This is a genomic window from Nocardia sp. NPDC003183, assembly GCF_053590715.1.
Window position 1 is genome coordinate 168,130 of record NZ_JBSFTG010000012.1, and the last position, 43,901, is coordinate 212,030.

The 43,901-nt window shown below is 67.7% G+C and carries 45 protein-coding genes, 1 rRNA gene and 1 pseudogene (1 of these 47 running past the window's edge); 25 read left to right on the top strand and 22 right to left on the bottom strand.

From position 1 onward, the window contains the following. Positions 1-971 carry the 5' portion of an ATP-grasp domain-containing protein gene (locus ACWDXS_RS27300; RefSeq protein WP_449969890.1) on the bottom strand. 70 nt of this gene lie to the left of the window's left edge, so 971 of the gene's 1,041 nt are visible here — the first part of the coding sequence; it begins with the start codon at positions 969-971; the stop codon falls past the left edge of the window. A 387-nt stretch (positions 972-1,358) separates the two neighbouring features. Between ACWDXS_RS27300 and ACWDXS_RS27305 the strand changes: the two genes are divergently transcribed. The 3 genes from ACWDXS_RS27305 (at position 1,359) to ACWDXS_RS27315 (ending at position 2,759) form a co-directional block, all read left to right on the top strand. Next, positions 1,359-1,637, top strand: a complete 279-nt coding sequence (locus ACWDXS_RS27305) for a hypothetical protein (RefSeq protein ID WP_378994690.1) — start codon at positions 1,359-1,361, stop codon at positions 1,635-1,637. Positions 1,638-1,691: 54 nt separating this feature from the next. After that, entirely contained in the window at positions 1,692-2,273 is a 582-nt protein-coding gene (locus tag ACWDXS_RS27310; protein WP_101464103.1) for a TerD family protein, read from the top strand. 156 nt (positions 2,274-2,429) lie between these two features. Continuing rightward, complete coding sequence (locus ACWDXS_RS27315) at positions 2,430-2,759, top strand: hypothetical protein (RefSeq protein ID WP_378994692.1); 330 nt, start codon at positions 2,430-2,432, stop codon at positions 2,757-2,759. 67 nt (positions 2,760-2,826) lie between these two features. Here ACWDXS_RS27315 and ACWDXS_RS27320 read toward each other — a convergent pair whose 3' ends face one another. Further along, entirely contained in the window at positions 2,827-3,864 is a 1,038-nt protein-coding gene (locus tag ACWDXS_RS27320; protein ID WP_378994695.1) for a beta-ketoacyl-ACP synthase III, read from the bottom strand. A gap of 89 nt (positions 3,865-3,953) precedes the next feature. Here ACWDXS_RS27320 and ACWDXS_RS27325 point away from each other — a divergent pair, with 89 nt between their 5' ends. Further along, positions 3,954-4,535, top strand: a complete 582-nt coding sequence (locus ACWDXS_RS27325; RefSeq protein ID WP_378994698.1) for a TetR/AcrR family transcriptional regulator — start codon at positions 3,954-3,956, stop codon at positions 4,533-4,535. A 6-nt stretch (positions 4,536-4,541) separates the two neighbouring features. Here the strand turns inward: ACWDXS_RS27325 and ACWDXS_RS27330 are convergent, their stop codons facing one another. After that, a complete protein-coding gene (locus tag ACWDXS_RS27330; protein WP_449969896.1) occupies positions 4,542-5,444 on the bottom strand; it encodes an alpha/beta hydrolase fold domain-containing protein in 903 nt (300 codons plus the stop codon). 101 nt (positions 5,445-5,545) lie between these two features. Then, the gene (locus ACWDXS_RS27335) at positions 5,546-6,088 is read right to left on the bottom strand and encodes a YaeQ family protein (protein ID WP_449969899.1); all 543 of its coding nucleotides are present in this window, start codon (positions 6,086-6,088) and stop codon (positions 5,546-5,548) included. 86 nt (positions 6,089-6,174) lie between these two features. Between ACWDXS_RS27335 and ACWDXS_RS27340 the strand changes: the two genes are divergently transcribed. After that, complete coding sequence (locus ACWDXS_RS27340; protein WP_387445327.1) at positions 6,175-6,606, top strand: hypothetical protein; 432 nt, start codon at positions 6,175-6,177, stop codon at positions 6,604-6,606. 30 nt (positions 6,607-6,636) lie between these two features. Here ACWDXS_RS27340 and ACWDXS_RS27345 read toward each other — a convergent pair whose 3' ends face one another. The 5 genes from ACWDXS_RS27345 to ACWDXS_RS27365 form a co-directional block, all read right to left on the bottom strand. After that, entirely contained in the window at positions 6,637-6,975 is a 339-nt protein-coding gene (locus tag ACWDXS_RS27345) for an MmcQ/YjbR family DNA-binding protein (RefSeq protein WP_378994706.1), read from the bottom strand. Positions 6,976-7,035: 60 nt separating this feature from the next. Then, positions 7,036-7,920: a metal ABC transporter permease gene (locus ACWDXS_RS27350; protein WP_378994708.1), complete on the bottom strand. Its 885-nt coding sequence runs from the start codon at positions 7,918-7,920 to the stop codon at positions 7,036-7,038. Continuing rightward, positions 7,917-8,651 (bottom strand): metal ABC transporter ATP-binding protein, encoded by a 735-nt coding sequence (locus ACWDXS_RS27355; protein ID WP_358116468.1) that lies wholly within the window; start codon positions 8,649-8,651, stop codon positions 7,917-7,919. Before ACWDXS_RS27355 ends, ACWDXS_RS27350 begins: the two co-directional genes overlap by 4 nt. Continuing rightward, positions 8,648-9,586, bottom strand: coding sequence for a metal ABC transporter substrate-binding protein (locus ACWDXS_RS27360; protein WP_449969905.1), 939 nt, complete (start codon positions 9,584-9,586; stop codon positions 8,648-8,650). Before ACWDXS_RS27360 ends, ACWDXS_RS27355 begins: the two co-directional genes overlap by 4 nt. Before the next feature lie 67 nt (positions 9,587-9,653). After that, complete coding sequence (locus ACWDXS_RS27365) at positions 9,654-10,028, bottom strand: cupin domain-containing protein (RefSeq protein ID WP_378994713.1); 375 nt, start codon at positions 10,026-10,028, stop codon at positions 9,654-9,656. Between the two features lie 80 nt (positions 10,029-10,108). Here ACWDXS_RS27365 and ACWDXS_RS27370 point away from each other — a divergent pair, with 80 nt between their 5' ends. Both ACWDXS_RS27370 and ACWDXS_RS27375 read left to right on the top strand, forming a co-directional pair. Beyond that, positions 10,109-10,549, top strand: coding sequence for a MarR family winged helix-turn-helix transcriptional regulator (locus ACWDXS_RS27370; RefSeq protein ID WP_379315229.1), 441 nt, complete (start codon positions 10,109-10,111; stop codon positions 10,547-10,549). Positions 10,550-10,761: 212 nt separating this feature from the next. Further along, positions 10,762-10,992, top strand: a complete 231-nt coding sequence (locus ACWDXS_RS27375; protein ID WP_449969910.1) for a hypothetical protein — start codon at positions 10,762-10,764, stop codon at positions 10,990-10,992. Between the two features lie 46 nt (positions 10,993-11,038). Here ACWDXS_RS27375 and ACWDXS_RS27380 read toward each other — a convergent pair whose 3' ends face one another. Then, on the bottom strand, positions 11,039-12,463 hold the full coding sequence (locus tag ACWDXS_RS27380) for an amidase (protein WP_449969913.1): 1,425 nt from the start codon (positions 12,461-12,463) through the stop codon (positions 11,039-11,041). Between the two features lie 102 nt (positions 12,464-12,565). Between ACWDXS_RS27380 and ACWDXS_RS27385 the strand changes: the two genes are divergently transcribed. The 10 genes from ACWDXS_RS27385 (at position 12,566) to ACWDXS_RS27430 (ending at position 23,126) form a co-directional block, all read left to right on the top strand. Further along, the gene (locus ACWDXS_RS27385) at positions 12,566-13,843 is read left to right on the top strand and encodes an ATP-grasp domain-containing protein (RefSeq protein ID WP_449969916.1); all 1,278 of its coding nucleotides are present in this window, start codon (positions 12,566-12,568) and stop codon (positions 13,841-13,843) included. After that, positions 13,840-14,667, top strand: coding sequence for a hypothetical protein (locus ACWDXS_RS27390; protein ID WP_449969919.1), 828 nt, complete (start codon positions 13,840-13,842; stop codon positions 14,665-14,667). The genes ACWDXS_RS27385 and ACWDXS_RS27390 overlap by 4 nt, the downstream gene beginning before the upstream one ends. Further along, positions 14,664-15,704, top strand: a complete 1,041-nt coding sequence (locus tag ACWDXS_RS27395) for a PLP-dependent cysteine synthase family protein (protein WP_378994726.1) — start codon at positions 14,664-14,666, stop codon at positions 15,702-15,704. The genes ACWDXS_RS27390 and ACWDXS_RS27395 overlap by 4 nt, the downstream gene beginning before the upstream one ends. A 34-nt stretch (positions 15,705-15,738) precedes the next feature. Further along, positions 15,739-17,043 (top strand): MFS transporter, encoded by a 1,305-nt coding sequence (locus ACWDXS_RS27400; RefSeq protein ID WP_449969923.1) that lies wholly within the window; start codon positions 15,739-15,741, stop codon positions 17,041-17,043. A gap of 5 nt (positions 17,044-17,048) precedes the next feature. Next, positions 17,049-17,996: a GHMP family kinase ATP-binding protein gene (locus ACWDXS_RS27405; protein ID WP_449969926.1), complete on the top strand. Its 948-nt coding sequence runs from the start codon at positions 17,049-17,051 to the stop codon at positions 17,994-17,996. Then, on the top strand, positions 17,993-18,805 hold the full coding sequence (locus ACWDXS_RS27410; protein ID WP_449969929.1) for an ABC transporter ATP-binding protein: 813 nt from the start codon (positions 17,993-17,995) through the stop codon (positions 18,803-18,805). Before ACWDXS_RS27405 ends, ACWDXS_RS27410 begins: the two co-directional genes overlap by 4 nt. Continuing rightward, entirely contained in the window at positions 18,802-19,890 is a 1,089-nt protein-coding gene (locus tag ACWDXS_RS27415) for a FecCD family ABC transporter permease (RefSeq protein ID WP_387445340.1), read from the top strand. The genes ACWDXS_RS27410 and ACWDXS_RS27415 overlap by 4 nt, the downstream gene beginning before the upstream one ends. Positions 19,891-19,964: 74 nt before the next feature. Next, positions 19,965-20,942: an ABC transporter substrate-binding protein gene (locus ACWDXS_RS27420; protein ID WP_449969933.1), complete on the top strand. Its 978-nt coding sequence runs from the start codon at positions 19,965-19,967 to the stop codon at positions 20,940-20,942. Beyond that, complete coding sequence (locus ACWDXS_RS27425) at positions 20,939-21,493, top strand: GNAT family N-acetyltransferase (protein ID WP_387445343.1); 555 nt, start codon at positions 20,939-20,941, stop codon at positions 21,491-21,493. Before ACWDXS_RS27420 ends, ACWDXS_RS27425 begins: the two co-directional genes overlap by 4 nt. 88 nt (positions 21,494-21,581) lie before the next feature. Next, on the top strand, positions 21,582-23,126 hold the full coding sequence (locus ACWDXS_RS27430; RefSeq protein WP_449969937.1) for an AIM24 family protein: 1,545 nt from the start codon (positions 21,582-21,584) through the stop codon (positions 23,124-23,126). A gap of 60 nt (positions 23,127-23,186) precedes the next feature. On the opposite strand, the gene ACWDXS_RS27435 is transcribed toward ACWDXS_RS27430, so the two are convergent. Beyond that, positions 23,187-24,479, bottom strand: a complete 1,293-nt coding sequence (locus tag ACWDXS_RS27435; RefSeq protein ID WP_378994743.1) for a hypothetical protein — start codon at positions 24,477-24,479, stop codon at positions 23,187-23,189. A 265-nt stretch (positions 24,480-24,744) separates the two neighbouring features. Here ACWDXS_RS27435 and ACWDXS_RS27440 point away from each other — a divergent pair. After that, positions 24,745-24,888: pseudogene (locus ACWDXS_RS27440) on the top strand (zinc ribbon domain-containing protein); the annotation flags it as partial. A 407-nt stretch (positions 24,889-25,295) separates the two neighbouring features. Beyond that, positions 25,296-25,829: an Rv3235 family protein gene (locus ACWDXS_RS27445; RefSeq protein WP_449969940.1), complete on the top strand. Its 534-nt coding sequence runs from the start codon at positions 25,296-25,298 to the stop codon at positions 25,827-25,829. A gap of 73 nt (positions 25,830-25,902) precedes the next feature. On the opposite strand, the gene ACWDXS_RS27450 is transcribed toward ACWDXS_RS27445, so the two are convergent. The 5 genes from ACWDXS_RS27450 to ACWDXS_RS27470 all read right to left on the bottom strand — a co-directional run bounded on the left by ACWDXS_RS27450 (position 25,903) and on the right by ACWDXS_RS27470 (position 30,967). After that, positions 25,903-27,282, bottom strand: coding sequence for a metallophosphoesterase (locus ACWDXS_RS27450; protein ID WP_449969943.1), 1,380 nt, complete (start codon positions 27,280-27,282; stop codon positions 25,903-25,905). 114 nt (positions 27,283-27,396) lie between these two features. Beyond that, positions 27,397-27,852, bottom strand: coding sequence for a DUF4254 domain-containing protein (locus tag ACWDXS_RS27455; RefSeq protein WP_378994749.1), 456 nt, complete (start codon positions 27,850-27,852; stop codon positions 27,397-27,399). A gap of 228 nt (positions 27,853-28,080) precedes the next feature. Further along, positions 28,081-29,226: an acyl-CoA dehydrogenase family protein gene (locus ACWDXS_RS27460; RefSeq protein WP_378994751.1), complete on the bottom strand. Its 1,146-nt coding sequence runs from the start codon at positions 29,224-29,226 to the stop codon at positions 28,081-28,083. A gap of 112 nt (positions 29,227-29,338) precedes the next feature. After that, positions 29,339-29,899 (bottom strand): hypothetical protein, encoded by a 561-nt coding sequence (locus ACWDXS_RS27465; protein ID WP_449969947.1) that lies wholly within the window; start codon positions 29,897-29,899, stop codon positions 29,339-29,341. Positions 29,900-30,124: 225 nt separating this feature from the next. After that, positions 30,125-30,967, bottom strand: a complete 843-nt coding sequence (locus tag ACWDXS_RS27470) for a DUF72 domain-containing protein (protein WP_449969950.1) — start codon at positions 30,965-30,967, stop codon at positions 30,125-30,127. A 167-nt stretch (positions 30,968-31,134) separates the two neighbouring features. On the opposite strand from ACWDXS_RS27470, the gene ACWDXS_RS27475 reads away from it, so the two are divergent. From ACWDXS_RS27475 to ACWDXS_RS27495, 5 genes are all read left to right on the top strand, one after another. Next, a complete protein-coding gene (locus tag ACWDXS_RS27475) occupies positions 31,135-32,355 on the top strand; it encodes an MFS transporter (protein ID WP_378639341.1) in 1,221 nt (406 codons plus the stop codon). Between the two features lie 81 nt (positions 32,356-32,436). Continuing rightward, positions 32,437-32,631: a hypothetical protein gene (locus ACWDXS_RS27480; protein ID WP_378994757.1), complete on the top strand. Its 195-nt coding sequence runs from the start codon at positions 32,437-32,439 to the stop codon at positions 32,629-32,631. Between the two features lie 90 nt (positions 32,632-32,721). After that, positions 32,722-33,264, top strand: a complete 543-nt coding sequence (locus ACWDXS_RS27485; protein ID WP_378994759.1) for a YceI family protein — start codon at positions 32,722-32,724, stop codon at positions 33,262-33,264. Positions 33,265-33,289: 25 nt separating this feature from the next. After that, positions 33,290-34,498: a L,D-transpeptidase gene (locus tag ACWDXS_RS27490; RefSeq protein ID WP_449969955.1), complete on the top strand. Its 1,209-nt coding sequence runs from the start codon at positions 33,290-33,292 to the stop codon at positions 34,496-34,498. Continuing rightward, positions 34,495-36,087, top strand: coding sequence for an LCP family protein (locus ACWDXS_RS27495; protein ID WP_449969958.1), 1,593 nt, complete (start codon positions 34,495-34,497; stop codon positions 36,085-36,087). The genes ACWDXS_RS27490 and ACWDXS_RS27495 overlap by 4 nt, the downstream gene beginning before the upstream one ends. Positions 36,088-36,177: 90 nt before the next feature. Here ACWDXS_RS27495 and fadD32 read toward each other — a convergent pair whose 3' ends face one another. Next, positions 36,178-38,058, bottom strand: a complete 1,881-nt coding sequence (gene fadD32, locus ACWDXS_RS27500; RefSeq protein ID WP_378994775.1) for a long-chain-fatty-acid--AMP ligase FadD32 — start codon at positions 38,056-38,058, stop codon at positions 36,178-36,180. A 58-nt stretch (positions 38,059-38,116) separates the two neighbouring features. Next, a complete protein-coding gene (locus ACWDXS_RS27505) occupies positions 38,117-39,364 on the bottom strand; it encodes a KasA/KasB family beta-ketoacyl-ACP synthase (protein WP_378994777.1) in 1,248 nt (415 codons plus the stop codon). 201 nt (positions 39,365-39,565) lie between these two features. Here ACWDXS_RS27505 and ACWDXS_RS27510 point away from each other — a divergent pair, with 201 nt between their 5' ends. Further along, positions 39,566-40,558: an acyl-ACP desaturase gene (locus ACWDXS_RS27510; RefSeq protein WP_379314937.1), complete on the top strand. Its 993-nt coding sequence runs from the start codon at positions 39,566-39,568 to the stop codon at positions 40,556-40,558. A gap of 19 nt (positions 40,559-40,577) precedes the next feature. On the opposite strand, the gene ACWDXS_RS27515 is transcribed toward ACWDXS_RS27510, so the two are convergent. The 4 genes from ACWDXS_RS27515 to rrf all read right to left on the bottom strand — a co-directional run bounded on the left by ACWDXS_RS27515 (position 40,578) and on the right by rrf (position 43,754). Beyond that, positions 40,578-41,870: a diguanylate cyclase domain-containing protein gene (locus ACWDXS_RS27515; protein WP_387445360.1), complete on the bottom strand. Its 1,293-nt coding sequence runs from the start codon at positions 41,868-41,870 to the stop codon at positions 40,578-40,580. Between the two features lie 36 nt (positions 41,871-41,906). Next, the gene (locus tag ACWDXS_RS27520) at positions 41,907-42,716 is read right to left on the bottom strand and encodes an SAM-dependent methyltransferase (RefSeq protein ID WP_379317210.1); all 810 of its coding nucleotides are present in this window, start codon (positions 42,714-42,716) and stop codon (positions 41,907-41,909) included. A gap of 140 nt (positions 42,717-42,856) precedes the next feature. Then, complete coding sequence (locus ACWDXS_RS27525; protein ID WP_378994771.1) at positions 42,857-43,474, bottom strand: YdcF family protein; 618 nt, start codon at positions 43,472-43,474, stop codon at positions 42,857-42,859. 163 nt (positions 43,475-43,637) lie between these two features. After that, positions 43,638-43,754 (bottom strand): 5S ribosomal RNA (gene rrf, locus ACWDXS_RS27530). Positions 43,755-43,901 lie beyond the last annotated feature (147 nt).

Genomic DNA, 43,901 nt, shown 5'->3' on the forward strand with positions numbered 1-43,901 from the left:
AAATAGAGCAGACCCCAGTGATTACCGAATGCGGTACGTTTGGTGACCTTTTCGGCCTGCGGCGCGGTGAGCTCGTGCGTCTCGAAGTAATCATGATCCTCGGTCTCGGGCGGCACCGACAGCCGACTGACCACACGTCGACGCGGATACACGCCGAAGCACCCGGCGTGGCCGGTGGCATCCACTACTTCCTTCGGGAAGAACGCGTCGATCTCCTCGGCGGTGGACTTCGGGTCGAACGCCAGTACCAGCGCGTGGTAGGCGTTGAAACCATAGGTCCGTTCCAGCAGTTCGAACACCTTGAAACCCGGTGGCCGGTAGGCGACCTCGCCGAAATACATTTCCCCGTCGCTGGTGACGAAGTACTCGGGATGGATGAAGCCGAATTCGATGTCGAAGGTCTTGATCAGTTTTTCGACCTGCCGGGTGATCTCGGGCCGATATTTCTCGAGTTCCGGCGTCGCGGGCACGAACACCGAGTATCCGAGCGTCACGTACTCCGAGATGTTCAGGAAGCAGATGCGGCCGTTGTGGACCCAGGCCTCGACCGCGAACTCCCAGCCGTCCAGGTGCGATTCCATCAGCATCGGGAACTCGTCGTCGGGGATGAAGTCCACCTCGTCGGGGGTCCGGATGATCCGGTGACCGAGGCAGCCCGCCTTGTCGAACGCCTTGAGGTGAATCGGATCGTTGGGATCACCGTCGAGTTTCAGCAGGGTTTGATTGACCCGCTTCAGGAATCGGATCACGTCGTCGCGTTCGTGCGCCTCTTCGAAGATTCCGACCCGGATACCGCCGAGCTGCGCGCGCCGCTTCATCAACGACTTGTCACGCAGGAGCATCGACTGCCCGAGCAGGCGAGGATTGTCGAGCAGGACGGAGTTGATCGCTCCGGCCCATTCCACCGTCTCCTCGAAGATCGGAATGGCGACGTCGACTCCCTTTTTCTTCAGGGTCTCGGCGATCTCCATCGAACGATCGTTGAGCCGCTCGAAATCCCAGGGGATATAGGGTATGCCGTGCTCCGTGCAATAACTTTCCGCCCATTCGGGCGCAACTACGATATAGCGGCGGTCGAACCGGTCAACCGCCTCGACCGCATTCAGACTCCAGCCCAGCAGGGCTACATAACCTTTGTTCGGGTTTCGACTTTTCGATTCGTCAGCTGAAATCGACAAACCTTATCCCTCCTCGAACTCCACAACCCGGAAAGCGGGACGCTGAAATGAATCCCTGCAGGGCTGCCATTTCCATGGAGTACCCGGCCCCTGCTCGATCAACCATGACGAAGCTGTGACCGAGGGGCTTGCGACCGGGCGCGACCAGCACCCATCCCGCGGCGGGACTACGCTCAGGCGATGCCCGGTCCAGAGACCCTTCCGCCGCCACGCAACGGTGTCGGCCTCGCGTCGTTGGTGCTCGGCATCATCGCCTGCGCGGTCTCGTTCATTCCCGTCGTCAGCGAGTTCGTCGCCGCCCCAGCCGGTATCGGTGCCGTGGCCGCCGCGTTCATCGGCTGGGATCGGATCGAGAACGGTGTGGCCACCAACCGCGCCGACACGATCGCGGGCGGCATCCTCGGCGCGATCGCGCTGGCGGTCACGGCCCTCGTCTACCTCGCGACCCACTCCGGCTGACGAGCGCATTCCGTCGCCATGCACGCGGCGAGCGAAGTCCGTAGCCTGAAAATCGTGATTACTCTCAAGAAGGAAGACGGCGCGGCCGATCTCGCCGGTATCACCAAAATGAGCGTGGGGGTGAGCTGGGATCCGTCGGCGGGTTCCAGCGGTGGAATTCTCGGAATGGCCCGGCGCAAGCGCGGTGTCGACCTCGATCTGATCGCCGTGCTGTTCCAGGGTGCTGAGCCGGTGCGATTCGCCGGCCTGGATTCACTCGATCCGCTCGGCAACGGATCGGTGCTGCACACCGGCGACGAGCAGACCGGTGCGGCCGCGGGCGACGACGAGACCGTGCACGTCACGTTCGCCACTGTTCCCCCCGCGATCGACTCCATCGTCTTCGTGGCCGTCGCGTTCAAGAAGGGCAGTTCCTTCGAGAAGGCGAACAACGTCTCGTTCAAGATCTACGACGCGACCGGGGGCGATACCCAGCCTGTCGCCGATATCTGGCCGTCATTGCTCGGCGCGGAGAACGCCAACGCGATCGCGCGGACCTTCCGCAACGGTCCGGTGTGGCAGCTGGAGGTCCTCGACCGCAAGGGCAAGATCAAGCAGGGCGATCGCCAGGCGTTGCTGCGCTTCGCGATCGGCTGACGTCGCGGCGGCAGGGCCCGGCGCGCAGTGCGCCGAGCTCCGCCGTGGCGCGGCGAACAGACCTCGCACTTTCCCACTTTTGCGACATCGGCGAAGTTCGTCAAGACCACGCGATTTCGGTGTTCCCTGAATAGTTGCTGCGCTACGGTTTTCCGCATGGACGACATCGAGTTGGATTTGCCGAGCGTCGCTACTTCCCACAACGCCGGACGAATTCTGGAAATCGGCGCGGTCGGTCTGCGCAACCCCCTCCCCGTCGACGGCGAACAGGCCCACGCCTATGTGTGCTGCGTCGACGGCACCACCCTGCAGCTCCCGGATTCGCTGCAGAACTGGGCCATGCAAACCCTCGCCGCGAACTTCGACCTACGCGCCACCGGCCTACCCTCACTGTTCCCCTGCCGCTTCGAATTCGGCATCCGCGACGGCGCGGCCTACGCGGTACCGGTGACCCAGCGGTCGCTACGCGAGAAGGCGAACGCGTGACGACCTGAGCAGAGAATTCCTTTGTCGCACAACGCGTCTACCGCCAATATCTGCGTGCGCTGAAGAACTAGGCGATCGGCGGCAGGTGGACGACCTGGCCCGCGTAGGCCAGACCGGCGCCGAAGCCGAGTAGCAGCGCGGTGTCGCCGGGGTCGGCGGCGCCGGAGCGCACCAGCTGTTCCATGGCCATCGGAATGGAGGCGGCGCTGGTGTTGCCGGTTTCGATGATGTCGCGCGCGACGGCGACAGTTTCGGGCAGGCCGAGGGTGCGGACCAGCGCGTCGGTGATGCGGATATTGGCCTGGTGCGGAACGAACGCGTCGAGGTCGTGAGCCGTGAGGCCCGCGAGGTCGAGCGCGTCACGACACGCCTTCTCCAGAAACGTGACGGCCCAGCGGAAGACCTCGGTGCCGTTCATCCGGATGTAGGGACGTTGCGACGTGCCACCGCTGGCCTCCGCCGCGGCGACTTCGGCGAAATACTCCAGGAAGTCCTTGTCCTGCTTGATCGCCGAGGTGCGCGCGCCATCCGACCCCCACGCGACCGGGCCGATCCCCTCCTGCTCGGCCGGCCCGACGACGACCGCGCCGGCACCGTCGGCGAAGATGAACGCGCACCCGCGATCGGTGGTGTCGAGCAGATCCGACAATCGCTCCACACCGATCACCAGCACCTGCCGCGCCTGACCCGAGCGCACCAGATTCGCCGCATCGGCCAACGCGTAGCAGAAGCCCGCGCAGCCCGCGGAGATGTCGAACGCGGCGGTGTCGTGCATGCCGAGTTCGGTCGCCACCACCGCGCCCGCCGACGGACCGAGCACCATCTGCGACGACGTCGCCAGCACCACCGCGTCGATCTGCTCGGCGCTCACCCCCGACGCCGTGAGCGCGTCCCGAGCAGCCGCGACACTCATCGAGACGATCGTCTCGTCGGGCTCGGCCCAGTGCCGGGCGGCGATCCCGGAACGGGTCTTGATCCACTCGTCCGAGGACTCGATCGCGTCGACGATCTCGGAGTTGGGCACGACACGGCGCGGGCGGTACACGCCGAGGCCGAGAATTCCCGCGTGGGTGACCGGAACCGCGGTGGCAATGGGGGTGGGCATGACATCCTCTCCATATGAACCGATCGGTTCACGTAGGAATAGGTCTAACATGAACCGATCGGTTCAATCAAGGGGTAGGAGAAGATCGGATGGCCGCCGGACCACGCGCCCGACTCATCGAGCACACGATCAGCACCGTCCAGGAACACGGCGTGCACGCGTCCTCCCTCAGCGAACTACTCGAGCGCAGCAGGACCTCACGCAACTCGCTGTACCAGCACTTCCCGTCCGGAAAGGGCGAATTGGTGCAGACAGCGGCACGGATCGTGGCACGCCTGGTGTACTCACATGTGAGCGCCATGGCCGACGCCCTGCAGACCGCGCCGTCGGCCCAGCAGTGGCTCACCGACCTGCTCGCCTTCTGGCGCGCCCCGCTGGAGAAATCCGACTACACCGCGGGCTCGTTCATGATGGCGGCCGCTCTCGACGAACTCGACCCCGCCGTCCAGTCCATCGCGGGCCAGGCGTTCGCCGAATGGACCGCCCGGCTCGCCGACGGGATCGTCGCCACCGGGATCGAGCGATCGACCGCGGTGTCGCTGGCCGGGTTCCTGCTCACCACCATCGAGGGCACGATCGTGCACAGCCGCGCGCTCAAGTCCGCGCATCCGTTCGACCAGGCGGTCACTCAGCTGACGATCCTGTTCACGGTGCACCTGACCGAACGGTGAGCCGTCTCACGAGATGCTGTGTGCCGCATCGAGTTCGGCGCGCAAGGTGGCGATGATCCGGCGACGGGCCGCCGCCCCTTCGGGGCTGGGCGTCAACGGGTAAACGTGCACGAGTCCGGGTTCTTCCTGATAGTCGAGGTCGACGCCCGCCGCGCGCGCCTTCGCCGCCAGCAGGCGGGCGTCGGGGTTCAGGATGTCGTCGGTGCCGGTGAACACGGTGATCGGGCCCAGCCCGCCGAAGTCGCCGAACAGGGGGCTGACCAGGGGATCCTTCATCGAGAGTTCGCCGCTCCACATCCGGCCGAACACCAGCCCACCGTCGCGACCCAGCCACGGGTCACGCAGCAGAACCGCATCGATCTCGGGGTTCTCGAGAGTGAGGTCGAGCGCAGGAGAGATCAGCAGCGTGCGGGGGACGATATGACCCGCGTCGCGCAGGTGCAGCGCGGTGGACAGCGCGATCTGACCGCCCGCGGAGTCGCCGGCGAGGAAGGTCGGACCGTAGCGCTCGTCGGCCGCTGTGACCAGTTCGGCGACACGGGGAATCACCTCCGCCGCGGTGCCGAACGGAATCAGCGGATAGATCGGGACCGTCACGACGAGATGCGTCCGCGCGGCGATCCTGGCCGCGAGTTGCCAATGTTGCGAAGCGATTTCGCCCACCCAGCCGCCACCGTGCGCGTACACGAGGCCACCGCGGGAGATCCCGTCCGACGGGGTCAGCGTGTAGATCGGCCAGCCACGGTCGTGCTCCACCGAGATCTCGACACCGCGGAGTGTGCGCGGCGGACCGTAGGCAAGGGGCCGCAGCGCGCGCTCGCGCACGTGCGCTGCGGCCAGCTCGGCATCGACGTAATTCCGGTTGCGCCGGGTGACCCGCAGGAAGCCCGGAATCACGAACCGACTCATCACACCGGGCACCGCGACCTCCACTCGACGACGAGACCGGTGCGGTCCACAGCGCTCGGGCCGAGCGTCACCGGTGCCAGCCAAGCTACTCCGTGCCGGCCTCAGCCGAGGGGCTGCTCGGTGATATCGGTGCGCAAGCTGGTGCCGTTGAGGTCCAGATAGAGCACGCCCTCGGTGACCGAGAGGGTAGCGGTATTGCGACGGTCGACCAGTCCCGCGGCCTCATCGATGAACGCGCGATCGAAACTGATCAGTGGAATCTGCGCCGCGTTGTGAATCTTCTTGCCCGCGTACTGCGCGAGCACCTTCGCCGGGTCGCGGTGGGTATAGACCACGGCCCGACCAGCGAGTTTGCTCCCGCGGTGAATACGGTCCGCGTCGGGCGCGCCGACCTCGATCCACGCGGTCGTCCGGCCGGTCATATCCCGAACCTGCACCGCGGGCTCATCGGTGGCCGAGATCCCGCCGTCGCTGAACACGATCCCCTCCTCGTACTGCAAGCAGTACGCGAGGATCCGGGTGATCATGTACTCGGCCGTCTCCGACGGGTGCCGGGCAACCCGCAACTCGAGATCCTCGTACACCCCCCGATCCACATCGGCGAGCTGAACGGCGAAGTTGTGCAGTGTTGCGCTGAGTGCCATAGGAGCTCCGACCCTACCGGGCCGCGACGTCGACTACTCGCGCACTCCCGGTTGCGCTGACCGGTCCGGACCGCCAGCATCTGTACATGAGAATCACTCACGTTTCGGCTCTGGCCGCCGTTTTCCTCGCACTCGGCACGGCAACCGTTGCGGCAGAACCGAATGCGGCCGACTCACCCCGTCAGGCCATTGCCCGCGCCTACCTCGACGCCCTGGTGTCCCACGACGCGAGCGCGGTCCCCTTCGCCCCCGACGCCACCCGCGTCGAGGTCGGCATCCGAACCGGCTACTCGGGCCCCCAGCTGAGCGCCGACTTGGAGAACGGCCTCCAGTACCGCGTGATCCAGGGCATTCGCGACCTCACCATGTCCGAATCCGGCGACACGGTCACCACCCACTACCTCCTCGACGCCGGAGTGGCCGACATCCGCCTGACCACCGTGGAGATCACCGAGACCTTCGTCATCCCGGTGGACTCCATCCAGACGATCGAGGCCACGATCACACCGGTGCTGTAACGACCTCGCGGCCGACGAGCTGTCTCGCGCTCACTGATCCGCATCCAGCAAGGCCCGCGGGGCGGCCTGACACCACGAGTCGGTGACGATGGCTTCCAGTTCCTCGCGATCGTCGAGTGACGCCAGGCGGACGCGGACCCAGGGGTTACCGGACTCGTGCGAGGCGATCCAGAATTTGCCGGGTTCGGCGAGGACCAGTTCGTCGCGATCGAGAATCGGGCAGCGGACCGCCATCGAGGTCTCGTCCTCGGGCAGGGTGAGGAACAGCTTGCCCGCGACCTTGAAAATCGGCATGCCCCAGGCGAAATGCTCTGTCGTCTGCGGCAGCGACAGCACGAAGGCGCGGACGTCCTCCCCGGTGACATTCATGCCCACATCCTGACACCACACACCGACACGATCGGATCCATCGCCGCGGGACCGGGACCGCTAGTCGACGGCACCGAGGGTGGCCACGGTTTTCCTGGCGCGGGAGGCGGTGATCCGGCGGCCGATCACGCCGTGGCGGGGGGCGAAGAGGTAGACGAAGGTGAAGGCGACGCCCTGGGTCACCACGACCATGCCGCCGGCGGCGGTGTCGAGGTGGTAGCTGATGTAGAGGCCGGTCACCGCGCACAGCACCGAGATGGTGGGAGCGATGACGAGCATGCGGGAGAAGCGGTCGGTCAGGAGATAGGCGGTGGCGCCGGGGATGATCAGCATGGCCACCACCAGCACCACGCCGACCGCTTGCAACGCGACCACCGAGGTCAGGGCCAGCAGGGCCAGCAGAGCGGTGCCGAGCACGCGGGGGTTGAGGCCGATGGCGTGGGCGTGGGTGGCGTCGAAGGCGTAGAGGGTGAAGTCGCGGCGTTTGAGGACCAGGGCGACCAGGACGATGGCGGCCAGGATCATGATCTGGATCATCTCGCCGCGGCTCACGCCGAGCAGGTTGCCGAAGACGATGTGGTTCAGGTCGGTCTGGCTCGGCGTCACCGACACCAGCACCAAGCCGAACGCGAACAGGGTGGTGAACACGATGCCGATGGCGGCGTCTTCCTTCACCCGGCTCGTATCGCGGACCACGCCGATCAACGCCACCGCGAGGAACCCGAAGATCACCGCGCCGACAGCGAACGGCCAGCCGACGATGTAGGCCAGCACCACACCGGGCAGCACCGCGTGCGATACCGCGTCACCCATCAGCGACCAGCCGATCAGCACCAGCCAGCACGACAGCACCGCACAGACCACGGCGGCCGTGACCGTGGTGGCCAGCGCGCGCACCATGAATTCGTAGCGCAGCGGGTCGATGAAGAATTCCTCGAGGCTCATCGGTCTCCGTCCACATCCAGGCCGAAGGCCTTGGCCAGGTTCTCCGGGCGCAACACCACATCGGGGTCGCCGTGCTCGAGCACCCGGCGGTTCAACAGCACTGCCTCGTCGGCCAATTGGGGCAACGCGTGCAGATCATGGGTGGACACCAGGATGGTGGCCCCGTCGGCGGCGAGCTCACGCAACAGCGCGGTGATGGTCGCCTCGGAGCGCTTGTCGACACCGGCGAACGGCTCGTCGAGCAGCAGGATCGTGGCCTCCTGGGCGATGCCCCGAGCCACGAACGTGCGCTTCTTCTGACCACCCGACAGCTGCCCGATCTGCCGGTCGGCCAGGTCGGTGAGTTCGACGCGGGCCAGCGCGGCGTCGACGGCGGCACGGTCGGCCTTGCTCGCCCGGCGGGTGAAACCCATTTTCCCGTAGCGCCCGGTCATCACCACATCGCGCACCGACAGCGGGAAACTCCAGTCCACGTCCTCGGACTGCGGCACGTAACCGAGACTGCCCGCCTTGCGCGCGGCGGCCGGGGGGCGGCCGTTGATCAGCACCCGGCCTCGATCGGGCGTGACCAGCCCCATCACGGTCTTGAACAGCGTCGACTTGCCCGAGCCGTTCATACCGATCAGCCCGCACACCCGGCCCGATTTCAGGGTCAGTTCGACAGTGTCGAGCGCGAGCACATCACCGTAGTGGACTGTCACGTCCTGGATTTCGACTACCGGTGCGGTCATTTCGAGACTCCGGCGAGTGCGGTCGCGATGGTCTTCGCGTCGTGGCGGATCAGGTCCAAGTAGGTCGGGACCGGTCCGTCGGCCTCGGACAGCGAGTCGACATAGAGCACGCCGCCGAACCGTGAACCGGACGCCTCGACCACGCGTTGCATCGGCGCGTCCGACACCGTCGATTCACAGAACACGGCGGGCACGCCGCGCTGGCGAACGAAGTCGATGGTCGAGCCGATCTGCTGCGGGGTGGCCTGCTGTTCGGCGTTGACCGGCCAGATGTACTTCTCGGTCAGCCCCGCGTCGCGAGCCAGGTAGGAGAACGCGCCCTCGCAGGTGACCAGGGCGCGCTGGTCGGCGGGCAGGGTGTTCACCGCGGCGACGAGATCGTCGCGCACGGCGCCGAGCTGCGTCTTGTAGGCATCGCCGTTGGCACGGTAGGCGTCGGCGTGTTCGGGGTCGAGATCGGTGAACGCGCGGACCATGTTGCCGACGTAGATCTGCGCGTTCACCGGCGACATCCAGGCGTGCGGATTGGGCTTGCCCCGGTAGGCGTCCTCGCTGATGTCCATCGGCGCCACCCCCTCGCTGACCACGGCGTGCGGCACATCGAGGTCGGCGACGAACTGGGTGAACCAGGCCTCGAGGTTCAGCCCGTTGTCCAGGATCAGATCAGCCTTGGCGGCCTTCTTGATATCGCCCGGCGTCGGCTCGTACCCATGGATCTCAGCCCCCACCTTGGTAATCGATTCGACCCGCAGATGCTCGCCTGCCACATTCCGTGCCATGTCGGCCAGGACCGTGAAGGTGGTGAGAACCACCTTCTTCCCGTCGTCATCGGAGGTGATCCCACCGCAGGCAGTGAGCGCGAACGCGATGACACTCAGAACACATGCCGCAAGCACCCGGCGGCGCGCCGGCGAACGGTAGAACCCAACCCTCATTCCAGAATTATATTGTTCGGGTAGCCAAACTTTCAAGTTCAGGGCTAGAAACAGTCGCGAGGACGGCTCAGGATGCCCAGGGCGGGGTGAAGGTAGAGCCGTCGGGGAGCTCGGCCGCGAAGCCGACCCGCACAGTCACCAGCAGCCTGGCGATCTCGTCGGCCGAGTTCGCGAGGGCGATCATCGAACCGGCGGGCGCGACCGCCGCGTCACCGGGTTTCATCGGCGCGGATTCGCCGTCGATCGTCATGGTCACCTCGCCCGACAGCACAACGAACGCCTCCTCCCCCAGGATGCGATGGGGCACGCCGACCGAATCGGCCCGAACCTCGGTCTGCCAGACGCACAGCTCGGCACTGCCGGTGCCGGGTCGGACGAGGGACGTGAAGCGGGCGTTGTGCACCTCGTGCACCTGCGCGTCTGCGGAACGGATCACCGGCATTCGAAACCTCCATAAGGTCAATCAACTTGTCTATATAGTCAAGTAGATTGACTATTGTGTCAAGTGCCAGAATGACTGTCGTGCCCGTGAACGCAGACCTCCCCCTCCTGTTGCTCGCGGCAGCGGCCGAGGTGACCGAGGCGGTGCACGCCAGGGTCGCCGCGGCGGGGTTCACCGACATCCGGCCGACGCACGGCTTCGCGTTCGTCCGCATGGCGCCCGACGGTGCGACGGTCGGGGAGATCGCCGACCACCTCGGCGTCACCAAACAGGCAGCCAGTCAGCTGGTCGACGAGCTGGTCACCAAGGGCTATGCCGATCGCAATCCACACCCGCGCGATGCGCGCGCCCGCCTGATCACCCTCACCGAACGCGGCTGGGCATGCACGCGAGCCGCCGACGCCGCCATGGCCGAGTTCACCCAGACCTGGTCGGACACCCTCGGCGCGACCACCCTCACCCAGGTCAGCAAGGCGCTGGGTCGCGTCGTCACCCCGGGGCGAGTCCGCCCGAGCTGGTGAACTGCCACCACCGCCGTAACCAAATCTTGCAAACCGACGATGTGCATAACGGGTACCCAACAATCCGAAGAACTGGATTTTCAAAACCTGCGCGGTGTCACGGCGAGCGGCATACTCTCGGATCGAGCGGTGACGCGCCACCGCAGCACCCGGGCCGACGGTCCGGGTAGCGCACTCGTCACGTCACCGTTCGTCTCGATCCCGGAGGGTCAATGTCAGCCCTGGTCACCGTTCACACCGTCGACACCGTCACTCGGCACAAGTACGAGCGGCTGCAGTACACCGGTTCGGCCGGCGTGGTCGCCTCGCTCGAGGACGCCCGCCTCGTGGATCGATGGCGCGCCGACTACCCCGGCTGGGACGGCGAGCACTGGGCGTTCGACGCGGGCACCGAAAGCCCGGGACGGCTGCGCCCGATCAATGTCGCGGCGCGCAACAACTGATCAACGCGGTGACGAGCGCCTGATCAGCGCGGTGCGCACCACATGATCAGGCGGCACCCGCGGCAGCAGCCCGATCGATGATCCGCGGGAACGGGCTTGCCGCTTCCAGCTGGTAGGCCAGGTCGAGCAGTGTCCGCTCGTCACCACGGCGCGCGGCCAGCTGGATCGATCCGGGCAGACCGCTGGGCACCAGGCCGTGCGGCAGCGAAATGCCGGGTCCCCCACCGACGTTGTTGAGCGGAGTGAAGCCGACGTAGTCGGCGAGCTTGGCGAACAGCGCGTCGAACGGCTGGCCGGGCGCGAGCTCGCCGATGCGCGGCGCGGGATGCGAGAGCACCGGGGTGAGTAGCACGTCGACCTCGGCGAAATGCCGGTCATAGGCCGCGACTCCCCCGCGCAACCGCCACGTCGACGCGGCCACCGCGAGCGGATTGCGCTTGGCCAGCCCGATCAGACCGGTGGTGAACGGGTCGAGTTTGCGCGCATCGAAGTACCCGCGGTGGCCCAGCCGGAACGACAGCGCCATCGCCGCGGCCATCACCGCCCAGTACTGCTTGAAGTCCTCGACGAAGCGCGGATCCACATCCAGCCGCGTCTCGACGATCTCGTGGCCGAGACCCTCGAGCACCTTCGCCGCCGAGGACAGGACCGCGCCGTTGTCGGCGTGCACCGGCCGGCCGAGGACATCGGCGGTGATCAGGCCGATCCGCAGCCGTCGCGCACTCGGCCCCTCGACCAGACCCACCGGCGGCAGCGCCGGATTCGCGCCGAATCGTTCCACGGCGGCCAGGTAGTGCGCGGTATCGCGGACCGAGCGGGTGACCACGCCCTCGGCGACCAGATGCACCGGCAGTTTGCGGGCGCCGGGCTGGTCGAGCAGGCGGTTGCGGGTGGTTTTCAGGCCGACGAGACCGTTGGCCGCGGCGGGAATGCGGATCGAGCCGCCACCGTCGTTGGCATGCGCGATCGGCACCACCCCGGCCGCCACGAGCGCCGCCGAACCGCCCGAGGAGGCGCCCGCCGAGTACTCCGGATTCCACGGATTGCGGGTCGGCGCGCGATCGGTGAATTCGGTGCTCGCGGTGAGCCCGAATTCCGGCAGCGTCGACTTACCGAGCACGATCACGCCCGAGTGCAGGAACTGCGCGCCGGGACCGCTGGTCACCGTGGCCGGATGCGGTGTGAACGCGGCCGAGCCGTGGCAGCTGGGCAGCCCCGCGATATCGGTGTTGTCCTTCACGAACGCGGGCACCCCGGCGAAGACCCCCGCGGTCTCGGGCGCCGACGCCGCGCGATCGAAGCACGTCACCTGCACCGCGTCCAGCCTCGGATCGACCCGCCGTGTCCTGGCGATCGCGGCCTCGAGAACCTCCGACCGGCTCACCTCCCCCGCGCGCAACGCCGCGGCGACACCGACCGCGTCCAGCGTTCCCAGGGCATCGTCGGTGAATCCGTGCACGGCAGAGCTCATATCCGCAGCGTAATGCGAGCCCGGGTCCCTTCGCAGCAGTAACGAACCTGCTAACCCTTCTCGACTATCGCATTTCTATTGATAATGGTTATCATTAGCATCTTGCTCGAGGTTGGAGGACATGTGGGACACCTGTTGATGGTGGAGAGCTGGGTCGGTTCGATGAGCACCCTGCTCCCGGCGGGAATCGAGGACAGTGGCCACGAATTCAGCTTCCTGACCCGAGATCTCGGGCATTACCTGCGGCCGGGAACACCCCTGCCACATCCCCTGCTCGGGGCGGCCAACGTGTTCACCGCCGAAACCAACGACGAGTCGACACTGCTGCCGTACGTGCGAAAACTGCAGGCGGCATTCGGTTTCGACGGCGTGCTCACCTCGTGCGACTACTATCTGCCGACCGTCGCCGCGATCGCCGCCGATCTCGGCTTGCCCGGGCCCGGCCGGACCGCGGTGGCCGATGCCTGCGACAAGTACCGGACCAGGCTGATCTGCCGTGCCGCCGGTGTCGCCGGTCCCGCCTTCGCCGTCGCGCGGGAATGGGATGAGATCGTGGGCGCCGCAGCCGAACTCGGCTATCCCCTGGTGGTCAAGCCGGTCGACCTCTGCGGCGGGATGTTCGTGCGCCGGGTCGGCGACGAGGCCGAGTTGCGCGTCGCGGCGGACGCCATCGCCGGATTCCCGATCAACGCCCGAGGACAGCACCGCTCACCACTCGTCCTGCTCGAAGAGTGCGTGGACGGGCCGGAATTCAGCGTGGAAACCGTCACCGTCGCCGGGCGGACGACGGTGATCGGAGTGACCGACAAACGGATCACCGGTGCCCCCGCCTTCATCGAGTCGGGCCACATGTTCCCCGCTGCCCTCGAGCCCGGCGATTCCGCCGCGGTGGCCGAGCTGGCAGTCGCGGCGATCACCGCGCTCGGTCTCGACGCGACCGTCGCCCACACCGAGGTCAAACTCGGCGCGCACGGCCCCCGCCTGATCGAGGTGAACCCCCGCCCCGCCGGGAATCGCATCACCGAACTGGTGCGACGGGTCACCGGAATCGACCTCACCGCCGTGCACGCCGAAGCTGTCGCGGGCGGCAATCCCGACGTCACGCCCCGGGAGACCGGTATCGCCAGCGCGGCCGTCGCGTTCGCGGTTCCGACGGATACCGGCCTGCTGACCACGGTGGACGGAGCACAGAACTGGGCGGCGGACCCCAGGATCGTGGAGCGCAAACTGGCGGATCCCGGCACCGAGGTCCGTCCCGCGACCGACAACAACACCTATCTCGGTCACGTCATGGTGGTGGACGACACGCACCGCACCACCGGCGACCTCGCACAGCGGTTGATCGCCGATCTCCGTTTCGACCTCGACGCTGCGCGATGATCGCCGCCGCCGTGCGCCCCGACTCCGTCGCCGAGCTCATCACGTGGGCGCGCCGGGGCAGGCTCGGACCCGAACCCACAACCCTGCACGCGTCCACGGCGTTTCGCACCGCCTACGGCACCCGGCACGCGGGCCGCTCTCGCGGATACCGCAACGAGGTGCTGAGCCTGCGGGTCGGCGCGGCGGTGGGCTCGTGCGGTCTCGAACCCGGCTCTGCCACCGACGATCTGGTCGACAGCTGTGTCGCGGCGACGATCGACGAACTGCTCGCGCATCCGGTGCCCGCGGTCCGGATCGCCGCGCTCGATGCCTATCTGATGCACGTGCGTCCGCATCCGTACGCGGGTGGCGTGCAGGGCGAACAGGTGGTGATCGAGGGGCCGACCTCGCTGACGAAGTCGCGCCGCCGGGCGAGCACCGTCGTCGACCTACTGCCCGCCGGGGTGTCGCGGGTACTGGTGGTGGGCGTCGTCGGTTCGCTGCTCGCCGAACTGCGGGCGCGCGCCATCACGTATCTGCCGTGCGACCTCGCCGGTGGCGTCACCGAATGGGGTGAGCCGGTCTTCGAGTCGGTCGCCGACGCTCCGTCGGACTACGACGCGCTGCTGGTCACCGGAATGTCGCTGGGTAACGAGACATTCGACGAATTCCGGGCCGTGGCGAACCGGCGCGGCCTGCCGCTGGTGCTGTTCGCCCAGACCGGCAGCGCGGTGCTGCCCTGGTTCCTGGGCGCGGGCGTACACGCGGTCTCGGCCGAGCCCTACCCGTTCTTCTCCCTCGACGGCGGGCCGAGTGCCGTCGTCACCTACCGAGAGCTGTCATGACACCCCCGCAACCCGCGCTTCTGCAGTTGATCGGCGGCACACCCGCCGTGCCCATTCCGTCCGGAAACAGCTGGTACACAGCAAAACTCGAGGCAGCGAGCGTAGCGGGCATGAAAGCCCGTGCGGCAGTGTCGATGTTGCGCGCCGCTGCGGCGAGAGGTGAGCTCGCGCCGGGCGCGACGATCATCGAATCCACCAGCGGCACTCTGGGACTGGGCCTGGCGCTGGCCTGCAAGGCACTGGGCCATCCGGTGCTGCTGGTGGTCGACGACGAGCTGGAACCCGATCTCCGCGCGTTGTTCTCGGCGTTTCAGATCCCGCTCGACGTGGTCACCGCACCACACCCCTCCGGCGGCTGGCAGCAGGCGCGGCTGGATCGGCTGGCCGCATTGCTCACCGCCACACCGGGTGCGTACTGGCCCGACCAGTACGACAACCCCGACAACGCGGGCGGCTACCAGGCGATGGGCGAGGAAATCCTCGCCCAGGTCGACGGCGTCGACGTGCTGGTCGCCTCGATCGGTTCCGGCGGGCACTGCGCCGGGCTCGCCCGGGTGCTGCGCACACGGTGGCCTCGGCTGCGGGTGATCGGGGTCGACGCCGTCGGCTCCCGGATCTTCGGCCAACCAGATCGCCGCCGGCTCATGCGCGGTCTCGGCAGCAGCATCCTGCCCCGCAATGTCGCCTACGCCGACTTCGACGAGGTGCACTGGGTCGACGCCGCCGAGGCGGTCGCGTCGTGTCGCCGGGTCGCGGCGGCCACCGGCATCGCGGGTGGCTGGAGCACCGGCGCCGCCGCCCTGGTCGCGGGCTGGGTCGCCGAGCGTGAACCCGACGCCCGCGTGCTGACCGTGTTCCCCGACGGGCCACACCGCTATCTGGGCACCATCTACAACGACGACTGGTGCCGAACCAACGGTCTCTTCCGCGCGCCCGCCACCGCACCCACCACGATCGCCGCCCCGGACAGCGCCGAAGTGCTCGGCTGGGGCCGATGTTCGATCGTCCGCGACCCTGCCGCCGAGGTGAGCGCGTGACCCCCGCAACGGCTTTCCAGCCCGGAACCGGCAGATGAACGGCATCGACACCTTCCGCGCGCTACCGGGGGCCGTCCGGCTACTGCTCGTGAATCATCTTGTGGGGCATATCGGTTTCTATCTCCTCGTACCGTTTCTGGCCGACTACCTCCTCGACGACCTCGCGCTGTCGGCGGCCGTTGTCGGAATCGTGCTCGGGGTGCGTAATCTCAGCCAGCAGGGTCTGTTCCTCGTCGGCGGCTCGGCGGCCGACCGGCTCGGCGCGCGCGGCGTGATCATGGTCGGCCTGGCGATCAGGGCACTCGGCTTCTCGCTGTTCGCCGTCGGCGGTTCGCTGCCGGTGGTGCTGGCGGCCTCGGTGCTCACCGGTTTCGCGGGGGCACTGTTCAATCCGGCGGTCCGCGCGTTCATCGCCAGGGACAGCGGTGCGCATTCGGCGCAGGCCTTCGCGCTGTTCAACGTCTTCGGCAATGCGGGCTCCGCGATCGGACCGGTACTCGGCACCGTGTTGACAGCGGCGGGCTTCCGGATATCGGCCCTGGTCGCGGCGGCGATCTTCGCGGTGCTGGCCGTGGTGCAATGGCTGCTGCTGCCCGCGCGACCGGTGCCCGCGCACGAGGGTGGGGTCGGTACCGACTTCGCGACGGTGTTCACCGATCGCCGGTTCTGGGCGTTCACCCTCGCGCTGATGCCGATGTTCGCTTTGCAGAGCCAGATCTACTTCCTGTTCACCCTGCAAGCGCAGGACAGTGCCGGGCCCGGTCACGGTCCGGCGGCGGTGGCGGCGCTGTTCGTGGTCGAAACGATCGCCGTGGTGGCGCTCCAGGTTCGGGTCACCACGGTGCTGGCGCGCCGACCACAGCGCGGGCCCGCGATGGCGCTCGGGATGGCCGTCATGGGAGCCGCGTTCCTCCTGCCTCCCGCCGTCGCGGGGGTGGTGCCGTTCGAGGGAAACAGCGTGGTGGGCACAGTGATCCGGATTGCTCCGGTGGTCGCGGCCGCGGTGCTGCTCGCGATCGGCGTGACCGCGGTGCAACCCTTCGTCAACGAGGCGATCGGCCGCTTCGCCGGAACTCGGCTGACCGGAACCTATTTCGGCGCGTTCTATCTGGCGTCCGGCATTTTCACGGTCGTCGCCACCTCGATCACCGGCGCCGTCCTCGACCACACCGGCGGCCCCCTGAGCTGGCCGCCCTCGCTGCTGTGCGCCGCGGCCGGTGTGCTGTCGGCCCTCGCGCTGCTGCGGCTACACCGCCGGAACCTGCTGCCCGGCCCCGCAGCGATCCGGCCCGAACTCGCACCGGTCGCCGACGACAACACCCCCAGCGAAAGGCGATGACTCCGATGACCATTGATCTCGCCACGCCGGGAATCGGTGTCGGCCGCGCCTACGGAAGCTGCGGCGAACTGCTCCAGGGCGTCACCGAACAGAATCGGCATTTCCTGGTCACGCTCCCCATTCGGCGCGGCACGGTGGCCGTCTTCGAGCCGGGCGGCGACCGCATAGATGTTGTGCCGGAGGGCAAGTCGAAGGCGGCGCGACTCGCGAGCGGGATGGTCGGCAGGTCGCGCGTGCTGGGTGGCGGGCGACTCACCCTGCACAGCGAACTTCCCGAAGGCAAGGGGCTGGCCAGCTCCACCGCCGATCTCGTCGCCACCGCCCGCGCGGTCGCCGACGCCGAGGGTCGCTCGGTGCCCGTCGCGGAACTCGAAGCCGACCTGCGCGCCATCGAACCGTCCGACGGCGTCATGTACCCGGGCACCGTCGCCTATTTCCATCGCGAGGTGCGGTTACTCGCCCGCCTCGGCACCCTCCCGGCACTGACGATCGTCACCGGCGACGAGGGCGGCTCGGTCGACACCGTCGAATTCAACCGGGGCGAACCCGGCTTCAGCGCCGCCGACAAACGCGAATTCGACAGGCTGCTCGGCGAACTCGGCCCGGCGATCACCCACGGTGACATCGCCGCGATCGGCGCGGTGGCCACCCGCAGTGCCGTGCTGAGCGCCGCATCGCGTGACCGTCCGCATCTGGACGCGACCATCCGGGCGGCGCGCGCCATCGGCGCGGCCGGAGTCGTCGTCGCCCACAGCGGCACGACCACCGGAATCCTGCTCGCCGACAACGACCCACGTCTGCGCGAGCAGGTCCTCGCCGCGCACGAGATCTGCGCCGCCTTCGCCTGCTCGGTGGCGGTGCATCACTCGTGGCGACCCGGCATGCAGCGCGTTCCCACCGTCGATCACCCACACCCGGTGACGATTCCCCGAACAGAGAGCTCTCCGCGATGATCACCGTCGACCAGATCCGCTTCACCTACGACGGCCGAATCACGCTCGACGACATCAGCTTTCGTGTGACACCCGGCAGCACACTCGGACTGATCGGCCCCAACGGTTCGGGCAAGTCCACGCTGCTGCGGCTGATGTACCGGGCGCTGCGCCCGGCGGGCGGATCCGTCGTCGTCGACGCGGTGCCGGTGGAGCGGCTGCGCGGGCGCGAGCTCGCGAGTCGCCTCGCCGTCGTCGCACAGGAAGCGCCGCCGGATACGCCGGTCACCGTGGCCGAGACCGTGCTGCTCGGCAGGTCGCCGTGGGTCGGTGCGTTCCAGGGGTATTCGCGCGCCGACCGGATCGCCGCCGCGGCCGCGCTCGAACACGTGGGCGCGCGGGCACTGGCCGACCGCCGTTTCGCGACGCTCTCCGGCGGCGAACGCCAGCGCGTCCTGATCGCCAGAGCACTCGCCCAGCAGGCCGACCACCTGCTCCTCGACGAACCCACCAACCACCTCGACATCCGCTACCAGCACGAATTGCTCACCCTGGTCCGCGGTCTCACCGCGACCACCACGATCGTGGTGCTGCACGAGCTGAACCTGGCCGCCCGCTACTGCGACCGCCTGGTCCTGCTCGACCAGGGGCGCGTCGCCGCCGCAGGCACTGTCGCCGAAGTCCTGACCCCGCGGATCCTCGAACCCGTCTACAAGATCCCCGTTCGCCGAACGTCGGCCTTCGGCGCCGTCCAACTCCTCTTCGGCCCGGCTGCCGAACCTCCCGCCACAACACTTCCGTCCGAGACCAGAGAGGCGGCCACGACATGACCGCGACCCTGGTGGCCGATCCGGCCATCGACGACCTCGATCACGCCCGCCACCGCGGCCGCGCAGTGCTGCTGACCGCCGGGCTCACCATCGCGCTCGCCTGCACGCTGGTGGTCGCAGCCGGGCTCGGGCCGGTCGCCGTCCCGCCGGGCACCGTGGCGCGGATCATCGGCCACCATGTCTTCGGTCACCCGGTATCCGTCGATTGGAGCGCCGCCCAGGACTCCATCGTCTGGTTGGTGCGGGTGCCGCGCGTGTTGCTCGGCGCACTCGTGGGCGCCGCCCTGGCGATCACCGGTGCCGTCTTGCAGACCATCGTGCGCAATGTGCTCGCCGACCCCCACATCCTCGGCGTCACCTCGGGCGCGTCGACCGGTGCCGCGGTGTATCTGCTGTTCGGGGTCGCCGCGGCGACCACCGCCACCGCCCTCGCGGCGAGCGCCTTCATCGGCGCGTTGATCGCCACCGCGCTGCTGTTCGTGATCTCGCGGATCAACGGCCAGCTCACCTCGCTGCGGCTGCTGCTCGGCGGGGTGACCATCGGCTACATCTTCTCGGCCGCGACCAGCTTCCTGATCTTCGCCTCCGACCGGCCCGAAGGCGCGCGCACCGTGCTGTTCTGGCTGCTCGGCTCGCTCGCGCCTGCCGCCTGGTCCTCGGTGGCGACCACCGTCGCCGTCGTCGCGGTGGCACTGGTCGCGGTGCTGTTGATGGCGCCCCGGCTGGACGCACTGGCCGCCGGTGACGACACCGCGCGCACGCTCGGCATCGCACCGAATCGCATTCGGCTGTGGGCGTTGCTGATCGTCGCACTCGCGGTCGGCGCGGTGGTCGCCGTCGCCGGAGCGATCGGCTTCGTCGGGCTGATCGTGCCGCACGTGGCCCGGCTGTGTACCGGTGGCACACATCGGCACCTACTCGTGGTCAGCGCGCTGATCGGCGCGCTCTTCCTGGTGATCGCCGATGTGGCGGCACGCACCGTCTTCGCGCCACGCGAACTGCCCATCGGGATCGTCACCGCCACCGTCGGCGCCCCACTGCTCCTCGTCCTGATCCGCCGCTTCCGTGCCACTGGCGAGTCCTGAAACCCGCACTCCACCCCCGCTGTCCCGGTCACGACGACCGGGCGAAATCCCCCCACCGATCGATGAGGACCACCGTGTTCACCCGTGTCATCTCCGCCCGCCGCTCCGCCGTTCCCGTACTCGCCCTCCTCACCAGCGCGATCGTTACCGGTTGCGGCACACCAGCTCCCGCTACCGCACCCTCGGCAAGCGGTTTCCCGCTGACGATCTCGAGCTGCGGTCGCGACGTCACCTTCTCCTCGCCCCCACAGCGCGTCGTCACGGTCGGTTCCATCGCCGCACCACTGATCGCGGCCGCGGGCGCAGCGGACCGCATCGTCACCCGTACCTTCGAAGCCGCCGCCTTCCCCGGCCAGTACGGCGAGGCATTGCAGGGCATCGAAATCACCGCGCCCACCGCCGAACTCGCCCGCGAGGAGATCATCAGCCGGGCCCCCGACCTGGTCGTGAGCGTCGAAGGTCTCTCGGTGACCCCCGACGACCTCGCCCAGGTGGGCATACCGCTGATCGTGACCCGCGGCTACTGCCGCGACGCGGCCGGCACCTTCGAGGACGTCTTCGCCGACATCGCCCTCTACGGAAAGCTCTTCGGCACCGAGAGCGCGGCCGACACCGAAGTCACCACACTGAAGCAGCGAGTACAGGCGGTGACCGAACGGCACAGTGGCACAACGACTCCCCGTCCCGCCGCCGCGCTGATCCTGTCGCGCGACGGCGCCCAGCTCAAAGCCTACGGCGCCAAGAGCACAGTCCACGAACAGCTGAAGATCCTCGGCCTCGGCAATGTCTACGGCCAGATCGACAAGCGCAACTTCGAAGCCAACACCGAAACACTCATCGCCGCCGACCCCGCAGTGATCATCCTGCTCACCCAGGGCGACCAGACACCCGACTCGGTGCGCACCGCCCTGCGCCAACGTCCCGAACTGGCCGGGCTGCGCGCGATTCGGGAGAACCGGATCATCGTGGCGCCCTTCGGTTACACCGGGCCCGGACCGGTAGCCGTCGAGGGTCTGGAAGTGCTCGACCGCGAATTGGCGCAGCTGCGATGACCGCCACCACCGGCTACCTCGTCCGCGAGGCAGGCACCGCGGATCTCGCGGGCGCGCGCAGCGTCATGCTCGACACCTTCTACCAGGTGTTCGGCATCGGCTATCTGCCCGAATATCACCAGGACGTGATCGACCCGGACACCGCGTATCTGCGGCATCCGCGCCACCGGCTGTGGGTCGCCGCGCACGAGGGCGTCATCGTCGGCACCACCGCAATCCGGGCGCAGGGGCCCGCCCATCCCCCACATCCGGCCGAGCTCGCGCGCCGCTACCCCGACGAGACCACCGCGCAGCTGTTCCGGGTCTATGTGCGGCCCGAGCACCATCGACGCGGACTGGCCACCCGGCTCGTCACCGCGGCGGTCGAGCACGTGCGCGCCACCCCGGCTTTCGAGCGGCTGTATCTGCACACCGACGCGCGGACACCCGGTGCGCTCGAATTCTGGCTGACCTTCGGCCACATCGTGTGCGACGCCCGAGGGCCACATGGCGGCTTCCAGACGGTGCACCTGGAGATTCCGCTGGATCGCGGCGATCAACAGCCGGTCTGACGGTTCCCTGCTGGCGCGGTGACGGCATACACGGCACTATCGAACGCGTGGAACACTTGCGAATCGCGCGACGTTCGGGCGCTGTGTCGTGACCGCGCTGGCTCCCGGCGAGAACCGGCCCGCGCCCGGTGACCAACTGACCGTCACGGTCGCGAGTTCGGCGTCGGTCGACGTGTCGGCCCTGCTGGTGAACGCGGCGGGCAAGGTGCGCTCCGACGCCGACTTCGTCTTCTTCAATCAGCCGACCGGGCCGGGCGTGGTGTACCGGCACGGCAACGGCGGACCCGATGTGGTGGGCGTGCAGACCTCGGCATTGCCCGCCGATGTGGACAAGGTGGTGGTCACCGCGAGCCTCGACGGTCGTGGACCCGCGACGTTCGCCGCCGTCGGCACCTTGACCACCACCATCGAATCCGGCTCCACCGCACTGACTTTCCCGATTCCCGGACTCACCACCGAAAGCGGTGTGGTGTGTGTGGAGATCTATCGCCGCAACGGCGCGTGGAAGGTCCGCGCGATCGGTCAGGGGTACGACGACGGGCTCGCGGGCATCGCATCGGCCTACGGGGTGAACCTCGACGAAGACCCCGAACCCGCTGCGGCGCAGGGTAATTCCGGTGCCGCGGGCACTGCCGGCGACTCCCGAGGTGCACCCGGCCCAGGTCACCTGCCGCCGCACACTCCCGGTTCCCACGCCCCGATGCCACCCGGTCAATTCGCGCCGCCCCCTGGGGCACCCCCTGTTCCGGGTCAGCCGGGGACGCCATCCGGCTACCCGGCCGCACCCCCGCCGGGCGCACCTGCCTACCCGGCCGCGCCCACACCGGCCTACCCGCCACCCGCCTACGGACAGCCCGGCGGACCCGCTCAACAGCCAACGTATGCATCTCAGCAAGGAGCCCAGCCCGTGCACAGCGACCTGTTCGACCCCTCGCATGCCGAGGTCAACGGCCTCGGTATCCAGAAGCAGGGCGGCAAGATGGTGAAGGTCGGCATGAACGGGGAGGTGATGGCGCGATCCGGGTCCATGGTGGCTTACCAGGGTGACCTGAAGTTCGAGGCGCTCGGCTCCGGCGGCATCGGCCGCGCCATCCGCCAGCATCTCACCGGCGAAGGCGTGCCGCTGATGAAGGTGACCGGCCGCGGCGACCTGTTCCTGGCCAACAGCGCCGCCGACGTGCACATCATCGACCTCGACGGCACCGACGGGCTCACCATCAACGGCGCCAACGTCCTCGCCTTCGACTCCACGCTGCGCTACGACATCGGCCGCGTCCAGGGCGCCGCGGGCTACGCCTCCAACGCGGGCCTGTTCAACTGCGTCTTCACCGGCCGCGGCCGCATCGCCATCACCACCCACGGCACCCCGGTCGTCCTCACCGTCGACCAGGCCACCTACGCCGACCCGAACGCCGCCGTAGCGTGGTCGTCGAGCCTGCAGACCGGCATCAAGCGCAACGACTCCTTCGGCCTCGGCCGCCTGATGGGCCGCAGCACCGGCGAAGCGAGCACCCTCGCGTTCTCCGGCCGCGGCTTCGTCATCGTCCAGCCCTCCGAACTTCCCCCGGGCGGCCTCATCGGCGGCACCGGCGGCGGCCAGCAAGCGGGCACCGGCGGCAGCATCTTCGGCTGACCCGAACACGGAAAAGGCCGATACCCGCGCGGTCGCGGGTATCGGCCTGTGTCCTGCCTGCTAGTTCGCGCGCTCCTTGCGGGCCTGGCGGCGGGCCTCACGCATGTCGTTGAGTTCCTGTTCCAGGCTCTCCGCGATGCGGAACTGGCCCGTGTCGTAGATGCTGGTCGGCTCGATCGCCTCGTATCCGAAATTGGCTTCGGCGAAAGCCTTTTCGACCCGGGCCTCGATGTCGGAGATGGCGCTCTTGCGGGCGGCGGGAACCGAATCGGTGGCCGGCTCCGGCTTGGCCGGCTCCTTGGCGGGCTCCGGTGCCACCACGGGCGCGGGAGCGGACTTCTTGGCGGTGGCCTTGTCCGCGGAAGACGGCTTGCCGATGCCGAAGCGCTTGCGCTTCTCCGGCGAGCGGCCGTTGCCGTTGGCAACCGGCTCGGTGGGGGTCCAGGCGGGTTCGCGGGTGATCGGCGTGGTAGCGGCCGTTTCGGTGGCAGCGATCGCCTCGGCGCGAGCCGCGCCCGTCATCGGCGGGGTGTAGGTGAGGCGGATACCCTCGGTGGCCTGGCGGCCGAGGATGTTGTCGGCGGGGTCGGGCAGGTCCCTGACCTGGCTGGTCGCGCGGGTGATGGCCAAGCCGTACCGGGCGCTGACCGCGTCGTGGATCAGCAGCGCGACACCGATCATCACCGGCGCGACCGCGTGCACGGCAACGTCGTACCAGCGCCCTTCCCGCACGTAGGGATAGGTGTTGAGGGTGACGGTGAGCCCCAGCAGCGCGAGCTCGGCGAGCGCGACCTGGCGGCGGTTGTCGATCACGCCCCACTCGGCGACCTTGTTCGTGCCGACCATGATGATGATCAGACACACGCTGATCATCGCTTCGAGCAGATAGCTGAACCAGAACAGCGGATCGCTCGGCCCACCGGGCGCGATGTTCTGCTGCACGTTCACCGCGGACCACAGCATGCCCGCGCCGACCACGCCGGCCAGTGCCTTCAGCGACCACGACCGGTGCCGATACAGCGAAGCGAGCTTCGCGTGCGGGCTCGATTCGCGACGCTGGGACGCCATCGCCTTCCTGGCGAGCAGCAGATCTCGCATGTCGGCCTTCTCGATCGCTTCGGTGGTCTGTCGGCTGCGGTCCGATGCGGACGCCATCGCCTGGGTGTGCTTCCAGCGCTGTTCGCGATCCTGTTCACGGATGCGTTCGGCGAGTTCGCGTTCGGCGCGCAGCTCATCTTCGGAGAGCGCGTCGGTGAGGGCCGGATCGAATTGGTAAGCGAGACGCCCGCGGGCACGTTCGACTCGCTGGGCGAGCTGGCTGACGTCGTCCTCGAGACCGGATTCGATCGTCATGCCAGACCACCGCCCCGGGCGCGCGAAGGCAGGCAGGTGACCACAGGTGTGAACGGCACGGACCATTCTTACAGCATGTCTGGAAACTCCGATAGTTTTCAGGCACCGCCCTTCTCGGGCGTCGTCGGGCTGACAGTATTTGCTGTCGCCGCTATTGCCGACGGGGTGGAGGTCGCCCGCTGCGATACCGCTCCTGAACCGTTGGCCGCTGGGCTGAGTCAGGAACGACACCTGGCGAAGTCGTTTTCTCGCAAAACGGTGCTCTGCCTGTGGAACGATCAGTGCGGCCCTGTCGTCGGCGGATCGAGTGTTCCTCTGCGAGTGTGGGTTCAGCGCAGATCGTGACCACAACGCGGCGCGGTCGATCCCGACCCAACCCTGGCAATCACTGTCTTCACGCGGCTCATGACGGTGCGCCGGATGCAGAGCGGACGATTCGGCTGACCCCGGCAGAGTCACTGACCGCGCTGTGTCGTGGTCACCGACCCGGACAGACGCCCGCCCGGTTTTCGCCTGGATGCTGCGGAGCCGAAACGACGGGACAGTTTTGCCCTTACTCTCGCAACGGGGAAACCCGATCCGCTTACATTGCGGACCGCGTTCGACAGCCGTGTGGCGGCTCATCATCAGCGAGTGTGACACAGGCCACCGGCACCACACTGAACGCGCAGCCACAGGACAGTTCCAGGTTTCAAGTGCACTCAGAGCGGACATCTCGAGGTGACCTGCGTTGATTTCGCGGACACTTGTCGGAGCTCCGTGTCATGCTGTCCGCCACCACTGGGGAGTGGGTGGACTGACTCGAAGGGGACGAGCATGTCTACGGAGGGAACGGTGTTGTCGCCCGCGCCGCATTGCGAGCCGCGGTTGGAGGGTGGGGAAGAGGTGCCGCGTTCTGTCGCCGTGAATACCGCTGTGCCCCACCGGGTTACTGGTTCCGGTCGACCGAGGGCCGCGGGCGGAACGCCGGCGAGTATCCGCAGGGCAGTGCGCGCCTCCTGCACGCAGGCAGCGCCGACCGGCGAATCTGTCGCGACCGCAAAACGATTTGCCGAGCAGGTGCTCCGGCTGCTCTTGGAGGTGGTCGATCGGCGCAGATCGTCGACTCACCTGCGCGCTCACACAGACGCGCGCGTACTCGCCGCCATCAACACCATGCTCGCGCAGGACTTGGTCCCCGGCCGGGGCTTGGGCAGCGCCACCCTGACCCGCGTGAAACTGACCGCGACACAAGACGGTGCCGCCGAAGTCTTCGCTTCGTATCAGCGTGGGCCGCGGACTCTCGCTATCGCCGGCCGCATCGAGTCGACCAAGGACAGCTGGCGCTTGGTCGCGGTGCGGATGTTCTGATCGCCACCGACGGTCGAAGCGTGGATGCCGAAGTCGATTTCGACGAGCTCCTGAGCGAGGTCCGTCGACTGCCTCAACGCAGCGCGGTGACTCCCGAGAAGTCATGGGGTGCGCGGTGATTGCGATCGGAAAGGCTGCCGAGAGCGTGGTCGGGGTGAAGGCCGAAGTATTGCCTGCGGGTCCGGCTAGTCCAGGCCAGCGCCGCCGCGGCGGCGATACGGTGGAAATGGACGGTGTAGCCGTGTTCGTAGATGCGCAGCAGGGCGTAGCCCCCGGGGTACTCCTTCACGGCCGCTACCTCCAGGTATTCGACGCGGCCGGAATCGGGGCGGCTGCGGCGATTCCGGTGGGTGTGGCCGCTGTGGTGCAGGAATACGCCAGGGGCCGTTCGGTAGCAGGCTTGCAGTGCGGCCACGCTCGCACGATCGAGAACGAAACCGGGGCCGCCGGGGTTGCTCAGTGCCGCATAGCGGGTCGCGGGGTGGTGGCCGAAGATCAGCGTCGGGCGGTCGGGGTCGGCGGCGAGGGTCGCGCGGAGCTCGGCGAGTTGGTCGGCGTGGATCGTGCCGCCGGAACCACGCCTGCGCGTGGTGTCGAGACCGATCAGGCGCAAGCCACCCAGCTCATGGCAGGCGAGTTGCCCGAACGGCTGAAACACCTGGCCCCAGTGATCATTCGCGCCGCGCGGAACGTCGTGATTGCCACGGCAGACGAAGTGGTCGCTGCCCGCCCTGCCCCAGGCGTCCAGACGCGCCGCGATGCCCGCGCACTGTTCAGCGGTGCCACAATCGGTGAGATCGCCCGCGACCACCAGATGATCGGCCGCGCGCTCGGGTCGGCGGATGTCGTGCAGCAGTGCCTCGGTCATCACCTGCGGGTAGTGGCCGTCGTCGTGGCGCAGACCCGGCGGCAGCCCGGCGACGATCAAGCCGCTGCGGTCCTCGCCCCAGTGCAGGTCGTTGGCGAGGGCGATCGTGCGCAGCAGTCGCCCCGGCGGTGGCGGCGCGGTGAGGAAAACGCCCGTGACCTCCGGAGTTCCCGGGCGTCGAGTCACCCAGGTACGGCCGGGAACAGCGGTTTCGCCGTCGGAGCAGGCCCGGAAGCGATATCGGCGGCCCGGCTCGAGACCGCGCACTTGCGCGTAGTGGTGCGCGGTGCGACGGCCGTCGAGGTAGCGGGTCACCGGTGTGGCCGAGCTGTCGGCGGGCGCGAGCAATACTTCGGTGTCGGCCGCGGCCGGGCGAAGCTGTCCCGCGCGATCACGTCGATGGGTCGACCACGTGAGGATCGCCGTGTCGTGAGTGACCGTGACGACCTCGAGATCGGTGACGACGAGCCGATCACGCACGCCGCTCCACGAATACGGCCGCGCCATCGGCGCACGCACGGTGGCCGCCGCCGCCCCCGAGGCGGCGTTGACCAACCATGCGGTGTGCAGTCGCGGATCGAGCATGCCGGGCTCCGTTCGCCGTCTCTCGCTGACAGTACGGCGCCCGGCTGAACACCCGTGGGCGGTGATGTGGACGTTGATCGCCCAGGTAGCGACCGGAAAGCGATGACGCCGCCGCTAGTCGTCGCGCGGCATCTTCCGCAGCTGCTGTGTCCCATCGCTGTGCGGTGGGTCGCCGTCGAGTCCGTCGGGTAGCCGCCGCGCCCCACTGGCTACCTCGGCGATGAGATCGTCGTAACCACAAGCCAATTCGTGCAGGCGCAGTTGCGCGGCACGCAGTTGGGCTTCGGCCCCGCAGGCCAGCGCGCGGTAGGTGAGCGCGGCGAAATGGGCCATGCGGTCCACGACGGCGCCGATGCTCTCGGTGTGCATGGGTGCGGAGGTCGCCGGAGTGGGTGAGCGGATCACCACCCAGCGGTCGATCTCGCAGACCAGACGCGCACGCGCCCAGTCGATCTCGCTGGTATCGCCGGGAATCTGCTGTTCGCGGCGTTCGTGCAGGGTGGCCAGCTCGTGCGCGGCGGAGAGGACGGGATCACTCGCACCGGCGACCCCGCAGACCGCCTGCATCATCTGTGCTCGGTCCGGCAGTACCGGTTCCGGTCCGGGTCGTCCCGTCGAACCGCTGCCGTCCGTGTCCACTGTTGCCGCACCGTCCCCGTCGTCGGTTTTGTACCGCTTGTCGAAGGACATTCGTCTCGGCGGGGACGACGGATAGGTCACGAAATGACCCCCCAACAGCGAAAACCGGCCGCGAACAAGAGTTCACGGCCGGTCGCGATCACCGATCGAGCTGGAGTATCACAGGCTCCGGGCGATGATTTCCTTCATGATCTCGTTGGTGCCCGCGTAGATCAGCTGGACGCGGTTGTCGACCCACATGCGGGCGATCGGGTACTCGTTCATGTACCCGTAGCCGCCGAACAGCTGCAGACAGGTGTCGGCGATCTGCATCGCCTTGTCGGTGGTCCACCACTTCGCCATGGCGACGGTGGGGATGTCGAGTTCGCCGCGGAGGTGCTTCTCGACGCAGTCGTCGATGAACACGCGCGCGATGCGGGCCTCGGTGGCGACCTCGGCCAGCTTGAACTTGGTGTTCTGGAAACCGAACACCGGACGGCCGAACGCCTCACGCTCCTTGGTGTAGCGCAGCGTGTGGTCGAGGGCGACCTCCATGCCCGCGACCGCGCCCATCGAGACGATCAGGCGCTCCTGGGGCAGCTGCTGCATCAGCTGGATGAAGCCCTGACCCTCCTGGGTGCCGAGCAGGTTGGTCACCGGGACGCGCACGTCCTCGAAGAACAGCTCGGAGGTGTCCTGGCCCTTCTGGCCGATCTTGTCGAGCACGCGACCGCGACGGAACCCTTCGCGATCGGCCTCGACCAGGACCAGCGAGACGCCGGAGGCGCCCTGAGTGGGGTCGGTCTTGGCGACCAGGATGATCAAGTCGGCTTGTGCGCCGTTGGTGATGAAGGTCTTGGAGCCGTTGATGACGTACTCGTCGCCGTCACGGATCGCCTTGGCCTTGACGGCCTGCAGGTCGGAGCCAGTGCCGGGCTCGGTCATCGCGATGGCGCCGACGACCTCGCCGCTGGCCATCTTGGGCAGCCAGTGCTTCTTCTGCTCCTCGGTGCCGTAGGCGAGGAGGTAGTGGGCCACGATGCCGTTGTGCAGGCTGATTCCCCACGAGGTGTCGACCGCGCGGGCCTGCTCCTCCATGAGCACGGCCTCGTGCGCGAAGGTGCCGCCACCGCCGCCGTACTCCTCGGGGATCGAGATGCACAGCAGGCCGACTTCGCCCGCCTTGTTCCACAGGTCGCGGTCGACGTGGTGCTGCTCGCGGTACTTGTCGATGTTGGGGACAAGTTCCTTGGCCATGAACGCACGGGTCATGTCACGCAGGGCGTCCAGGTCCTCGTTCATCCAGCTGGACCGATTGGCGGCCATCGAGTCTCCTTGTTCGGCTCGGCACAGCACCGGTCCAGGCGTGACCGGTGGTTACGGACACCAGTGTGCCGCAGTATTGGCGTCGTGACAATAGTGCTGCCGAAATAGCCTCTCACCAGCGCATCATCGGTAAAGGTGAGAACGGATGGATGAGCGCGCGCCGGACTGTCAGCTCCACCAGCTTGAGATGGAAGCCGCTGTCCGGGTACCGCCGCATCAGTGCGGAGTAGGCCGCGTATGGCAGTCCGTAGCGGCGCGCACCGAACGTCACGTCGATCAGATCGGCCCGCCGGAACAGCTCCACCGGATCGGTCGCGGCGCCCGCCGGGCGCACACGATGGTGGTCGCGGATCATCTCGGCGACGAGCTCGGCGATGTCCTCCCGGTCGTGCGTGATCAGCCAGTCGCCCGCCAGCGCGCACGACGGTTCGAGATAGTCGAAGGTGCACGCCGCCCAGATGCCGAGATCGTGGAAGGTCGCCGCGGTGCGGAACTCCTCCCGCGCGCTCGGCGGCGGCCCCGGCTCGCCGCTGCGAGCGAACAGGAGATCGGCTGAGCGCAATACCCGCAGCACATGATGGAAATAGGCCTTGCGGTCGGCGCCGAGCCGGGCGGTCCACGGTTCGAGTCGTTCGGCGATCGCCTGGTCGAGTTCGCTTGTGTGCTCGGTCAATTCGTCACTCCGAAGTAGATCTCACGGGCGTGTGCGAACCCCCCGGCACCCCCGAACCAACCCTAGGTGTCCACGATGGGCGCCGCTCGGCGAAACGGAGTTTCTCTCGAACAGCCCGGGCTCTGCGGATCGGGTGTCGGTCAACCTTCATGCCAACGTCGGCATGAAGCGACAACGCTCGATAAGAGCAGCCTCTGAGAACCTGGCCGGATTCCGGACATCCGCTCAGAACAGCGTCATCGGCTCGTCGGACTCGGGTGTCGGCTGGGCGGGCAGGTCGGGGACGATCGCGCGGACCTCATCGTGGAAACGGCGTGCCAGGCCACGGGCCGCGGCATTGTCGGGCGTGTGCACGAAGACCGTCGGCGAGCGACCTTCGCGCAGCCAACCCGCGACCGTCTCCACCCACGGCTGCCAGCCCGCGACGGTGCGGTCGGTGTCGGCGCGCCCGTGGTAGCGCACGATCGGGTACTCGGTGAGCGCCCGCGTCCGGCGCGGAACGCGAGGCTTCTTCGCCCGTGCCTCGAATTCGGAGGGGTCACCCGGTGGCCCGTCGAACAGGACCGTCGTGTCGAACGGCACCCATTCGGCCCCGATCCGCCCGAGCACCCGTTCCAGCTGCACCGCGGCCCGCTCGTCGTCGAAGAACGCTGGATGACGCACTTCCACCGCGCAGCGCAGTCCACCGGGCAACTCGCGCTGGAAGCGCGCGAGGGCGCCGAGATCGGTCGGGCCGAACGAGGCGGGCAACTGGATCCACAACGCGTGCACCCGCGGCCCGAGCGGTGCCATCACGTCGAGGAACGCCCCGAGTTCGGCGCCCGCGTCGACGAGCCGGCGCTCGTGCGTCACCGCCCTCGGCGGCTTGAGCACGAACCGGAAATCGGGCGCAGTCTGTCGCGCCCATGACTCGACGGTGGACGCGGACGGCGTCGCGTAGAACGTGGTGTTGCCCTCGACCGCACCGCAGTGCCCGGCGTAGGCACGCAGGCGCTCCCCCGGCGCGGGCAACCGCTGCTGCCACTGCGGATGCGTCCACATCGCACACCCCATCCGCAGCTCACGCACAGGCCGACGGTAATACAGCGACCGGCCGCCCCTAAAATGAGACCGGTTGCCACCAGTTCGCCCTGTGCGCGGGCGGCGGGAGTAGCGGTGTCCGGCCGAGCAGATCGGCGACCGTACGACCGCCACATCCATGAATTCCGGTGCGCGCACAACGGAAAGGGCCTGTGATGGCGATTCTCACCACCGAGCGGCCCAGTGCTGTCTCCGTCACCCGCGCCTGGCTGGGCGTGTCCGCCGCCATGGTGGCGATCGCGTGGGGCGGCAACGAGTTCACGCCGCTGCTGGTGATGTACAAAGCCCACGGCCTTGCGCTGACCGCGGTCGACCTGCTGCTGTTCTACTACGTCCTTGGCATCGTGCCCGCCCTGCTCATCGGCGGCCCACTGTCCGACCGGTTCGGCCGCCGCCCCTTGATGCTGCCCGCCCCACTGATCGCCGCGGCCGGTTCGCTGTTGCTCGCGGTGGGCGCGGCCTCGGTGCCGATGCTGGCGGCCGGGCGGATGCTGTGCGGTGTCGCGCTCGGACTGGCGATGGCGGTCGGCGGCAGCTGGCTCAAGGAACTGTCGCAACCTCCCTTCGCCGCCGCTGCCACAGGCAAGGGGGCCCGGCGATCCGCGATGAGCCTGACCGCCGGGTTCGCCCTCGGCGCGGGTGTGGCGGGAACCCTCGCGCAGTGGGGTCCGCTGCCCGATTCGACCGCCTATCTCGTCAATGCGGCGCTCTGCGTCGCGACCGCGTTCTGGGTGGCTCGAACACCGGAAACCGTGACCCGCCGAGCGAATCCGGGCAGGCTGCGCGACGACTTGAAGATCCCCGCCGCCGGGCACCGGCGATTCCTGCGGGTGGCGGTGCCGATCGCCCTGTGGCTGTTCACCGCCAACGCCACCGCCTACGCGGTCCTGCCGACGCTGATGCTGCCGCGCGTGCAGCAGGCCCCGATCGCCTTCTCCGCCCTGGTCACCATGGTGACGCTCGGCTGCGGATTCACCATCCAATCGGTGGCGCGACGCATCGACCGCCCTGGCACCGCGCGCGCGGCGGTGGTCGCGCTCGTGCTGCTCACCACCGGCATGGTTCTGGCGGCGTGGACGGCGGCCACTTTGAGCATCTGGGTGACGCTGCTGACCGCCGTGGTGCTCGGCAGCGGTTACGGCATCGGCCTCGTCGCAGGGCTGCAGCAGATCGAACGTCTCGCGGGCCCCGGCGACCTCGCGGGCTTGAACGCGGTCTTCTACTCGGTGAGCTACCTCGGCTTCGGCGTGCCCGCGGTCCTGTCGTCCCTGCACAGCGGCCTCGGTTTCGGCTACCCCGCCATGTATCTGGTCACCGCCGCGATCGCCGCCGGTTGCCTCGCGCTCGTCGCCGCGAACTACCGCGAACGGATCTGAGCGCAACCCTGTCCCGCTGAAGCCGTCGCCCGCGCATCGGCCGACCCCGACGATCCGCGACCGCGCGTTACGGTGGATCGAGTGAGCACCGACCCCGTCGAAACCCTTCTCCGCTGGCAGGATTCCGGCGCGGTCTGGCGGGTCGTCAGCCGCCGACCCGACTCCGTGACCATCGCCCTCTACGAGTGCACCGGCGGGCAGGAAGCAGACCGCTTCACCTCCACCGATCCCGCGCTCCTGCGGTTTCTCGGCGAACGCGCCACCAGCGAGGACTGACCCGCCCGCGGTGAACGGGGTTACGCTGGTTGGCGCTATCGCTTCACGCCCGTCGGCCCACACGGCCGGATCGCCAAGTGAGGAGAGACCATGTCGGCCCCTACCGGACTACCCGCTGGAACCTGGGTCATCGACCCGGCGCATTCCACGCTCCAGTTCTCCGTGCGCCATCTGATGGTGAGCAAAGTGCGCGGCCGATTCACCGATTTCGCGGGCACGCTCGTGGTTCATCCCGACGGCTCCGCCGATGCCGATGTCGAGATGAAGGTGGCTTCGGTCACCACCGACAACGCGCAACGAGACGGGCACTTGGCCAGCGCCGACTTCTTCGACGTCGCCAACCACCCGATCGCCACCTTCAAGGCCACCGGTTTCACGGCGCGCAGCACCGAGTTCTCCGTCACCGGCGACTTCACCATCCGCGGCAACACCCACCCGGTGACCCTCGAGGTCGAATTCCTCGGCACCGGCCCCGGGATGGCCGACGCCCCGGTCGCCGGTTTCTCCGCGACCGCCACCATCAACCGCCGCGATTTCGGCCTCACCACCGACATCCCGATGGCCGACGGCGGCGCCGTGATCGGCGACAAGATCAACCTCTCGCTCGACGTCGAGGTCGGCCTGCAGAGCTGAGCGGCACCGAGCACAGGAGGGGCGCATGTCAGGACGACGTTTCCGAGCCGGCCTAGCCGCCGGACTCCTGGTGCTGGTCGCGGCCTGCGGCGGCTCACCCACCGAATCCGGGACCGAATCCGCCGCCCCACCGGCCCCGGCGATCTCGGTCGCGCCGGAAGACGGCGCGACCGAGATCGATCCGCTGGGCCCGGTGCGTGTGAGTACCAGCGACGGGCAGCTCACCGCGGTCACGATGACCAACGAGCAGGGCGGCACGGTCGACGGCATCCTCACCCCCGACCAGTCGGCATGGAAACCGTCGGAACCACTGGGCTACGGCCACACCTACACGGTCACGGCCGAGGCGGTCACCGTCACCGGCCGGGTCGGGCCGATCACCTCGTCGTTCACCACGCTGGCGCCGAACAACCAGACCAAGGTCTATTTCCGAACCACGGGCGGCACGGAACTCTCCTCGTCGGGCACTTTCGGCGTCGGCACCGTCGTTGTCGCGCACTTCGACGAGGACGTGCCCGATCGCGCGACGGCCGAGAAGCACCTGTCGGTCACCACCGATCCGCCCGTCACCGGCTCCTGGTACTGGCTCGACAACCGCAACGCCCACTGGCGGCCCGCGAACTACTACACGCCCGGCACGAAAGTGACGCTCACCGCCGACATCTACGGCAAGGATCTCGGCGGTGGCCTCTACGGCCAGGAAGACACGAAGACCAGCTTCACCATCGGCCCCTCGCACGTCTCGATCGTCGACGACAACGACAAGCAGGTGCAGGTGTACGAGAACGGCACGCTGATCAAGACGATGCCCACCTCGCTGGGCATGGGCGGTAGCCAGACCGTCGCGGGCAAGACCATCACCTTCTGGACCCAGCCCGGGGTGTACACCGTGATGGACAAAGCCAATCCGGTGATCATGGACTCCTCCACCTACGGCCTGCCGGTGAACTCCCGGCTCGGCTACAAGGAATCCATCGGCTGGGCGACCAGGATCAGCACCGACGGCATCTATTTGCACCAACTCGACGACACGATCTGGGCGCAGGGCAACACCAACGTCTCACATGGCTGCCTCAATCTCAGCGGCGAGAACGCGCGCTGGTTCTACAATTTCTCCCAACCCGGCGACGTGGTCGAGATCAGGAATACCGGCGGCGCCCCGCTCGAGGTGTGGCAGAACGGCGACTGGAGTGTGCCGTGGGAACAGTGGCAGGCAGGTAGCGCGCTGCGGTGAACGGGGACAACGACTTTCCGCCGCCGCCGCGCCGGGAGACAGCACGACGGGGACCACAGCGCGTCGGCAAGCACGCCGCCACCGACCCTCGCGCGCCACGGCGCGGCCGCGCTCGCCGAGCCGGGTTGATCATGGCCAGAATGCTCGTGGCCACCACCGCACTGGCCGTTCTCGCGGGCACCGGCCTGGCCTGGTCGGCCAAGCAGGACTTCGATTCCGGCTTCACCCATTCCACCGCACTCGGTGAGGACGCCCCGCGTTCCGGCGGCGGCGCCGTCAACATCCTGTTGATCGGCCTGGACACCCGCAAGGATCTCAACGGCAACGACCTGCCGAAAGAGGTGCTCGACCAGTTGCACGCCGGTGACGGCACCGAGGGCGGCTACAACGCGAATTCGCTGATCCTGCTGCACATTCCGGCCGACAAGAGCAAGGTCGTCGCCTTCTCCATCCCCCGCGACAACTATGTGCCGGTGACGGGAATCCCCGGCTACCAACAGATCAAGATCAAAGAGGCGTACGGCTTGAAAAAGGCCGCGGTGCAAGCGAAGTTGATCGACCAGGGCGAAAAGGATCCGGTGGTACTGGAGCGGCGCGGCCGGGAGGCCGGACGCGCGTCCATCGTTACCACCGTCCGCAATCTCGTCGGGGTTCCGATCGACCGGTTCGCCGAGATCTCCCTCGCGGGCTTCTATGACCTGGCCACCGCTGTCGGTGGGGTCGACGTGTGTCTCAACCACGCCGTCGACGACAGCGAGTTCTCCGGCGCGAGTTTCCCCGCGGGCAGGCAGCACCTCGATGGTTCACAAGCCCTGGCGTTCGTCCGCCAACGTCACGGACTGCTCAACGGCGACCTCGACCGCACCCATCGTCAACAGGCTTTCCTCACCTCGGTCGCCAAGTCGCTCAAGGACTCCGGAACGCTGACCAACCTGAGCCAACTCACGGAACTGATGGACGTGGCGCACCGTGACGTGGTGCTCTCCGACGGCTGGAACCTGTTCGACTTCGCCCGCGACATGGGCTCCGCCGGCTCGGTACCGGTCGAATTCCGCACGCTGCCGGTGGTGCGCTACGACGTGATCGACGGTCAGGACGTGAACATCGTCGACCCGGCCGCGATCAAACGGGAGGTGCGGGCGGCCTTCGGCCAGGAGGTGCCGGCGACCACGACCACGGCATCGCCCCTGACGAGCGTGGTCGATGTGCACAATGTGGGCACCGAGAAAGGGCAGGCGGCGGCGCTCTCGGCCGCGCTGACGAGCCGGGGCTACGGTGCGGGCCTGATCGGCAACGGTGATTCGAGCGACGGCCAGTACTCGGCCATCACCTACGGCCTCGGTGCCGCCGACGATGCGCGTGCGCTGGCGGAACTTCTCGGCGGGCTGCCGGTTTCCGCCTCGCCGTCGATCGAAGACGGGCGGATCAAGGTCGCGCTCGGCGCGGACTTCACGATGCCCACCGAGCTGAGCCCGACCACATCGACGACCACGCCCCCCACGACCACGACATCCGGCTCGATGCCGCTGCCCGACCAGGGAAAACCGTTGTCCACCAACATCGGCGACACCATTCCCTGCGTCAACTGAGCGACCTGCGCCGCGTCAGCCGGGCCCCGGAGCCGGACGCACAAGGCGGATATCGGTCGGCCACCGGAATGCCCAGTGGCCGACCGTCTCTCACTCCTCCGGTGCGTCCGGATAGGCCTGCTGCCGGTATCCACCGCGCAGCGTCCCGTCCAGATACGCGGCCTTGCAGGCCCGTCGGGCGATCTTCCCGCTCGACGTCCGCGGAATCGATCCCGCGGGCACCAGCAACAGGTCGCGCACCATCACCCCGTGCCTGCGGGCGATCGCCGCGCGCACCGCGTCCGTGATCGGGCCCGGCTCGAGTTTCGCCGCGCCCGTCCCTCTTTCGGCGACGATCACCAATTGCTCCGCCGCCGGATCGGACACCGTCCCGGCCTCAAGCACCGGTGCGGGCAACTGGCCCGCCTGCACCGAGAAGGCCGCGATGAAGCCGGGCCGCAGCGCCGTACTGGCCTCCTGCGCCGAGTATTCGAGATCCTGCGGGTAGTGGTTGCGCCCGTCCACGATCACCAGGTCCTTCACCCGGCCGGTGATGAACAGCTCGCCGTCGTGATAGGCGCCGTAGTCGCCGGTGCGCATCCACTTCGCGTCATCGGGCGCACCCTCGGCGCGACTACCGACCGGCATGCGCGCGACCACCCGATTGCGGAAGGTCTCCGCGGTCTCCTCTGCCCGGCCCCAGTACCCGATGCCCATATTGTCACCGTGCAGCCAGATCTCGCCGACCTCGCCGTCGCGACGCTCGATCCCGGTACCGGGATCGACGATCACCGCCCACTGTGACCGCGCCACGTGTCCGCACGACACCTGCGCCACCGCGTTCTCGGCGTGCTCGTCGCACTCCACCATCCGGCCGTCGTTCAACTGGCCGCGATCGACATAGACCACCCGCGCCTCGTCGTCACGCTTGGTCGCCGACACGAACAGCGTCGCCTCGGCCATCCCGTAGCACGGCTTGATCGCGGTCTTGGACAGCCCGTAGGGCGCGAACGCCTCGTTGAACTTGCGCATCGAGGCCACCGACACCGGCTCACTGCCGTTGATCAGACCGATCACGTTCGACAGGTCGAGCGATTCGTCTCCCTTGGGCAACCCGCGCATCGCCGCGTGTTCGAACGCGAAGTTCGGTGCCGCCGAATAGATTTCGGCGCCGTCCGCTTGCGCGGCCAGCTCCTTGATCCAGCGCGCGGGCCTGCGCACGAACGCGCTGGGCGACATGATGGTGATGAACTTGCCACCGATGGTCGGCAGGATCACCGTGAGCAGCCCCATGTCGTGGAACAGCGGCAGCCAGGTGACCCCGCGGGCGTTCTCGGTGATCCCGATGGCATCGATCATCTGCAGCAGGTTGGTCCCCACCGAGCGGTGGGTGATCTCGACACCGGCGGGCACCCTGGTGGACCCGGAGGTGTACTGCAGATACGCCACGCTGTCGATATTGATGTCGGGCCTGCGCCAGCGCGTGCCGACGGTGTCGGGAATCGCCTCGACCGCGATGATTCTGGGCCGTTGCGCCGCGGGCTGTTCGCGGAAGAAGTTGCGCACGCCGGCCGCCGCGCTACCGACGGTGAGTACCGCGGCCGGTTCGCAGTCGCCGAGTACGGCGTGCAGCCGGTCGCTGTGGCCCTGCTCCTCCGGATCGAACAGCGGCACAGCCACATTCCCCGCGTACACCGCCGCGAACAGCGCGACGACATAGTCGAGGCCCTGCGGCGCCAGCACCGCCACCCGGTCGCCGGGCTGGGTCACCTGCTGCAATCGCGCGGCCACCGCGCGCAGCCGCACGCCGAACTCACGCCAGGTCAGCTCCTGGTATTCCCCCTCACGTTCTGTCGAATAGTCGATGAAGCGATAGGCCAGGTCGTCCCCGTTGGCCTCGCTGTGTTTGTCGACGAAGTCGATCAGGGTCTGATCACCGGGAATCCGGATAGTCCCCAGTTCGTCTACATAGTCGTCGAAAGTCTCGCCGATCATTCCCAATCCTTTTCAACGCACATTGACTCCGAATCCGCCACCACAAGGCGAATCGTCAATACCGTCCGAACGAGATCGCCACGTTGTGACCGCCGAAACCGAAGGAGTTGTTCACCGCGTAATCGATGCGACCACGCCGCGCCTGACCCGACACCACGTCCAAATCGATTTCGGGGTCCTGATTGTCCAGATTCAGCGTGGGCGGCACGATGCCGTCGCGCACACTGAGCACCGTCAGCACCGATTCGAGCGCACCGACCGCGCCGATCGAATGCCCGAGAGCCGATTTCGGCGCGTACACCGACGCGTGCGAGCCGATCGCCTTCGCGATCGCATTGGCCTCGGCGGTGTCGCCGATCGGGGTCGCGGTGGCGTGGGCGTTGATGTGGGTGACGTCGGTGCGGCTGATCCCGCCGGTCTGCATCGCCCGCGTCATCGCCCGCGCGGCGCCGGTGCCCTCGGGATCCGGTGCGACGAGGTGGAATCCGTCGGAGGTGACGCCCGCGCCGAGCAGCCGGGCGTGAATCGTCGCGCCCCGCGCCTTCGCGTGCTCCTCGGTCTCGATCACCATCATCGCGCCCGCCTCGCCGAAGACGAACCCGTCACGGTCGGCGTCGAAGGGACGCGAGGCCGCCTTGGGATCGTCGTTGCGGGTGCTCATGGCTCGCATCTGCGTGAACGCCGCGATCGGCACCGCCTGAATGGAGCCCTCGACACCGCCGGTCACCACCATGTCGGCATCGCCCATCATGATCATCCGCCACGCGTTGGCGATCGCCTCCGAGCCCGACGAGCAGGCCGACACCGGAGTGGAAACCCCGGCCCGCGCACCCAATTCGAGGCCGACGCAGGCCGCGGGACCGTTGGGCATGATGGCCTGCACGGTCAACGGCGAGACCTTGCGGTAACCGCCGTTGCGCAGCCGATCACGGGCGTAGATCAGCGATTCCGCGCCGCCGAGGCCGGTACCGATCGAGACGCCGAGCCGGTCGCGGTCCACGACGGGGCTGCCCGCGTTGCGCCACACCTCGCGGCCGAGAACCACGGCCATCTGTTCGACGTAGGACAGTTTGCGCGCCTCTTCGCGGGTGAGCGAGAGGGTGGGCGACACCTTCAGGTGGCCGCCGATCCGCACCGGCAGTTCGAAATCGTCGATGAAGGAGTCTTCCAAGACGTCGATTCCGCTCTCGCCGTTGAGCAGACCTTTCCAGGTCGAGTCGACGTCGCCCGCGATCGACGTGGTCGCCGCCAGGCTCGTGACCACGATGTCCGTCATAATTTTTCGCTCACTCTCTCTAGCTATGCCACGACTGAACGGGAACCGCTGATGGAGCTGAACTGGTGGAGCGTATATGCACACGGCGCGACGCGCCCAAATTCCGAAACAGTGCGAAGGAACACCGTGTCGTTTCCAGGCGCGATGCGCCGGGTCTATTGTGACGACGGGCAACACTACCGGACCGACGCAACTCTCGCTTTTCACTAACCGGAAAGGGCAACGAGCGTGGCCAGGAACCTGACCCAACTGGAACTACTGATCGAGCTGGAACCCATCGCCGCGAGCAATGTCGACCGCCATCTATCGATGGCCAAGGACTGGCACCCGCACGATTATGTGCCGTGGGACCGTGGCCGCAACTTCGCGTCCATGGGCGGAATCGATTGGGACCCAGAACAATCCGCCCTCAGCGAACTCGCCAAGGCGGCCATGGTCACCAACCTGCTCACCGAGGACAACCTGCCCTCCTACCACCGTGAGATCGCCGAGAACTTCTCCAAGGACGGCGCCTGGGGCACCTGGGTGGGCCGCTGGACCGCCGAGGAGAACCGGCACGGAATCGTACTGCGCGACTACCTGGTGGTGACCCGCGGGGTCGACCCGGTCGCGCTCGAACAGGCCCGAATGATCCACATGACCAACGGATATTCGGCGATGGCCGTCGTGGACGACAAGGCGCCGGGCTTCGACATCCACGCCTCGACCGGCGCCGGATTCCTGTTCTCCGTGGCCTATGTGACCTTCCAGGAACTGGCCACCAGGGTGAGCCACCGCAACACCGGGCGGGTCTGCGACGACCCGATCGCCGACCGCATGCTTGCCCGCATCGCCGCCGACGAGAACCTGCACATGATCTTCTACCGCAACCTGTGCGCCGCCTCGCTCGACCTGGCCCCCGACCAGACCATCGAGGCGATCAACACCATCGTGCAGAACTTCCAGATGCCCGGCGCGGGCATGCCCGGCTGGCGACGCAACGGCGTGCTGATGGCCAAGCACGGCATCTACGATCTGCGCCAGCATCTCGAAGAGGTACTGATGCCGGTGCTGCGCAAGTGGAACATCTTCGAGCGCAATGACTTCGGGCCTCGAGGCGAGCGCGCTCGCGAGGATCTGGCAGCCTTCCTCGATCGGCTGGGCGGGGACGTTCTCCGCTTCGAGGAACAACGCGATCGTTCACTGGCGCGAGCGGCCGGGCGCGAGCGGCAATCGGTCTGATCGGTTCCGGCCCGGACCGCTACCGGGCCGGATCGCGGCGCGCGTCGTTCTTGTTGCGGTACATCGCCGCGTCGGCGGCGTGCACCAATTCGTCTACGGCGCCGGGCAATTGCTCGAAGAAGGCGGTGCCGATGCTGGCGCCCACGGCGAGCATGTGTCCGTCCACCTCGAGCGGCTCGGTGAGCGCGGACAGCAGCTCGCCGGCCAGTCGCGCCAATTGCGCTTCACCGGAGCATCTTTCGACCAGCACCAGGAACTCGTCACCGCCGATGCGGGCGGCGAGCGCCTTGTCCGGGCGCACCGCTTCGCGCATCCGGTCGGCCACGACTTCGAGCACACGATCTCCGATCGTGTGCCCCCACAGATCGTTGATCTCCTTGAACCCGTCGAGGTCCAGATAGCAGACCCCGATCGGCGGTTGCGCTTGCGCCAGTCGGTTGAACAGGTGCGGGCGGTTCGGGAGACCGGTGAGCGCGTCGTGATTGGCGTCGTGCCACAGGCGGTCGGCGAGCTGCTTGCGCTCGGTGACATCGACCGCGACGCCGATCAGGAACTCGATACCCCCATCGGTGCCGCGCACCGCCGACATCGACAGGTCGATCGCGGTCACCCGACCGTCGGCATGTAGATGCTCGGTCTCGGTCCGGAAGCTCTCGGATTCGCCGGCGACCATCAACTGGAGTTGTTCGAACGCGAAATTCAGGTTCTGCGGGCCCAGGATGTCGGCGACGGTCCGGCCCGGCATCGTCTCCGGGGTCTGGCCGAGCATATGGGCCATGATGGCGTTGCAGTTGATCACCTGGCCGGTCATATCGACGGTGCCGATGCCGACGAGCGCGCCGTCGAAGACCGCCTCGAAACGGGCTTCGGAGAGCGCCCGGCGGTTCTCCGCCTCCTGCGCCGCGGCGAGCACCGCGGCCAGCGTGGCCTCCTGCTCGGCCAGCGCGGCGGCCCGCAGCGCCGCGGTGAAGCCTGCCGCGAAGTCGGCGGCCAGGACGATCGCCCGGTCGCGGATCTGCGGTAGTGCGGGGTCGGCCGGGCCGTCGGCGACGAGCTCGACCAGATCGGCACAGATCACCGGCACCGAACGGCTCACCGCCGACGGGTCACGGTAGTTGGCGGCGACCAGCATCCGAGCCGCCCGTCGCGCGATGTCCGGGTCCTCCCCACCGCGTGCCGCGTCGATCAGACCGGTGCACAGGGCAGCCAGCATCTCTTCGATCTGCGAGCGGTTGAGGGTAGGAGCTACGACGCCATCGAGGGCATCCGCCCACCGCCGCGCCAGCTCCCACGACCCCACTGCTTCATCCACCTGTCATCGTCTATCGCACCCGCCATGTCAGGCGGTCTATTTCTTGATCGCGACACCGCCCATGCCGAGCGAGCGGCCCGGCTTCTCGTGCTGATCGCGCTCGGACTCGGGCCGCCACAACGGCAACTCGACAACGCCTGGCTCGACCGAATCCCATCCCTCGAACAACGCGACGATCTCATCCTTGGACCGGAAATGAATACCGACCTTGGACTGGTTCACCGAGTGCGTACCCAGTTTACCGGCGTCATCGGGCCGAAGCTCGGAGGTGAGATGTGAAATGGCTATAAAACTACCCGCTGCCACCACTTCGCGCAGCGCTGCCACCTTGCCGACCGGATCGTCCACATCGGGCACCAGATGCAGCACCGCGATCAGCAGCAGCCCCACAGGGGCGTCGAAGTCGATCAACCCTGTCTCGCGCACCGCGGCGACCAAGTCGACAGGTTTGCGTAGGTCGGCCTCGATCGCACCCGCGCGCTCGTTGCCCTGCAGAATGGTTCGCGAATGAGCGACGGCCACCGGGTCGATGTCGACGTAGAGCACCGTGGCCTCCGGGTCGAGCTCGTGCACGATCTCGTGCACGTTGCCCGCGGTGGGGATGCCCGATCCGACGTCGAGGAACTGCCGGATTCCGGCATCGAGCATGAAGCGGACCGCCCGGCGCAGAAACGCGCGATTACTCAGCGCCAACCGCGGCAGGTCTGGAACGAGCCCGGTAGCCATCTCCGCGGCGTCCCGGTCGACCGCGAAGTTGTGCGAGCCGCCGAGCAAAGCGTCGTACATCCGAGCCGGACTCGGATGCTGCATATCGACACCTTCGGGCGCCCATACCGGCCGTTCCATCGAATTCCCCTGTCTGCCATTACCGCACCGCACCCTCGCAACCCGCGATGACGCCTCCCGCATCGTAATCGGCGCCACCGACATCGGCGCGGCTATCCATTAGCGAAAGTCATGGCCTCGACCGATGGTGGTGCCGGGGCCTATTTTTCGGAGCCGTACGGCTGGGCCCACAGGGGGGCCACATCCGGGGTCATAGTGGCGACGACCGGGATACCGGCCGCCAGAAAATTGTCCAGCGCCCGGCGCATATGGTCGGCGGAGGTGATCAGGACAGCTTTGGTCACGCCGAGCGCTTCCATCATGCGCGCCGAGAACTCGGCATTCTGCACGGTGGAACCGGCTTCGGTTTCCGCGTGCAACCGGTTCCTGGCCACACCACGAACATTGAGCCAGTCGGCCATCACCTGTGCCTCGGTGACACCGTTGCGTGGGTTGCCGCCGGTCACGATCACCGGCGAAGCGGGCGACATAAAGGCCTGAATCAGCGCCGCGTGCAAGCGATTACCCAATTCGGGCCGCATCGTGCCATCGGGCAGCAGACCGTATCCGAGCACCACGATCGCCGTCTCGGGGCCGTAGGTGGCCGGCAGCACGATCCCGGCGAGGCCGGCGACCGACCCGACCGCGCCGATCAGTGGATCGGCGGATGGCGCGGCGGCACCGAGTGGCGCGGTCGCGACCGCGCCGACCAGTGCGGCAGGCAGCACCAGGACGGCCGCACAACGGCGCAGTGCCTGGTGAGTGAAGAGCCAGTTCATGGTGACCTCCCGAAGCGACGTCGCATCATCGTCGCTGACCGGAACCGCCGACATGCCCATTTCTGAAATGTTGATGGTTCGGACTGTTCGCCCCGGTCCGGGAGGTATCCTGGGAACGCAAAAAGGCCCTCCAACCGAAGTTGGAGGGCCTTTCGCAAAGATGTTCCGGCAGTGTCCTACTCTCCCACACCCTGTCGAGTGCAGTACCATCGGCGCAGGTGGCCTTAGCTTCCGGATTCGGAATGGGACCGGGCGTTTCCCCACCGCTATAACTACCGTAACTCTATGAAACCAGACAGCGCTCCCCACAAGGGGTTTGCTGCAGTGTCTGTTGTTTCAGAAACCGCACAGTGGACGCGTAACACCTTCGTAGTAAGCCCTCGGCCTATTAGTACCAGTCACCTACACCAGTTACCTGGCTTCCAAT

What these genes read in the sequence shown, in the direction of transcription:
- ACWDXS_RS27305 (WP_378994690.1), top strand. Translation starts at nt 1,359, where the DNA reads ATGCCCGGTCCAGAGACCCTTCCGCCGCCACGCAACGGTGTCGGCCTC.
- ACWDXS_RS27345 (WP_378994706.1), bottom strand. Translation starts at nt 6,975, where the DNA reads ATGAATGTCACCGGGGAGGACGTCCGCGCCTTCGTGCTGTCGCTGCCG.
- ACWDXS_RS27400 (WP_449969923.1), top strand. Translation starts at nt 15,739, where the DNA reads ATGAACGGCATCGACACCTTCCGCGCGCTACCGGGGGCCGTCCGGCTA.
- ACWDXS_RS27380 (WP_449969913.1), bottom strand. Translation starts at nt 12,463, where the DNA reads ATGAGCTCTGCCGTGCACGGATTCACCGACGATGCCCTGGGAACGCTG.
- ACWDXS_RS27425 (WP_387445343.1), top strand. Translation starts at nt 20,939, where the DNA reads ATGACCGCCACCACCGGCTACCTCGTCCGCGAGGCAGGCACCGCGGAT.
- ACWDXS_RS27335 (WP_449969899.1), bottom strand. Translation starts at nt 6,088, where the DNA reads ATGGCACTCAGCGCAACACTGCACAACTTCGCCGTTCAGCTCGCCGAT.
- ACWDXS_RS27490 (WP_449969955.1), top strand. Translation starts at nt 33,290, where the DNA reads ATGTCAGGACGACGTTTCCGAGCCGGCCTAGCCGCCGGACTCCTGGTG.
- ACWDXS_RS27315 (WP_378994692.1), top strand. Translation starts at nt 2,430, where the DNA reads ATGGACGACATCGAGTTGGATTTGCCGAGCGTCGCTACTTCCCACAAC.
- ACWDXS_RS27410 (WP_449969929.1), top strand. Translation starts at nt 17,993, where the DNA reads ATGATCACCGTCGACCAGATCCGCTTCACCTACGACGGCCGAATCACG.
- ACWDXS_RS27445 (WP_449969940.1), top strand. Translation starts at nt 25,296, where the DNA reads ATGTCTACGGAGGGAACGGTGTTGTCGCCCGCGCCGCATTGCGAGCCG.
- ACWDXS_RS27320 (WP_378994695.1), bottom strand. Translation starts at nt 3,864, where the DNA reads ATGCCCACCCCCATTGCCACCGCGGTTCCGGTCACCCACGCGGGAATT.
- ACWDXS_RS27375 (WP_449969910.1), top strand. Translation starts at nt 10,762, where the DNA reads ATGTCAGCCCTGGTCACCGTTCACACCGTCGACACCGTCACTCGGCAC.
- ACWDXS_RS27520 (WP_379317210.1), bottom strand. Translation starts at nt 42,716, where the DNA reads ATGGAACGGCCGGTATGGGCGCCCGAAGGTGTCGATATGCAGCATCCG.
- ACWDXS_RS27340 (WP_387445327.1), top strand. Translation starts at nt 6,175, where the DNA reads ATGAGAATCACTCACGTTTCGGCTCTGGCCGCCGTTTTCCTCGCACTC.
- ACWDXS_RS27525 (WP_378994771.1), bottom strand. Translation starts at nt 43,474, where the DNA reads ATGAACTGGCTCTTCACTCACCAGGCACTGCGCCGTTGTGCGGCCGTC.
- ACWDXS_RS27455 (WP_378994749.1), bottom strand. Translation starts at nt 27,852, where the DNA reads ATGATGCAGGCGGTCTGCGGGGTCGCCGGTGCGAGTGATCCCGTCCTC.
- ACWDXS_RS27355 (WP_358116468.1), bottom strand. Translation starts at nt 8,651, where the DNA reads ATGACCGCACCGGTAGTCGAAATCCAGGACGTGACAGTCCACTACGGT.
- ACWDXS_RS27365 (WP_378994713.1), bottom strand. Translation starts at nt 10,028, where the DNA reads ATGCCGGTGATCCGTTCCGCAGACGCGCAGGTGCACGAGGTGCACAAC.
- ACWDXS_RS27475 (WP_378639341.1), top strand. Translation starts at nt 31,135, where the DNA reads ATGGCGATTCTCACCACCGAGCGGCCCAGTGCTGTCTCCGTCACCCGC.
- ACWDXS_RS27485 (WP_378994759.1), top strand. Translation starts at nt 32,722, where the DNA reads ATGTCGGCCCCTACCGGACTACCCGCTGGAACCTGGGTCATCGACCCG.
- ACWDXS_RS27450 (WP_449969943.1), bottom strand. Translation starts at nt 27,282, where the DNA reads ATGCTCGATCCGCGACTGCACACCGCATGGTTGGTCAACGCCGCCTCG.
- ACWDXS_RS27435 (WP_378994743.1), bottom strand. Translation starts at nt 24,479, where the DNA reads ATGACGATCGAATCCGGTCTCGAGGACGACGTCAGCCAGCTCGCCCAG.
- ACWDXS_RS27405 (WP_449969926.1), top strand. Translation starts at nt 17,049, where the DNA reads ATGACCATTGATCTCGCCACGCCGGGAATCGGTGTCGGCCGCGCCTAC.
- ACWDXS_RS27360 (WP_449969905.1), bottom strand. Translation starts at nt 9,586, where the DNA reads ATGAGGGTTGGGTTCTACCGTTCGCCGGCGCGCCGCCGGGTGCTTGCG.
- ACWDXS_RS27460 (WP_378994751.1), bottom strand. Translation starts at nt 29,226, where the DNA reads ATGGCCGCCAATCGGTCCAGCTGGATGAACGAGGACCTGGACGCCCTG.
- ACWDXS_RS27330 (WP_449969896.1), bottom strand. Translation starts at nt 5,444, where the DNA reads ATGAGTCGGTTCGTGATTCCGGGCTTCCTGCGGGTCACCCGGCGCAAC.
- ACWDXS_RS27325 (WP_378994698.1), top strand. Translation starts at nt 3,954, where the DNA reads ATGGCCGCCGGACCACGCGCCCGACTCATCGAGCACACGATCAGCACC.
- ACWDXS_RS27390 (WP_449969919.1), top strand. Translation starts at nt 13,840, where the DNA reads ATGATCGCCGCCGCCGTGCGCCCCGACTCCGTCGCCGAGCTCATCACG.
- ACWDXS_RS27350 (WP_378994708.1), bottom strand. Translation starts at nt 7,920, where the DNA reads ATGAGCCTCGAGGAATTCTTCATCGACCCGCTGCGCTACGAATTCATG.
- ACWDXS_RS27395 (WP_378994726.1), top strand. Translation starts at nt 14,664, where the DNA reads ATGACACCCCCGCAACCCGCGCTTCTGCAGTTGATCGGCGGCACACCC.
- ACWDXS_RS27415 (WP_387445340.1), top strand. Translation starts at nt 18,802, where the DNA reads ATGACCGCGACCCTGGTGGCCGATCCGGCCATCGACGACCTCGATCAC.